Genomic DNA, 57,671 nt, shown 5'->3' on the forward strand with positions numbered 1-57,671 from the left:
CGTATTAATGTCGGCTTTGATAACTTCCGTGCAGGCTACGAGGCGACACAAGCCTTGATCGAAGCGGGTCGAAAGCATATCGCTTACTTCGGTTCGATGTCTGATTTACGCGATCAACAACGCTACCAAGGCTACTGCGATGCGCTCAGTGCCGCTGGCTTAGCGACAACCCACATTAGTCCCCAAAAAGTGTCGTCCATCGAAACCGGAGCGACAATGATGCAGGAAGCATTAGATAACGTGCCGAATCTTGACGCCATTTTTTGCACCAATGATGATTTGGCGATCGGCGTGTTACGGGCTTGCCAAGCCGCTAATATTGATATTCCACAGCGTATCGCGATAGTGGGATTCCATGGCTTGGAGATAGGGCAAATCACGACGCCCCGCCTCACCAGTATCAAAACCCCTCGCTATGAGGTCGGTAAACAGGCCACTGAGCTATTGTTGCAACGCGTTCAGGGGCATGAGACCGTCAGTCAGGTCATCCATGAGACGCATTTTCTTATTGGCGATACTTTCCCACTTTCCTGATGACTTGGGAAAACACCCGCCGGATCACGTTATCCGTAACATCATTGGTTAACACGATTCATCGTGATACAACTCGCAAAAACATTTGTAAAAACATTGTTTCATAGTCGTCACAAAATAACCGTCCTTTTACCGAAGATAATGACTATGCTTATAAACTGAGAAAGTAAAAGATGACGATAATGGAATATTTTTCATGGAAGATAAGCGAAGATTTATTTCAGGAAACTGTTTTCTGAAGGGAGGAGTACTATGAGTCATAATGTTCCACGGACCCGCTGGTATCGAATAATTGTCCCCATACTGATTGCTTGTATTATCTCATTTATGGATCGGGTAAACATCAGCTTTGCCTTACCGGGGGGGATGGATCAAGAGTTAGGGATCACCAGCCAAATGGCTGGAGTGGTGAGTGGGATCTTCTTTATTGGCTATCTCTTCTTACAAATACCTGGTGGGCGCATCGCCGTCCACGGTAGCGGTAAGAAATTTATTGCCGCCTCGCTAACGGCTTGGGCGGTTATCTCTGTCGCCACGGGCTTTGTCACTCACGAGTATCAACTGCTAATTTTACGTTTCTTGCTCGGTATCGCCGAGGGGGGAATGCTGCCTGTGGTGTTAACCATGGTCAGCAACTGGTTTCCTGAAAAAGAATTAGGCCGTGCAAACGCCATTGTCATGATGTTTGCCCCACTGGGCGGTATTTTCACCGCGCCAGTCTCTGGCGCCATCATCTCTGCGCTGGATTGGCGCTGGCTGTTCTTTATTGAAGGGATCCTCTCCGCCATCGTGATGATGTTATGGTGGGCGCTTATCAGCGACCGCCCAGAAGAAGCGCGTTGGTTGCCTGAAAAAGAACGTGAATACTTACTAACACAACTTAAAGCGGAACGTGAAGCCCGTGAAGAAAAAGTTAAAGTGAGTAATGCACCGTTACGCGATGTCTTCAAAAACCGTGGGCTAGTGACGCTTATTTTCCTCAACTTCTTTTACCAAACTGGCGATTATGGTTACACCCTATGGCTACCTGCCATTCTGAAAAATTTGACGGGTGGCAATATGGCCGATGTCGGCGGACTGGCGATTCTTCCCTTTGTCGCCATGGCAGCGGGTATCTATGTTATCTCGCTCTTCAGCGATCGATCAGGTAAGCGTCGCTTATGGGTTTGCGTGTCACTGCTTTGCTTTGCCGCCTCGTTGGTTGCCTCGGTGGTTCTGCGCCACCACGTGGTTGCGGCCTATATCGCCTTAGTGGTCTGTGGATTCTTCTTGAAAGCTGCCACCAGCCCATTCTGGAGTATTCCAGGACGCATCGCGTCGGCAGAGGCCGCAGGGGCCGCACGAGGAGTAATTAACGGATTAGGTAATTTGGGTGGGTTCTGTGGACCCTACTTAGTCGGCGTGATGATTAACTTCTACGGCCATAACGTTGCCATCTATGCGCTGTCTGTCTCACTCCTGATTGCAGCGGTCTTATCGGTCACGCTACCTAAACAGTGTGATATCCAGCCTGATGATGAGGCGGTCAACCACCCGGGAAAGGGGGTCGCCGCGTCTAATCGTTAAGAGTTTTGCGGTAGGGAAGACTTACCGCACTTCAACCGATAGCGACTCCCTGCTATCGGTTCTTTTTAACGAATTATGTGTGATAAGCGGCCAATCTGACTGATTTCGACAGCGACATCATCGCCAGGGAACATAAACAGTTGAGGTGTTCGGGATTTACCGACACCGCCTGGCGATCCGGTAATAATGACATCACCCGGTGACAGAGGCGTGAAGTGCGTAACATAGGCGATGATCGCCGCAACGCTGTGGACCATATTTTGGGTGGAGTCTTTTTGAACCTGTACGCCGTTTAAGAACGTTTTTAATTCAAGTTGTTGCGGATCAGGGATTTCATCGTGAGTCGTCATCCAAGGTCCAAATCCCCCGGTGGCTGGCCAGTTCTTGCCCGCGGTAAACCACGTAAACTGCATGTCACGCACCGTGGCGTCCATAAAGCAGCTGTATCCCGCAACGTAATCTAAGGCTTCATCTTCAGTTACTTGGTGAGCCGGTTTACCGATCACTACGGCCAGCTCGCCTTCATAGTCAAATTGCTCACTACTCACCGGTTTTTGGATCGGCTGGAGATGCGCGGTAAGGCTATCTGCAAAGCGGATAAATAGGGTCGGTGCTGGATTGGTTTCACCAAATTCGATGCGTTTTTCTGAGTAATTCATCCCCACACACAAAATTTTATTAGGGGTCTTAATCACTGGCAGAAAACTAATCTCATGAAACGCGTAGTCTGCAGAGCGCGCAGCGAGAGGCTGTAATGCGGCAAGGCCATCATCTTCCAGTAGGTGTTTCAAATCGCGATAGTCGAGCAGTTTTCCTGCATCAATTACACCTTGTTCACAGACCAGACCAAAGGATTCATGGCCACTACTATTAATAATAAAGCTACATACCTGCATAAAATTCGGCTTTCGTTGATGTCTATGAGAAAATCGTCATCTCCCTGCATGCGAATTCTTGATGTCAATGAGCATTGCGGTGGTGACGCCGTGAGCGGCTGATTCTAACAGCCCGATGATCCGGCAGCTAATCTTTTCACCACCCTTTTACTAAAAATACCCTCTTTATTGACGCGACTTAGCGAATTTCAAGCGGTTCGGCTGACTCAGGGGCAGGATAATAGCGCGTGAGTTGCGCGCAATCTTGCTCGCTGATCTCAAGTTGTAGGGCACGTGCGTTGTCTTCAACATGCTGAACACAGCCGGATTCAGGTATCGCCAAAATCTTGTTCTGCCGGATCACCCAAGCGAGTAATAAGGCTGCAGGCGTCACCTGATAGTGAGCAGCAAGCGTTTTGACTTCCTCCAGTTCGAGCAAGTGTGATCCCGCGCCACCGAGCGGACAGTACGCCATCGTGGTAATGTCATGCTCTGCGCACCACGGAGCCAGATCGTATTCAATACCTCGACCCGCAAGGTTGTAGAAGACTTGGTTAACCGCACAATGCTTCCCACCGTCGACCTGTAATAGGGATTGCATCGCGGGTAAGTCGAAGTTAGAAACGCCCCAAGCGTTAATCTTTCCTTTCTGCTTCATCGCTTCCATAAGAGTCACCACCTCTTGTAGATCATTACCGGACTGCCAGTGTAAGAGGTAGAGATCGAGGTTATCTGTGCGTAGCCGACGAAGGGAGGCATCGAGACTGGCTTCAAGCTGGCCCCCCGTGGCGTTCCAAGGGTAGACTTTTGAAACCAGATAGGTCTGGTCGCGACGGTCCTCGATCGCTTTACCGATCAACGTCTCAGATTTCCCGTCACCGTACATTTCAGCGGTATCAATAACCCGTAACCCAAGGTCTAACCCGCGGTGTAGGGCGAAGATTTCTTGCTGTTCACTGTAACGGCCTTGCCCTAACCGCCAACTCCCCATACCTAATGAAGGAAGTGTATGGCCTGCTATCTGTAGCGTTGCATGATGCGTCATCGATCGCTCCTAAATATGGACGGCAAATAGTAAGCGTAGTTCATCATTGCGCCTGACGCAGAGGTCTCCTAAGGGAATAGAGGAACTTAGCTAGGTCATTCAGTGCTGATATCGCAGTGAGCGTCTGGTATTTACGGGAGGGAATAAGCTGATGGCTGATTGCCATCGGCAAGATATGAAGCGCCCCACGACTGGGGCGCTTCTCGTACAAAGAACGCTTTTAGTTTAATGCATAGGCAATAACGTAATCACCCCGGTCTGGTGATTGACGCGCGCCACCCGCTGAAATCAAGATGTACTGCTTACCTGTTTTCGGGGAGACATAACTGATTGGGCCACCTTGACTACCGACCGGTAGTCGAGCTTTCCAAACTTCCTTGCCGGTTGAGCTGTCAAAAGCTCGCAAGTAGTAGTCTTGAGTCCCTGCAATAAAGACCAAACCACCCTGTGTGGCGAGGCTACCACCGAGTGAAGGCATACCGATTGGCATTTTCATGCCCATCTTAATCCCCATCGGTCCAGTATCCTGAACGGTACCCAGTGGAACCTGCCACAGAATTTTTTGTGTGGTCATGTCGATAGCAGAAAGCGTGCCGAAGGGCGGCGCTTGGCAAGGGATACCCAGTGGCGACATAAAGCGATTTTTATTCACCGAATACGGTGCGCCTTTCATTGGTACGGCACCCATCCCGGTATTCACCGCCTCTCCGCCTGTATTCGCGGCTGTCGACGCATTAGGATCAGCCTTAATCAGCTGCTGCCATAAGCCTAAGCGCATATCGTTGACGAAAATCAGATGGTTATTCGGATCGGTTGAGAGGCTTCCCCAGTTCATCCCACCCAGAGAGCCTGGGAAACTTAACGACTTATCGGTCCCCGGCGCGGTGTAAAGGCCCTCGTAACGCATCGATTTGAAGTTAACACGGCAGATCAGCTGATCGAACGGCGTGGCTCCCCACATATCCGACTCTTTTAACGTCTGAGCGCCAATCTGTGGCATACCCACTGAACGCGGCTGGGTATCACTGTATTGCTCGCCCGGAATATTACCGCGCTTCACTTTTACATTGTCGACTTTGGTTAACGGTTGTCCCGTCAAACGGTCTAAAACGTAAATCTGCCCCGCTTTCGTGCCGACGACTACCGCAGGACGGTTTTCACCCGTGGGTGTTTTGAAATCGATAAGGCTCGGTTGCATAGGAATATCAAAGTCCCAGAGATCATTATGGACCGTTTGATATACCCACTTCTCTTTACCGGTATTCGCATCGACCGCCAGTATTGAAGCACCGTATTTATGGTCTAACGGCGTGCGGTTCGCACCCCAGATATCGACAGAAGAACTCCCCATCGGCATAAAGACGGTATTGGATTGCGGATCGTAAGACATTGGCGCCCACGAGTTCGGGGTGCTGCGAACATAGTGCTGTCCCGGTTGCAGCGTTGCATTCGGGTTTGGGTTACCAGGATCGAACGCCCAGCGTAATGCGCCGGTCAGTACATCAAAGCCCCGCAGCACGCCACCAGGCATATCAGTACTGACATTATCCGAGATACGCCCGCCAACGACCACAGTGGTGCCCGCAAGGGTCGGCGCGGAGGTCAATACATACTGTGGATCGGGAGCATTGCCCATTCCGGTTAATAAATTCACCGTTCCATGATTGCCAAATCCTTCACAGAACTGACCATTATCGGCATTTAACGCAATCAGACGTCCATCAATGGTATTCATCAGAATACGACGTGGACAATTCGCAATGTCGGCATTGTTGACGGCGAGAGGCTGACTGCTGCCTGGTAGCTCAGGATGTGGCAGAGACTGCGTTGCATCAAAATAGGCTAGCCCACGGCAGCGCATCCAGACCGATGACTTCGCATTGATTTCGGCTTTCCACAGCGCCTTACCACTGTCAGCATCCACAGCGATAACATTGTTATGCGGCGTACAGAGGAAGATTTTGTCACCAACCTGCAGCGGAGTCTGTTGATCTTCGGCGCCATTACCGTCTGGACTCAGCGGGATATCGCCCGTATGGAAGGTCCATACCGGTTTTAAGTGTTGGACATTATCACGAGTAATCTGGTCTGCCGCGACGAATCGGCTTCCCCCCGGGGTGTTACCATAATTGTCCCAGTTGGTGAGTGGCGCTTGCTTTGAGACTGGCACTAATGGCTTAGGCTCGCCTTGGAACGCAACGGGATCATGAGGTTGAAACATGCCTGCAAACGCCGCGATGAACCCTACGGTCGTTACTAAGGCAAGAAGATAGCTGGCGATACTTATTCGCCGCGTTGCCTGGGGTTGGCGCAGTGAAGGTAATAGCAGGAACGCAACAATTGCTAAACCTGCAGGGAACATAAGACGTGAAATCAGCGGCCAGAAAACGAGGCCAACTTCCATCACCGCCCACACCAGTGTTCCCAGTGCGAACAGAAGGTAGAGCACCGCACCTGACGCTTTTAAACGAAAGAGTTGAAGACTACTCACTAACAGGACGATGCCTGAAATGAAGAAGTACCCGCTGCCGCCTAAACTCAATAATTTCCCGCCCTCAATAATAAAGAAGAGTGCGGTTAACAACAGTATTAGGCCAAATAAGCGGGTAGCAATCTTTAGCCACAATGGCTTTAGACGTGTATTTCCCATGGAATTTTCCTGCCAAATATCTACAAAGAGCCGTTATAATACTGTTGCAATCGATAACTTCAACGTTTCATTACAATAACTTCTCTTCAGGCTCTTTATTAATTGGTTTACTTTCTCGTAAGCAGGGTGCGAAAAATAGCTTGCCACTCCATGCTCCCCGAGTCGTTTTCATCATCACCAGTGCCCATATTCCACTTAAAAAAACAAGTAGCGCTATCGCAAGGATCGAGAAAAAAGGGAATGCGGTCAGCTGAGCGAGCTTAAACGTTGCTAAAGTGAATACCCCCAATGGAAAGGTGTAGCCCCACCAGCCCAAATTAAAAGGGATTCCCTGTTTTACGTAATGGCCAGTGATACCCAGCGCGAGCAGTAACCACCATGCACCAAATCCCCATAATAGTATCCCCATTATCCAGCCAAACCCTGAAATAACCTGACTAAAAGGCTCGAAGATTGGATTACTGGCGAGCAGCGTGCTCTGTTGGCTCAGTAAAAACATCCCCAATGATCCGGTTCCTATAGGCCCCAATGCCAGCCAAGTGGTGGCAGATAAGGCGACGGGGGGAAGCTTATGTAGCGCCATACGTAAGAGTAAAATAGCGAGCAAAGATAAGGCGACTGGCACAGAGAATGCCCACAACACCATACTAAAAATAACCATCGTCTGTTGTTGCGCTGGGTCGGACAAATGTGGTGCAACAATCCAGCCACTTGCCGCGGCAACTTCTGCGGCAACGATCGGTAATAACCACAAACCTGTCATCGACGAAAGTTGATGAGATTGTCGCGTAAACATAAACAGCGGTAATCCAATGCCGCAGGCTATGGCGAGAAACGCATCGATGCGCCATAACTGATGAGCAATATCGACCGCGAGACTTCCGAAGAGAGGGGGACCGAAGCTGATAAAGCCGTTAATAATCGTCGCTAGCCCCATAGGAATAGTACCGAGAAACATCGACATTTGAGGGTGTTCGAAAATTTTATACGCCTCTTGCGGGTAGAGGAGCCAGCGCCCAAGATACAGCAGCGTAAACACGCTAAAGAGAGCAATATTGATCGCCCAAAGTAGCCGAGCGAGTGTCATTACGAAGCTATCGGGTGTGGCAACTTGTGCGAGGACTAAGGCAAGGACGCCAGTCCCCATCGTCACCGCAAACCAATTTGGCGTAAAAAATCGCACGACCTCGTGGAATGAGGCCAAATGGGTTAAAGGCTTGTTGAAATTTTTTATTGTTAGCGACATAAGCTCCTCCTATAGAGAAGTACTATAAACCTCCCCCACCAATATCAAAAACGGGTAAATATTGTTATACCTACCCAATAAAGTGGTAAGAGGAGTGAGCGCCAACATTATTCGAGGGGTTGAAGAAAGCTTACTCCTTGAGCGGGGCCAAGGTTTTTGCCAGTTCCAACCAAGCCATCGCCGCGGGAGGGAGTTGCGTTCCCGTACGCCAAGCTAGGGCTATACGCCAGTCAGTATACGGTTCATTGAGGGGTACTAATGAGATACCGGGATGACGGTGCTTAGTAGCCAGCATCCTCGGTAAAAATGCAACCCCCAATCCCGCTGTCACCAGATCGACGATAAAATCGATTTGCCCACTTCGAGCCGTTATCCGAGGACTCACCTTTCGCCGTTCACAAGCGGCCAATATTAATTGGTTCAGAGTGAAACCTTCTTCAAACAGAATAAAGGGCTCAGCATGTAAATCCTTAAAATTGAGTTGACGATAGCCTGCTAAGGGGTGATCTGCCTGTAAGACCACAACGAGTGGCTCATTCCGCACATCTTGATAGGCAATGGCATCGTCTTTCGATACCAGCAATGCGGCGATATCTATCGCTCCGGCCTCTAAAAACTCACGTAATCTATTACCGCCATGTTCAATTAATTCAATATCCACTTGCGGGTAACGACGTCGATACTCTGTAAACATCTTAGCAAATAACACCCCACAGCCCACCGGCGGCAAGCCTATGCGAAGCGTGCCCCCCTTAAGTTCCTGTAACGCATCGATCTCTGCGAGGAGGTGATTTTTCTCGGTAAGGAGGACGAGCGCGCGTCGATAAACGATTTCTCCTGCAGCCGTTAATTCCGTTTTATGGCCAATACGGTTCAGCAAAGGAACACCCAGTTCAACTTCTAGCGCTTTCACCGCTTTGCTGACCGACGATTGGGTCAACGACACGACATCTGCGGCTTGGGTAAAGCCTCCTTGACGGACAACTTCGACAAAAACGCGTAACGTTCTAAGGTTCATAACTATTCTTTTTTTGACTTATTTTCAGTTGAAAAAGTTGTTTTTATCATAATTAAAAATACCTTATTTTAGCTTCTATTCAAGCCGCCCTTTTAGGGGCGAATAGAGCCAATACAGGAACGATGACTATGATTATCTCATCCGCATCAGATTACCGAGAAGCCGCGCGACGCAAGTTACCCAGATTCTTATTTGATTACATCGATGGCGGCGCCTATACCGAGCATACTTTACGAGCTAATAGTGCCGATTTAGCGACGATTAGTTTACGCCAACGTATTTTACGAAATGTTGAAAATCTTAGCCTTAAAACAACACTCTTCGGCCAGCAGCACGACCTTCCCGTCATTCTTAGCCCTGTCGGATTAACGGGAATGTATGCGCGACGAGGTGAGGTACAAGCAGCAAACGCCGCGGCAGCCAAAGGGATCCCTTTCTGTTTATCAACCGTCTCAGTGTGTTCAATTGAAGAGGTCGCCGCCCAAAGTGCACAACCGCTCTGGTTTCAACTCTACGTACTCAAAGATCGTGGATTTATGCGTAACGCGCTAGAGCGAGCACAGGCTGCGGGGATTACCACACTTGTTTTCACCGTGGATATGCCAACACCAGGCGCTCGCTATCGAGATGCACATTCCGGTATGTCGGGCCCCTTTGCAGCCTCTCGTCGGATCTTACAAGCCTGTACGCGGCCGGAGTGGGCATTGAACGTGGGTCTGCGGGGCCGCCCTCACGATTTGGGCAATATCTCAAAATACTTAGGTAAAGCCACGACGTTGGAAGATTACGTTGGCTGGCTAGGGAATAATTTCGATCCCTCAATCAGTTGGAAAGATCTCGAATGGATTCGGGAGTTTTGGAAAGGGCCGATGATTATAAAAGGCATACTGGACCCGCAAGATGCTCAAGATGCCGTTAACTTTGGGGCGGATGGCATCGTGGTATCGAACCATGGTGGTCGGCAACTTGATGGCGTTTTATCGACGGCAAAAGCATTACCGACCATTGCCGATAAAATCGGTGATGACCTCACTGTGTTAGTCGATTCAGGCATTCGTTCCGGACTGGATGTTGTGCGTATGCTGGCATTAGGGGCCAAGGCCTGCCTAATAGGACGCCCAATGGCCTATGCCCTCGCGGCAGATGGCCAACGCGGTGTTGAAAATTTATTGGAGATATTCTCTCAGGAGATGCGCGTTGCGATGACCCTTACGGGTGTGACGTCGGTCAATCAGATTGATCGCAGCGCCTTAGTGCTACCGGAGTAAGTGATGCCTATCATGGTACAGTGAAAATAATGCATTGCGACCCCGCGGCTGCGGCCTGATTATCGTCTGTACCATGACAACTTCGGTTTCTGGGTCAGGGGAATAGACAGCTCCACGTAAGCGTTGGACTGCTGTTATCGACCTGAATTATTTGCTAACGCCTGCGCGCAAGCCCAAGCTGAACTCCACGCCCATTGGAAGTTATACCCGCCCAGCCAGCCCGTGACGTCTACCACTTCACCAATAAAGTAAAGGCCGGGCACGTCGCGCGCCTCGAAAGTTTGCGAGGATAAATGCTGGGTGTCGACGCCGCCTAAAGTCACCTCGGCGGTACGGTAGCCTTCGGTACCATTCGGATAAACCGCCCACGCCGTGAGTTGTTCGACGAGTTGCTGTTGTTGACGGGAATTCAGCTGTTTGAGCGTGACTTCAGGTAACAGAGAAAGCTCGACTAAACTGTCCACTAATCGCTTTGGTAACAAACGGGCTAAACTGTTCTTCAGGGAAAGGTTAGGATGTTCTCTGCGCTGAGCCTCAATAAAATGATTCACATCAGTATCAGGAACAAGGTTGATCGTCACCGCTTGCCCCGGACGCCAGTAACTGGAAATTTGCAGCACTGCCGGCCCCGATAGCCCACGATGGGTAAAGAGCATCGACTCTTTAAAACGGGTGCCATCTGTCGCATCGATGGTAATGGGTACCGCGACGCCCGAAATCTGTTGCAGGGTATCCAGTATTGGCTTGTGCAAGGTAAAAGGCACTAATGCAGCACTGACGGGACGAACCGATAAGCCAAACTGCTCCGCGACTTTGTAGCCAAAGGGCGTTGCCCCTAAGCCCGGCATCGACAGTCCGCCTGAAGCGACGACAAGTTTGCGAGTACTTACATTAGTTCCATTCAGCTTTAATAGGTACTCACCTGAATCATCTCTCTGCAGGTCAAGGATTTCGCTGCGTAGACGTATCGTAACCTTGCCTAACTCGCATTCCGCCAGCAATAACTCAACAATCTGCTGAGCTGAGTCATCGCAAAATAATTGGCCTAAGGTTTTTTCATGCCAATTAATATTGTATTTCCCAACCAAGTCAATGAAATCCCACTGTGTATAGCGAGCAAGTGCTGACTTACAAAAATGAGGGTTAGCAGAGAGATAGGCTGAGGGCTCAATGTATAAGTTAGTAAAGTTGCAGCGCCCACCACCAGACATCAATATCTTGCGGCCGACTTTTTTACCGTTATCCACCACCAGGACATTCAGTCCTTGCTGGCCCGCTTGCCCGGCACAGAATAACCCGGCAGCCCCTGCACCAATCACTACTACATCAAATTTTTCCACGCTACCCCCCTCTAAAAGGCCAGATTGTAGTGACCTGATAGGCTGGTGGCTAGTCAGAAAAAAAAAACTTAAACAATTATTAAATAACCTACTCTTTTTTATAAGAAAATTGATTAACCGTTACGTAAAAATGGCAGGTTAAGGTAAAAAAGTGTGATATTTTGCTTTCCTGCGAGGACCTAACTCGCCGATAATGCCTCGGGTATGTCCCTTAAAATGGCGTAACATTATGTTCCATCTGTTTACCGGTCTTGATTTAAGTACCAGTCTATTCTTAGTTCTGGCACTTCTGTTTGTTCTGTTTTACGAAGCAATCAATGGCTTCCATGACACGGCGAATGCGGTTGCTACCGTTATCTATACCCGTGCCATGCGTGCGCAACTAGCTGTAATGATGGCTGGTTTATTCAATTTCCTCGGCGTCTTACTCGGCGGGCTAAGTGTTGCCTATGCAATAGTGCACATACTGCCTACTGATCTGCTGCTGAATGTTGGCTCCTCCCATGGGCTGGCAATGATATTCTCGATATTGCTTGCAGCAATTATTTGGAATTTAGGGACTTGGTATTTTGGTTTGCCTGCATCAAGCTCGCATACGTTAATCGGTGCCATTATTGGTATTGCGGTAACGAACGCCTTGGTGACGGGTGGCTCGCTAGTCGAAGCGCTTAACCTACCGAAAGTAATCAATATTTTTCTCTCATTGATTCTATCGCCTATTGTCGGGATGGTAATTGCCGGTTTTCTTATCTTCCTACTCCGTAAGTATTGGAGTGGTACCAAGAAACGCCGCCGTAATCATATGACGCCAGCTGAGCGCGAGAAAAAAGATGGTAAGAAGAAGCCACCTTTTTGGACGCGTATTGCCTTAATCGTTTCAGCGATTGGCGTGAGCTATTCCCATGGTGCGAACGATGGCCAAAAAGGCATCGGGCTAGTGATGTTAGTACTGATTGGTGTTGCACCGGCCGGATTTGTGGTGAATATGAATGCCTCAGGGTATGACATCACCCGAACCCGTGATGCGGTCAATCACCTTGAGCAATACTATCAACAACATAACCCACAAGTTTCAACGCTGATTGCCCCTCCTGGCATTAAGAGCACGGCGATTGACCCTAATGAGCCTTTCCACTGTAGCAGTGAGAATGGCTTGGTGACGGTTCACCATGCGCAAGATTTGCTGAATAACCTGTCAAGCTACGATCAGTTGAGCGTCGAAAACCGCTCTCAAGTCCGTCGCTTGTTATTATGCATGTCGGATACCGCCGATAAGATTGCTAAGCTACCTGAAACCTCATCTGACGATAAACGTTTCTTAGGGAACCTGAAAAGCGACCTTAACGATACAATCGAGTATGCACCGATTTGGATTATTTTAGCGGTAGCACTGGCTCTGTCTCTCGGGACCATGGTTGGTTGGCGTCGTGTTGCGACCACTATCGGCGAAAAAATCGGTAAGAATGGCATGACTTACGCACAAGGTATGTCTGCCCAAATTACTGCCGCCGTGTCGATTGGCTTAGCGAGTTATACGGGAATGCCCGTGTCGACCACGCATATCCTCTCGTCTTCCGTTGCCGGTACCATGATTGTTGATGGCGGTGGTGTACAGTCGAAAACGATTCGTAGTATCGCGTTAGCTTGGGTATTGACCCTTCCGGTCTCCATCCTGCTGTCGGGTGCGCTGTACTGGATAGCGCTACAACTGCTTTAAGCCTATTAAGACACAGGTCATTGATCTGTGTCTTACTTTTCCCTCTGATTCACTGCTCTCCTTGCCAAGTCAGGCTATACTTCTCCTAAGTGTATTCAATCGTTTCATCATGACAGCCCCTGCGCTTAACGCTATGATTGGGGCTTCACAGAAACATCAATAAGAGCGAACCGCCGTGTCGTGACTATTGCGCCAATAAGGAGTTTATCATGTCATATCATCATGTTTTGGTGGCCGTCGATCTCTCACCAGAAAGCGAAGAATTAGTCCAGAAAGCGGTTTCTTTAGCGAAACCTTACAATGCCAAAGTCTCGATTATTCATGTGGATGTTAACTATTCCGATCTCTACACCGGTCTGATCGATGTGAACTTAGGCGATATGCAAAAACGTATCTCCCAAGAGACCTCGCAAGCCTTGACGACGTTAGCGAACCAAGCGGGCTATCCTTTCAGCGAAATTTTGAGCGGAACAGGCGAGTTAGCGCAAGTGTTAGTCGACGCGATTAATAAGTACGAGATCGATTTAGTGATTTGCGGCCATCATCAAGACTTCTGGAGCAAATTGATGTCCTCAGCGCGACAACTGATCAATAACGTTCATGTCGATATGTTGATTGTGCCATTTCGTGACGAAGAGTAGTCAGTGAAGGTCTCCCGGTCGTTGTGATCGGGAGCGTTCCTTAAGGCGTTTCAGGATTAAGCGAAGGGTAAATATCGAAGCGATGGCTTTTCGTGACCACTGCGGAACTGGTCTCTACACCATTTAACGGCGGCGCATAATCTGGACGCTTCACCACAATTCGGCGTTTCGCTAAGGCCCTAGCGGGATCCAATAGCCTGTCAGCATCGTTATCCGCACCGACCAAGGATTGAAATATCCTCATCTCTTTTTTGACCAATGCGCTTTTCTGCCGATGCGGATACATTGGATCGAGATAGACGACATCGGGACGCGGGCTTAATGTACTGAGTTGTTGTGCGCTCGGACCATAGATCAGGGTCAGTCGCTGCTGTAGCCACTCACCGATCTCGGGGTCGCGATATCCGCGTTGCAGCCCATTTTCAAGCAGTGCCGCCACCACAGGGTGTCTTTCAATCATACGAACTCGGCAACCGAGCGATGCCAATACGAAGGCATCTCGGCCTAAGCCTGCTGTCGCGTCGACAACATCGGGCAGATAGGTGCCTTTAATTCCAACGGCTTTCGCTACCGCTTCGCCGCGTCCGCCGCCAAATTTACGGCGGTGCGCCATGGCACCCGAGACAAAGTCGACAAAAACGCCACCGAGTTTAGGCTCATCACGTTTACGCAGTTCTAATTGCTCGTCGGTTAACACTAAAGCCAATGGCGCATTCTCATCGTGCGCTAAGCCCCAACGGTCGGCAATCTCAGTTAAGGCACCCGATTGGGTGCCTGTTTCATCAAGTAAGTAAATATTCACTTACTAGCCTTCGATACCGTATTGCTTAAGCATGGCATCGATTTGCGGCTCACGTCCGCGGAAACGCTTAAACAGCGCCATTGGCGCTTCAGAACCGCCACGGCTTAAGACGTTATCAAGGAATGATTGTCCGGTTTCACGGTTAAAGATCCCCTCTTCCTCAAAACGCGACCAAGCGTCTGCCGCCAATACGTCAGCCCAGAGGTAGCTGTAGTAGCCCGCTGCATAGCCGCCAGCAAAGATGTGGCTGAAAGCATGTGGGAAACGTCCCCACGCTGGAGAAGGCATCACGGCAACTTTTTTCTTCACATCTTGCAGGATATCGAGGACTCGTGCCCCTTTTTCCGGTTGATATTCGGCATGCAGACGGAAGTCGAAGAGTCCGAACTCAAGCTGACGGAGAATAAACATGGCGGCATTGTAATTTTTCGCTGCCAACATTTTTTCCAGTAAGGCCTGAGGTAGTGGCTCGCCGGTCTCGTAGTGACCGGAGATAAAGGCAAGCGCCTCTGGCTCCCAGCACCAGTTTTCCATAAATTGGCTAGGAAGCTCGACAGCATCCCATGGTACGCCATTGATACCGGAAACACCTGCCGTATCGATTTGCGTCAACATATGGTGCAGGCCGTGACCGAACTCATGGAACAGCGTTACCACTTCATCGTGGGTAAAGAGTGCTGGCTTATCGCCGACAGGACGGTTGAAGTTACAGGTGAGGTAAGCCACCGGTTTTTGTAATGAGCCATCGGCTTTTTTCATCCGCCCGACACAGTCGTCCATCCAAGCCCCACCACGCTTATGTTCGCGCGCATAGAGGTCGAGATAGAAGCTCCCCACCAGCTGATCATCACCATCAAACAGGTCAAAGAAGCGTACTTCTGGATGCCATACATCGACATCGTGACGTTCTGCTGCACGCAGTCCATAGACTCGACGAATCACCTCGAACAGGCCGCTTAATGCGCGTTGCTCAGGGAAGTAAGGACGTAATTGCTCGTCGCTGATGGTATAGAGATGCTGTTTCTGCTTTTCGGCATACCATGTGATATCCCAAGGCTGTAAATCACTCACCCCATAGTGCTGCTGAGCAAACTCGCGCAGCTGGGCAAGTTCACGCTGGCCTTGCGGTTGAGCGCGATCGGCAAGGTCGTTAAGGAAGCCGATAACTTGATCCGATGATTCTGCCATTTTGGTGGCTAACGACTTTTCTGCGAAAGAACCGAAACCGAGTAACTGCGCAATTTCATGACGTAATGCCAGTTCTTCTTCAATCAGCGGGCCATTATCCCATTTTCCAGCATTCGGCCCCTGGTCTGAGGCGCGAGTGCTGTAAGCACGATACATTTCTTCGCGTAGTGCTTGGTTGTCACAGTAGGTCATGACCGGCAGGTAGCTGGGAATATCGAGGGTTAATAACCATCCTTGCTGCTGCTTCGCTTCGGCTTGTGCCTGCGCGGCAGCAAGAGCGCTTTCTGGCATACCCGCCAGTTCGCTTTCGTCTGTGATCAGCTTGCTCCAGCCCATGGTCGCGTCTAATACGTTATTGCTGTAAGCCGCGCCAATCTCTGACAGGCGCGCAGAGATTTCACCGTAGCGTTTTTGTTTATCACTCGGTAAGCCAATTCCTGAGAGTTCAAAGTCACGTAATGCGTTATCCACCGCTTTCTGCTCTGCTAAGGATAATGCGGCAAACTCAGGACTCTCCTTTAAGCTGCGGTAGGCTTGGTAAAGCCCAGCATGTTGTCCGACCCATGTTCCATACTCTGACAAGAGGGGTAATACCCCTTCATAGGCTTCACGTAGCTCGGGGCTGTTTTTGACCGAATTAAGGTGACTGACGGGTGAAAAAATACGTCCCAAATGGTCATCCGCTTCTGCCAAAGGCTGGCAAAGATTCTGCCACGTGAAGGGGCCTGGCTGGGCGACCACGCGTTCAACCGTTGCACGGCACTCGTCTAGCGCCGCCGTGACCGCTGGCACAACATGCTCGGGCTTTATTGCTGAGAAAGGTGGCAAGCTGAAAGGCGTGAGTAGTGGATTTGTCATAGCACCATCCTATAAAATTTGAATTGAACGCTGATCGTATTAATACGATATGGGGACGATTAGAAAAATATCAATCATCCCCCCCACTGATCTTGCGTAATGCTACTGCCGTAGAGCGCAATTTGTTATACTTATCCCTCATAGACAGCTGTGCCTGTCTCGTTTTTGTCGTGTTCTGTTATAAAGGAAATCACATGCTGAGCTATCGCCACAGCTTCCACGCGGGTAACCATGCCGACGTTTTAAAGCACACCGTGCAAAGCCTTATTATTTCGGCATTAAAAGAGAAGGATAAACCTTTTCTCTATTTGGATACTCATGCAGGGGCTGGCCGTTATCTTCTTAACAGCGAACAAGCTGAGCGGACTGGCGAATATATGGAAGGTATCGCACGTATCTGGCAGCAAAATGGCACGCCAGCTGAACTCGCGCCCTATCTTCAAGCAGTACGCGATTTAAACCCTTCAGGACAACTCAAATACTACCCTGGCTCACCATTGATCGCTCGCCACTTACTGCGCGAGCAAGATCAGTTACAACTGACAGAGTTACATCCTAGTGACTATCCGTTGCTACGCGGGGAGTTCCAAAAAGATCTGCGTGCAGTTGTCGCTCGGGGAGATGGATATCAGCAACTGAAAGCCAAGCTGCCGCCACCTTCTCGTCGTGGTCTGATCCTTATCGATCCCCCTTACGAGATCAAAACGGACTATCAAGCGGTAGTACAAGGGATCGCTGAAGGCTATAAACGCTTTTCCACTGGCGTCTATGCCTTATGGTATCCCGTCGTATTACGCCAACAGATCAAACGGATGATTGCCGATCTGAAAGATACCGGTATTCGTCGGATCCTACAGATCGAGCTTGCCGTTAAGCCAGATAGCGACCAACGGGGCATGACCGCGTCCGGTATGATTGTGATTAATCCACCATGGAAGTTGGAACAACAGATGCGTTCAGTACTGCCATGGTTGCATGAGCAGTTAGTCCCACAAGGTATCGGGCATACGTTAGTGGAGTGGATTGTTCCAGAATAATGACTCGCGAGCGCTATCTTGTGTAGCGCTCTGAGAATGGTTAGGCACAAGCCTTCCACCGATTAAAGATTCACCACCATAAAGTCGTAAGCTAAATCGGTATTCGCAAATTCTGCTCGGCATTCTGCCAGCAGTCGCGGCATATCTTGTTGACGGTAACGTGAACTAAAATGTGTCGCGATCAATTTACCCACCTCTGCCTGCTGCGCAATCGAAGCCGCTTGCGCTGTCGTCGAGTGCCCCCTGCCATTCGCTTTCTCTGCCATCGCCGCTTCGAGGGTGGCCTCGTGCACTAAAATATCTGCCTGTTTTGCCAAAACGACCGCGTTATCACAAGGGGCGGTATCGCCGAGTATAGTGATAACCTTTCCTTTTTTGCTCGGTCCAAGATAACGTTCTGCGATGATTTCACGCCCATCGGGTAAGCAAACATTTTTTCCTTTTTTAAGCTGCTGTAGCCAAGCCCCCGCAGGAATATCATCGTCCTTTAATCGCTGTGGGTCCAATCTTCCGGGACGATCTCGCTGCTCGATGCGGTAGCCAAAACACGGGATAACGTGGTTCAACGGCTGGGCGATAACCCGATACTCGTCGTTCTCTACAACAATACCCTGCTCGACTTCAACAATCTCAAGCGGAAAATCTACCCATGATCCACTCACCGTCAGCGCCGTATCGATAAAGGTTTTCAAGCCTTTCGGGCCATAAATAGTCAGAGGTGTTGCGATGCTGCTCATCGAGCGACTGGTCAAGATGCCGGGAAGACCAAAAATATGATCCCCATGAAGGTGAGTGATAAAAATTTTTTCTAAACGCCCCGGCTTCAAGTCCGTTCGCATAAACTGGTGCTGTGTCGCTTCACCGCAATCAAATAACCATGTCTCGCCCTTAGGAGAGAAGCTGAGTGCTATACTGGTGACATTACGTTGTATACTGGGTGCGCCCGCACAGGTACCAAGAAAAGTTAAATACATCGCTGCATCCCATTAGGTTTTATTTCATGATCTAAGCCTATCACAGCTATAGAAGCAAACTTTGCATAGTTTTTCTGCCGCAGGTTACACTGTACTGAGAAATTTATTCATTTATCGACCTCAACTAAGATGGAAGGAACGATGACGAAACATTATGACTATCTCGCTATTGGTGGCGGGAGTGGCGGTATCGCCTCGATCAATCGCGCAGCCATGCACGGTAAAAAATGTGCCTTAGTCGAAGCTAAAGCGCTAGGCGGCACCTGTGTTAACGTAGGCTGTGTCCCCAAAAAAGTCATGTGGCACGCCGCGCAAATCGCAGAAGCGATTCATATGTATGGCCCAGATTATGGCTTCGATACCACAGTGAATAAGTTTGATTGGAAAACGCTGATCAAAAATCGCTCTGCGTACATCGACCGTATTCATCACTCCTACGATAACGTGTTGGGAAAAAATAATGTCGACGTCATCCGCGGTTTTGCGACCTTTGTCGACGCCCATACTGTCGAAGTGAATGGTGAAACCTATACAGCCGACCATATTTTGATTGCCACAGGCGGTCATCCTGTCCTGCCTAGCATCCCAGGGGCAGAATACGGGATTGATTCCGATGGTTTCTTCGAATTGGATGAACTTCCTGCACGCGTTGCGGTGATTGGTGCGGGCTATATTGCCGTGGAAGTGGCGGGCGTATTAAATTCGTTGGGCGCAGAAACCGACCTTTTCCTACGTAAAGATAAGCCGTTACGGGGCTTTGACCCACTGCTTTCCGACACCCTTGTTGAGGTGATGGAAAAAGAGGGGCCTCACCTGCATAAAGAGTGTGAAGCAGAACGTATTGAGAAGAACAGCGATGGCAGCTTAACCATTCATTTCACCAACGGTAAAGAACATAATACCGATTGCCTGATCTGGGCAATTGGCCGTGCGCCATCAACCGATAGCATCAATCTTTCGGTCACGGGTGTTGAACTGAACGATAAAGGCTACATTACTGTCGATAAGTTCCAAAACACCTCTGTCTCAGGGATTTATGCGGTAGGCGATAATACTGGTGCGGTGGAATTGACCCCTGTCGCGGTCGCTGCGGGACGTCGTCTGTCTGAGCGTTTATTCAATAATAAACCCGACGAGCATTTAGACTACTCTAATATCGCCACCGTCGTGTTTAGCCATCCACCGATTGGTACTGTTGGTCTTAGCGAGCCTGATGCGCGTAAACAATTCGGCGATGAGCAAGTGAAGGTTTATACCTCTTCATTTACCGCGATGTATACGGCCGTCACGCAATACCGCCAACCTTGCCGGATGAAGTTAGTCTGTGTCGGTAAAGAAGAAAAAATCGTCGGTATCCATGGGATTGGCTACGGCATGGATGAGATGCTACAGGGCTTCGCCGTGGCATTAAAGATGGGCGCAACCAAGCGTGACTTCGATAATACGGTAGCGATTCACCCGACTTCTGCGGAAGAATTTGTGACCATGCGTTAAGTCACTTAAACGAAAAAAACCACCTTCGGGTGGTTTTTTTATGCGGGTTACGCCGAGCATCCTTGCTCAGCGTCTACGTCTACTATTGGCCTTGGGGATCACTTTCACCGAGGAAGAAATACCAGAGCGGGATCGACATTAGACCGGTGAAGACGCTGGTATAAATGATGATCATCATCCCTTGCATGGCATACATACCACCAGACCATTCGGCAAAGGGAAGGTGGTACTCATCGATCACACCGCCGATAATAGCCCGACTCATCACTGTACAGGTGATTAACCAAATAACGACAACGCCACGGATAAAGTTACGCTTCTTCTTCCGCTGTTGATGCTGTGCTGCTGTTGTCTGGGATGACTCGCTTATCGATGTATGTTGCATGGTTAACGCCCTCTTCCAGCGATAGATATCAATTAAAATAAAGAGTACAAGACTCACTCCAAGCACAGGTAAGGCATAACTTATCAGCGCAGCAAAGACGAGCACTAGACTGCGCGTGACAATCGGACAATTTCGCCACGCCTCACTTAAGGTCTGTGCGGGTGAGTGATTGGCCGGTTGAGGCCGACGTCGCCACCACTGACGATACCCCATGATAATTAGCGCGCAGAGCCCCAGTGCGAACAGGGCAAGTATTAACTGATTTACCCAGCCAAAAAGGAGTCCCATATGTGCATCAACTCCCCAGCGGGTTAATTTTGCCAGAAGGGGATAGTCACGAAACTCGACGTGATCAATAACAGCGAGAGTTTTAGGGTCCAAGGCGACAGCATCGACCTGCACCGGCCAACGATGGTCAATTTCAGTGACGGTCCAAGTATGGTGGCTATCCTTAGGGGGACGGATTTCAATTTTCGCGGCATGTATTCCATTTTGTCGTGCCTCGGACAGTGCGCGATCCCAGTCGTTATCCGCCACATTATAAGTCGGTGTAGGGGTTGGCGAGGGTTGGCTCATATCCATACCGGGCATACTGCCCATGTCCATGGCCTGATGCTCTGCATGCGCATTTTTCGGGGCGGGCTCGGTGACGCCCCCGATAACTGCGGTCACTTGCGGGGTCAACCATCCAAAGGCATGTCGCAGTTGATTAACGTTGTCGCCCGCCCACTGTGACCAGGTAATTCCCGTCGCGGACAGAAACACCATCCCTAACAGTAATACACTACCCAACCGACGGTGCCAACGCTTACTAAAACTCGTCTTACGGGGACGTTGTGTAGCAGCTCGAGCAGCACCTATCCAAAGAATGATTCCGCCCAGTGCAGCGATCCACATCCACGACGCGGCAAGTTCACTGTAAGCGCGTCCCACATTCCCTAATAGCAGGCTTTGATGGAGATGATCCAGTGTGGTTCTAAACGGCAATATTCCTGATGTGCCATAGACGGTGTAATCACCTGTTACCGTAAGACGATAAGGATCAATAAAGAGTGCCCGCGTCTCCGAAGGGCCGAGTCCCGCCTGGGAGAATTGAACACGAGTGGTATCCGTCGCGCTCGGCGCAGGACGCACCGCGGCAAGCGTGGCAGGTTGATGAATCGCACGCTTCGCGGCGGCGACTTGCGCGGCAAGGGGCTGAGCCGTGCCATGCGGAACCACCTTAAGCGTCGAGGCATATAGCCCACTCTCCACACTAGGAGTGATGGCATAGAGCATTCCTGTTAGGGATGCGGTGAAAATAAACGGCCCGATAAATAGGCCAATATAGAAATGTAAACGACGTAGCAATAGCATAAAAGCATGGTTGCTGTTCGACGTCGCTTTTACAGACTGAGTCATAGCGATCTCGCGGGTCAAAAAGAAAGTCAACGCACTGTATTCAGTGCACTATTGATTCACTTCAGGCCCGCGGAGGTCCCCTCGAAAGTTGAGGCGGATAGCAAGGGGTTAAGATAATGGTGCGATAAGGTATCGATGGAGGCGTTAACGATAAAGCGCTCAGAAGCCAAAGGATCGCCGCAGCAATCCACGCGAAAAAGGGGAAGTGAACCAGTAACTCACAGTAGCCACAGACCATCCCCGATGCGGGAAGTGCGGCATGGTCACTTTTTTCAGCCGACATACTGTGTGACATCATCGCGTCAGACATCTCCCCACTGCCCATCGTCTCGTCATTACAACGTTGTTCAGTCTGGGAGGAGCGCGAAGCGTGGGCGAGATACAGTGACTGCGAGATTAACGGCGCAATAAACAGCAGTAAAATCGACAGTACGGCAAGTACTGCTGCAAGTCGATATTTTACGGGTGTCAGGAACATGAGCGCTGTCTATTTTATCAAGCCTTGGGACGAGAGTATAAACTGCCCCAAGGCCTAGGCGTTAATGATTAGTGTGCTGATTTGTCATGACGGGAAAGTTTATCCAAATAGCCCATCACAAATGCAGAGAAAACAAAGGTAACGTGTAGCACGACATACCAAAGGATTTTGGTGTTATCGATGGTGCGCACTTCCATAAATACACGCAGGAGATGAATTGACGAGATGGCAACAATTGACGCTGCGACCTTATTTTTCAGCGACCCGGCATCCATTTTGCCTAACCAACTCAACTTTTCTTTGCTTTCATCGATATCAAGACGGGAGATAAAGTTCTCATACCCAGACAGCATCACCATAATCAGTAGTCCGCCCACCAGCGACATATCAATCAGCGATAGCAGTAATAGGATGAGGTCATTTTCACTTACCGTAAATAGCTCAGGAAGAACGTGAATGACTTCTTGGAAAAATTTCACCGTTAACGCCAGTAGCCCAATTGATAGGCCGAAATAGACAGGCGCTAAAATCCAGCGGGTGGCATACATTAAATTTTCTACAAAACGTTCCATAATAATCCGAGCAAGAAAAAGACGTGTGGGCCAGTATAGCAAACCGTGCAGGCAAACTGACCCACAAATCTTCACCAATCACTCATCGACGCCGACAAATCCGCCGGTCTGACGCTGCCACAACCGGGCATAAATACCTTGGTGTGCCAATAATTGTTGATGAGTCCCCTGTTCCGCGATTCGTCCTTGATGTAACACAATAAGGCGATCCATACGTGCGATAGTCGAGAGACGATGTGCAATAGCGATAACGGTTTTCCCGCTCATTAACGACTCTAGGCTCTCTTGTATCGCCGCTTCAACCTCGGAATCCAAGGCTGATGTCGCCTCATCCATAATCAAGATGGGTGCATTTTTTAATAGCACACGGGCAATTGCAATCCGTTGGCGCTGACCACCGGATAATTTAACCCCGCGCTCCCCGACTTGAGCATCAAGCCCGACGCGCCCTTCATTATCGGAGAGTTGAGGAATAAACTCGTCGGCCCGTGCACCAACAATTGCCGTAGCAAGCTCTTCCTCTGTCGCATCGGGACGGCCATATAACAGGTTATCCTTGATAGAGCGATGCAGGAGTGAGGTATCTTGGGTAATCATCCCGATTTGACTGCGTAAGCTATCTTGAGTGACCTGTGCAATATCCTGATGATCGATACTGATTTTGCCTTGCTCGACATCGTACATCCGCAATAATAGGCTCACTAAGGTCGACTTACCCGCCCCGGAGGAGCCGATTAAGCCAATTTTTTCACCGGGTTGGATAGTTAATGTGAGGTCATCAATAATGGTCCGTTCTCTCGAATAGCCAAAACGCACATGGTCGAACACGATCTCACCTTGTGTCACGGTCAGCTGTTTGGCCTGTGGCGCGTCTTGCACACTGAGGGGTTGAGAGACGGTTTTCATCCCATCTTGGACGGTACCAATATTATCGAAAATACCGTTAACGACCCACATAATCCATCCAGACATATTAACCAGACGAATAACCAGCCCAGTCGCGAGCGCGATGGCCCCGACGGAGATCAGCGATTGGCTCCACAGCCATAATGCTAATCCAGTAGTGGTGACGATTAATGCGCCATTCATGGTTGAAAGCGTCACGTCCATTGCCGTAATCATTCTACCGGCTAACTGCGTTTTTTCTGTCTGGTCTTGCAGGGTCTCGCGGGCGTTTTGCTCTTCGAGCGCACTGTGCGCAAACAGCTTTAAGGTAGCAATATTGGTGTAACCATCAACAATAAATCCCATTAATTTAGAGCGGGCTTCCGAAGAGACCACTGAGCGTTGCTTGACGCGTGGGACGAAGTAGCGCAATGCCGCAATGTAGATCACCATCCACACAATTAACGGGATCATCAATTTCCAATCGGTTTCGGCAAAAAGTACTAGGGAGGTCACGGCATAGATCACAACGTGCCAGATCGCATCGACAAGCTGTACCGCAGAGTCTCGTACCGAGTTACCGGTTTGCATAATACGTTGTGCAATGCGCCCAGCAAAATCGCCTTGGAAGAAGGATAGGCTTTGGCGTAAAACATACCGATGGTTTTGCCAGCGGATCATGCTGGTCATTCGCGGGTTAATCGTTTGGTGAATGAGTAAATCGTGCAACCAAATCATTACCGGGCGGATCACCAATGCGACTGCCCCCATCCACAAGAGAATCGGCCAATGCTCATGGAATATTGTTGCTGGCCGACTGTGGTTTACGAGGTCAATGATGGTACTTAAATAGCTGAAAAGCGCGACTTCAATGAGCGCACCAAGAAATCCCACCACCAGCAAGCCCGCAAAGCAAGGCCACACTTGCCGTAAATAAAAAAGATAGAAAGCGCCAATCGCTTTCGGTGGCTCGGCGCTCGGCGCCTCGCGAAAAATATCAATCAATCGTTCAAAACGCTCAGAAATCATAACTATACCGACTCTATGCAGTGCATGAACCCATAAGTTTACTGTAAAAACGATGGAACTGCCGCCTTCAGTAACGATTATTCGGGCCGTAGTCTGTACGAGGGAGGAATCCGTGGCAGGAAGAAAAGAGAAGATAGACTTATAATTTTATTCACGATCAGGCTGTCCCAGTAAGGGAAGCAGCCTCATGCAGAGTGACTTACTTGATCACCACAGGTACCGTTTTTTCTTGCCACGATGTTTTATCGAAAGCGCGACCGTAGATCAGCTGTAAGTGAACCGTCCCTGCTTGCTGAGCAAGGAAAGTGAAGGTTTGTTTACCTGAGCAGCCTACCGCACCTTTAGGGCAATCTTTATTTTGTTGATAATCACTTGAGACAAAAATTAAGGCTTGGGGCAATTTACTAATCATCCACTGATAACCGGTGGTGGGGTTACTCTCGACGGCTAACCGAACGATTTTCCCCTGCACAGCTTCAATTTTCGGCAGGGTATCTGCGGCGAATGCGGGTAACGACGAAAGCATCATCGCGCCCGTAAGCAGTGGAGTGATCATTTTCATACCGTTTTCCTCAAGTGTCAGCCGTAATAAGCGTTAGTTTAGTAAGCCGAGGTGTTCAATCAGAATCGATGTACCAATACCTATCAGCACGATACCCCCTAAAATTTCCGCCCATTTTCCTAAAACTGGACCGATAAATCGTCCGATGAGCATACCGGTGGTCGCCATAATGGTGGTGCTAATGCCAATGGTCAGTGCGGTCAGTACAATATTGACCTGCAGAAACGCTAGCCCAACACCGACAGCGAGTGCATCTAAGCTTGTCGCCACCGCCGTTAAGGCCAATACCATAAATCCATGGCGCTCAGGGGGAGTGACCTCCTCATCATTACGATGTCGTAATCCACCAATAACCATACGACCGCCGAGAACCGTAAGTAATACAAAGGCGATCCAGTGGTCCCAAGCCATCACATATTTACTGGCTGCTATACCGAGGGCCCACCCCAACAAGGGAGTCAATGTTTCAATCACCCCGAAAATCAGTCCTGTGCGTAAGGCTTCTTTAAGGGTGACCTGTTTGAGTACAGCGCCCTTACCTAAGGCTGCGGCAAAAGCATCCATCGACATGCCTAAAGCAAGAATAAGTGTAGTCAGTATGTTCATAATAATCTGAGTAGCTATACAAAGTAACAGTGATATTCCCTGTTCGGGAAGTCGTCATGCAGAGGAGTCTATCACGCAAAGCATAAAATAAAAAATCAATAAAATCATGCAGTTAAGTATAGCAAAGGCTATAACTTTTACCCTACTACATAAACGGGGCGCAAGCCGAGGATATTCTTGGTAAAATTAGTTTTTGTTTAAGAGTCAGTTGACATCACGCTCAACCTGAAGAAAAAACGAGTGCCCTATGAAAAATCCGCTTGAAACGCTCTTTATCCCCGCTGGAATCTTATTGCTGGGCTTTCTTTCGGCACTGTTGCTGCCTGCCCCGACGTTCGGTATTAGCGTGGCCAAATCCATCATGCAATGGTTCCATCTTATGGACCTTAATCAGCTCTATACCATTGTTTTTGCCTTGTGGTTTCTCTTTCTCGGGACGCTCGAGTACTTACTGATACGGTTTATTTGGCGGCGTTTTATCTCCAACGCATCGTGATCAATACGTGTTAAATTTAACAGTTAATTAACCGATATGTGACATAAATCACATTCACGATAAGACGATAATTATAATGATAATTATCATTAGCTTATGGAATAAAAGAGTAATTATTAGCAACACATATAATAATAATGCCGAGCGTGCCAATAATAAGAGAATAAATGAATAATTTATTGATTTATCGTTTAAAAATTTACAGAGAATTCTAGTTTTTTAGCGAAAATGACTGCGGCCGTTTTTCGAAAAATACTTCAAATCCGATGTTTAAATTAGACAGGGAAATGTTATATTTATCGGTATCTTACCGAGAGCTTCATTTACTGTCACCACGCTGTAAGCGGATCGGCGTCTTACAGAAGAGGATATTGCCTCATGTCGAAATCACCATTACACCTCTCCCTCTCAATGAGTGCGAGCCACGCTATGACTGCTAATGTACCCGACTCAGCTCCCCTCGATATGTTATTGATTGGCGCGGGGATCATGAGCGCCACACTGGGTACTTTTCTGCAAGAAGTTGAACCGACTTGGCGTCTTGAGATAGTAGAACGCCTGCCTGGCGTTGCCGAAGAGTCCTCAAATGGTTGGAATAATGCTGGGACTGGCCACTCGGCGTTGGCTGAGTTGAACTATACGCCGCAACGCGCAGATGGCTCGATTGATATCACTAAAGCGATTTCAATTAACGAAGCGTTTATGGTTTCTCGTCAATTCTGGGCGTCGTTAGTCGAACAAGGGCGCTTAGGCCAACCGAGCAGTTTTATTAACACCACGCCACATATGAGCTTTGTGTGGGGAGACGACAATGTCAATTTCCTCAGAAAGCGCGCAGAGAGTTTACGTAACAGTTGCTTATTCCGTGGCATGGCCTTTTCTGATGAAGCCGAAACGATCCAACAGTGGGCACCATTGATTATGAAAGGGCGTCGACCGGGAGAGAAAGTGGCGGCGACCCACTCGCCTTTCGGTACGGATGTTAATTTCGGTGAGTTAACCAAACAACTTATTGATAGCTTAGGTCAACGCGATAATTTCACCTTATCCCTACGCCAAGAAGTCCGCACTATTACGCGCTTAGAGAATGGCTTGTGGCAAGTCACGCTGCAAAACCTGATGAATAACACCTCGCGTACGGTGACCGCGAAACACATCTTTATTGGCGCGGGCGGGGGTGCGCTCCCTCTTTTGCAAAAAACTGGAATTGAGGAAGCGAAAAAGTTCGCCGGTTTCCCAGTCGGTGGCTCCTTCTTAGTGACCGAAAATCAAGCGTTAGTCCAGCAGCACTTAGCTAAGGTTTACGGTAAAGCCAGTGTCGGAGCACCGCCTATGTCGGTTCCCCATGTCGACACTCGCGTCCTTGACGGTAAACAGGTACTGCTGTTTGGGCCTTTCGCCACGTTCTCTACCAAGTTCCTAAAACAAGGCTCTTTACTCGATATGTTTGGCTCGATGACGCCAAATAATATTGTCCCGATGATGCAAGTCGGGGCGCGTAATTTCAGCCTAGTGAAGTATCTTATCGGGCAAGTGCTGCTTACCGATAAAGATCGCCTTGATGCGCTACGTGAATATGTTCCTCACGCGAAGGCGGAAGATTGGCGTTTAGTCGTTGCCGGTCAACGTGTTCAAGTGATTGAAAACGATGGAAGTAAAGGAGGTACCTTAAAACTGGGGACCGAAATTATTACCTCGCAAGATGGAACAATTTCAGCACTACTCGGAGCGTCGCCGGGTGCGTCAACCGCCGCGCAAGCGATGCTTGAGGTGATGGGGAGAATCTTTAAGGATGAGATCGCGTCAGAAAGCTGGCAACAGAAGATCAAGCAATTGATCCCATACTGGAAAACTGCGCTTAACGATGATGAAAAGGCTACTGAGCAGGTCTTGAAGCATACAAGCGAAGTGTTAGCACTTGATTATCCGACTCCGGAGAGTGTGCAAGCGACTGTTACGCTTAGCCCTTTACCTATCACCGAAGGTGAACCTCTTTCAGTGTGATAGAAAACGGCCTGCTTAGGCAGGCCGTCTATATTATGCCATGATCACTTCTACCAGCATCCAACTTGCTGTCATGACCAGCGTCAACGCCATCACGCTATTAAAGACCCAGCGTTTACTGGCATCTTGCAGTAAGCCACTCATCTTATCGCCCAGCATCGCCCAGATAATCACGCAAGGCAGCGTCATCAAGCCGTAGCTAAGTAACATCCAACTCAACGGAATGTCGGCCGCGTAGACCAGGGCAACGTTCAAACACATTAGCCATGCTTTAGGGTTTACTGCCTGAAACAAGACGGCCCCAAAAAAACTCATCGGTGTCGAAGCTTGGGTCAGTTCGGGCGCAGCAGAACGGAAAATTTTCCATGCGAGCCAGAATAAATATCCACTGCCTGCTAGCGTCAGCGGTATACGGATCATCGCCATCCAATGGAGGAGTTGCTCAAAGGCTAAAATGGAAAAGAGCAGTTGCACCAGACACCCAGCAATAATCCCTAGTACCATGGGTAAGGTCTTCTTCAAACCATAATTAACCCCAGAGGTCGCCAACATCACATTATTCGGGCCAGGTGTGACCGACATAACGACAACATAACTAATGTAAGAGGGATCAAGCATGATGAGTGTCCTGCAAATAAAGAGTGGGGCTATGCTACCTCAGCGATAAAAAGGGTAACAGAGACAAAAAAGACTTATTGTAATGAGTACAATTTCAGTTAAAGTGAATTGTACCCATTAAACTGACGACAAGGTGTATCCATGACAGAGGTCACGACTCGCTATCAGCAGCTTGCCGACGAATTCGCCACCTTAATTCACCAAGGAAAGATCAAGGCAGGACAGAGGCTACCCGCCATTAGACGTGTTGCTGAAACCCATCAAGTGAGTGTCAATACTGTGCTTGCGGCATGGCAGCGCCTAGAGAATCGAGGGTTGGTTGAAGCTAGGCCTCAGTCAGGATTTTACGTACGCAGTGTACTCGCAGAGGTTGCTACTTCCGCACCCAGGCAGCTAAAGCCTCGCGAACTCGGACGGGAAAAGATGGCGTTAATCGAGGCGGCATTCGCCGCTCAGCGTAATCCGGCTTACACCAATATTTCCCTCGCCTGCCCTCAGCATGAAGACTTTTTCCCCACCGCTAAGCTGACAAAAATTGCCGCCTCGCTATTACGCAGACGGCCTGACATCATTTCTAAATATGCACTGCCTAATAATGGTGAACCGCTACGCGAACAAATCGCCAAGCGCGCCCTCTATTCGGGCTTATCGCTGTCCGCCGAGGAGATCATTATTACTCACGGCTGTTCAGAAGCGATTCAATTAGCCTTGCGGGTCGTCACCTCTCCCGGTGACTGTATTGGCGTTGAAAGCCCGACCTACTTCTTCCTTTTTCCTTTACTGGCAGAACTGGGATTGAAAGCCGTCGAGATCCCAACGGATCCTCGAAAAGGGATCAAAATGGATGTGCTCGAATTGATGTTGAAAGAGAAACGGATCTCCGCGCTAATCACCATCCCGACGGTCCACAACCCATTAGGCTTTACCTCCTCTGTCGCAGATAAAAAAAGGTTGGCGCAGTTAGCACAACATTATCAATTACCGATAATCGAAGACGGTATTTATAGCGAGTTACAATTTCACACTCCGGAATCACCGGCGGTGAAAAGCTTTGATAAAGAAGGTTGGGTCATTTACTGCACCAGCTTTACCAAAACCCTCGCGCCGGATTTTCGTATTGGCTGGATGATGGCGGGCCGTTTTCACGATGCAATCTCTCGCCTAAAAGGCTTGAGCACATTAGGCGAGTCGGCTCTCTTAACCTCTACCTTAGCCGAATTTATCGCTAATGGCGGCTATGACCACCACTTACGCTCACTGCGCAGGCGCTATGCCAGCAATATGGATAAGGTCAGAGATATGATTTCGCGCTATTTCCCGGAAGGGACGCAGGCGACTCGACCAACAGGTGGATTCGTTTTCTGGGCAGAGCTGCCCGGAAAAATTAATACCGTTGATTTGTTCGAACAGTTATTGAATGAACGTATCTGTGTTACCCCTGGCTCGCTCTATTCCCTCAGCGACCACTATCACCATGCGCTACGCTTATCCTGCTGCTATCCTTTTGATGAGCGCTACCGTTATGCATTGCGCCGTACTGGTGAACTGGCCTGCGAAATGACGGGGATCCCCCCGCAAGATTTTCAGATGACGGCAGCATTACCTCTCGGCGAAGGCAACAGCGAAGCATAAGCTATACTGTAATAAAAAGACCTTTAACGCCCAAACCACAATGATGGAATTTTTATGGTTGAGACAAAAAATAATTCAAAGCAGGATAACGAAGACCACGAAGCATCGGTGATCCCAATTAAAACGGGGAATACCTCGGTGGATCACTCCATTAAGCAGGCTTCACGCTTCTATATTTGGTTTACTTCCCTTAAACCCGTGGACCACTTTTTACGGGCGATTGAGCGCTTTAATGATCGCTTAGGAAGCCAATTCGGTGCCGCAATCACCTACTTTTCCTTTCTATCATTAATTCCTATCTTAATGGTTTCCTTTGCGGCGCTCGGCTTTGTGTTGGCTTCAAACCAAGCGTTGCTTTCAGAGTTAATTGATAAAATCGTCAATAGTATTAGTGATCCAACCCTGACCTCAACATTAAAAAATACTGTTAATACGGCTATTCAACAGCGTACCACTGTGGGGATAACCGGATTATTGCTGGCCCTCTATTCAGGGATCAGCTGGGTAGGAAATCTTCGCGAAGCCATTCGTGCCCAGTCCCGCGACGTGTGGGAACGCGCGCCGAAGGATCAGGAGAAAATGTGGCATAAGTATTTACGCGATTTCATCTCGCTAACTGGCTTAGTGATAGCGTTGGTGATTTCCGTTTCACTCAACTCCATTGCCGGTTCTGCACAATCAACAATCATCAGTGCATTAGGATTAGATCATATCAGCTGGTTACGCCCTCTGATCACGGTGAGCGCGTTGTGTATATCAATAGGATGTAACTACTTAATATTTCTCTGGATTTTCTGGATACTCCCTCGCCATAAGCCCCATAAAAAAGCCCTTTTCCGTGGCACTTTATTAGCGGCAATAGGTTTCGAGCTGATTAAGTTTATTATGACCTTTACCTTACCTAAATTAGCCTCCTCACCGTCGGGCGCGGCATTCGGTTCAGTATTAGGGTTAATGGCTTTCTTTTATTTCTTTGCCCGCTTAACGCTATTCTGCGCGGCATGGATAGCGACAGCCAATCCTCCTGCTGCTGAAACAAAAGAAGATAACGCGCCAACAACGCATTAATCTGACGATAGGCTAAATTAAATAAACTATTTTTTTTAGCCTATTTTTAGCGTATCCCACCAGCTTATTCTCTATTCCCAGATAACTTCGTTTGTCTAATGCCCTGTCACTACGATTATTCGCTATAGAGCCTGTGCGGCGGCGTGTCAGTTAATTGAACCATGCGGCATGCCTGCGTAATATGATTTTCCGATGTAACAAAAATAAGAAAATGGAATTATGCAAACTTCAGAAACTCTGGCAGAAGCTGCTCAGCAGGCTCCCCCCATCAATTCACGCAATAAAGTGATCATCGCGTCTTTAGTCGGTACGGCAATTGAATTCTTCGATTTTTATATTTATGCCACGGCAGCGGTTATCGTTTTTCCGCATATCTTTTTTCCGCAGGGTGATCCGACCGTTGCAACGTTACAGTCGTTAGCGACTTTCGCTATTGCCTTCATTGCCCGCCCGATTGGCTCAGCACTCTTTGGCCATTTCGGCGATAAAGTCGGCCGTAAGGCAACCTTGGTCGCATCATTAGTCACCATGGGTGTCTCTACGGTGGTTATCGGCTTACTCCCTAGCTATCAAACCATTGGTGTGGTTGCACCACTGCTTTTGGCATTGGCTCGATTTGGCCAAGGACTAGGGCTTGGTGGCGAATGGGGGGGAGCGGCATTACTCGCAACAGAGAACGCGCCAGCAAAAAAAAGAGCATTGTATGGCTCTTTCCCACAACTGGGCGCACCGATCGGCTTTTTCTTTGCTAATGGCACCTTTTTATTGCTCTCTTGGTTGCTGACCGACCAACAGTTTATGCAGTGGGGATGGCGCGTACCCTTTATCCTGTCAGCAGTCCTCGTCATTGTTGGGCTTTATGTGCGGGTATCGTTACACGAAAGCCCGGTGTTTACTCAAGCTAAACAGTCACAGCAGCACGTTAGCCTGCCTATCGGTACATTGTTTAGTAAACACTTTAGGGCAATGGTATTAGGCACATTTATCATGTTGGCGACCTATACCCTATTTTATATCATGACGGTTTATTCCATGAGCTATGGCACGGCCCCTGCACCGCAAGGACTGGGCTTTTCCCGGAATAGTTTTTTATGGATGTTAATGGTGGCGGTGATCGGATTTGGTGTCGCGATCCCTATTGCCGGGATCTTGGCGGATCGCTTCGGTCGTCGCTCTACGATGATCGCGATTACCCTATTGATCATTGTTTTCGCTTTACTGTTTCCCTCTATTTTGGCCAGCGGGTCACAGTGGTTGGTAATGCTATTCCTGACGCTTGGGTTAACAATTATGGGCTTAACTTTCGGTCCAATGGGGGCTTTGTTACCCGAACTTTTTCCCACCGAGGTTCGCTACACTGGAGCATCCTTCTCCTATAACTTGGCATCAATACTGGGTGCTTCTGTGGCGCCTTATATTGCGACGTGGCTAAATGCCAAATGGGGACTGTTCGCGGTCGGCCTTTACCTTGCATCAATGGCTGTGCTGACATTGATCGCGCTAATGATGAGCAAAGAGACGCGACACACGACACTTTACCGGCAGCGTTCTTAACTCCCTCCCTGCTGTTCAGGAGAAGTATTTCTGATATTTCGATAATAAAGGGTCACCCTCACAGAGGGTGCTTATGAGAGTGGATCCTTTTAAGGAGAGTGAACAATACCTGTATCAACTTTCGCTTTCCTATCTCTGTAACGTTATACGCATGGTGGTTCGACGAAGAGGGTGAGGATATTATGGTTCGAGTTGACGGTCATTTTTCATGTGCTTGATGCTACCATTTCGGGGTATGGACTGGCTTATGTTCCTGAAGAAATCGCACTACCCTACATAGAAAATGGAGGGATCTGGTACGCGTACTTTGAAAATAGTCGCCACTTTGGAAATGGTTTTTATCGTTATTCCCCCAGCCGACATCACGACTCGCCCCTTCACAGCACCTATTGAATATTTTGGTTGATAAAAGGCCTGTGGTATTAAGTTGCTAACCTTGTGGCGTTTCGACCGGCTGGTAGGAATGTGTTACCTCTGTCCAGAAGTATTTCCCGACAATCAGTATTGTCACACAGTAGCTTTATTGTAGACGCTCAGCATTCCAATAACCGCTTCTCGTGGAGTGGACTGATAAAGAATGGTTTACCGTAGTATGTAAGACAATAGCCGATTATGCTTCAACTATCGCTATCTTGATGGTGAAAAGGCAATGGGTGCATCACTGTTCAGGGCAACGTACAAAATCTTAGTGCAAAGCATTTCCATCGAGTAATGACTCTATCAAACCTGACGACAATGAATTCATATTTCCAAGTGAGTATTGCCGGTTTTTATCTTTTGGCCGCACACGCGCATTGACCCAATTTCTCTCACCACAACTGCCCGTAATTACAAATTTTAACAGTACACCATTATTTCTATTGAAATTAATAATTTTAACTTAGCTATTTGATTCAAATAAAATATCCGAGTTAATGTGATAGGCTCCTCGTTTTTTGATAGCGCTGCGCTAGACACAAGGTGCTTGCCAACAATATCATAAATACACATAATCGTAACATATTGTTATCAAGACAGTTAATCTGAGGATAAAATATTTATCAACATCCTCTGATTTGGAGATATGAAGAGGCTGATTTAAGCTATGGGATTAATACTTTATGAACCAGTGTGATTAACCTTGAGCAAAAAAAACAACAAAGTAAAGTGAAAAAATCAACCGTAGACAACCCAGTAGCGCTGGCTGGAGTATCCTCGGTAATGTAGGCGATTCGACAAATGCGGCACTGATAGTACAACGGTATGATTGAGATTAAGCATACAATGTCGTGGTTACCTACCTGCGTGATACGCCGTCTAGATAGCGAATGGATGTGCTGGTTTGCAAGAATGATGCACTGGCTTTTGATGCCATGCAGGCAATACGTGATAATAATGAGTAATTACAGTTCGGCTTGGTGGTATTAATGATATTGATGAAGCACAGACTTCGACTTGGAAGCTTATTGGCTGGAATCAGCTTACTGAAGCGATTAATTGGTTATTCGATAGTGTTGCCAATAAAAGGGGAGACTGACGTAACGATGAATTTTGGATCAAACGGTCTCACCTAAAGGTTAGCTAATGTATTACGCTGTCATTGACTACTATGACGGTATTTTATTGAAGAGAAATGTCAGTCACTTTGTCTCTTCACGCTTCTACTCAGAATCTAAAACAACACTGTCTATTAGATAAACTCGTATAATTCATTTTAAGTGAGCGTGTTTTCATGTAGTCGGTGACTCTACTCCTATGGAGCATCGTATGGAACGTCGATATTTTATTAAAACCGGGATGGTTCTTGCCATGACAGGGACCGCTGCATCTATATTTAAACCCGCAGGGGCCGCAGACAATGTATTGTCGGGAGGTAAACTCTGGCGTGCTAAGCAAACCCCCCCTCCAACTCCCGCCGATCCTACTCGAAGACTATTTTTCACCGAGCGTGAATCTCAGTTAGTAACATCGATTTTCGATCGCCTGATCCCTGCAGATGAACTCAGTATTAGTGCCTCTCAAGCAGGCTGTGTGGTATTTATCGATAACCAACTCGCAGGCGCCTACGGCCGAGCTAACTGGCGATACAATGTGGGTCCTTTTGAAAATGGCACTGCTTCTCAGGGGAATCAATCACCTTTGACCCCTGCAGAGATATATCGCAAGGGGTTGGCTGAATTAGATGTCCATTGTCAGAAGCTGTTAGGGAAATCATTTACTGAATTAGATGACGAGGCTAAAGACAGCTATCTGGAAAAAATGGAAGCTGGCCAGTTCACTTATGCAACGCTTTCTGCCAAAGGCTTTTTTAGTCAATTACTCAGCAATGTTCAGGAGGGCTTTCTCGCTGATCCAATTTATGGTGGTAACCGTAACATGGTGGGTTGGAAAATGATTGGTTTCCCTGGTGCACGCTACGATTATCGCGACTATGTACGATTGAAAGGACAGAAACTCAATATTGAACCTATCAGTATTATCGACCTCCTGAAAGCTTAATTAAAAAAGGTTAAATATGAATTACACCAGACCTAAAGCTGATGCTGTTATTGTCGGCCTTGGTTGGGCCGGTTCTCTTATGGCAGAAGAACTGACTCGTGCCGGATTAAATGTTGTCGCGATTGAACGTGGTCCTTGGGAACAAACTCAGACTAATTTCTCCCCAGCGATTGCCGCTGACGAACTCCGTTATGGGGTCCGTCGTGAGATTTTAAAACCCCCGAGCGTCGAGACCCTGACGTTTCGTAATGATAGCAGTCAGAAAGCGCTACCCGCACGCGACTGGAATGCCTTTCAGATGGGCTTCAGCGTGGGGGGTGCCGGTAAGCACTGGGCAGCGAATGCCTGGCGTTTTAATCCATCTGATTTTGAAATGGCCACGCGCCTACGTGATCGTTACAATAACATGCCACTGGCCGATGGCCTGATTGTTCAGGATTGGGGGGTTAGCTATACGGAACTAGAACCGTTCTACGATCGCATCGAGAAAATTGCCGGTATTTCCGGGAAGGCCGGCGTACTGAACGGAGAGAAACAGGCGGGTGGTAATCCGTTTGAAGGCAGTCGCAGTAGCGAATATCCAACTCCACCGCTGGTACGTTCCCATTGGAACGATAAGTTTCATCAGATCACAGAAAAAATGGGTTACCATCCTTTCCCAATACCGGCTGGTACGATCGGGGCTGCCTATACTAATCCGCTTGGTATTAACCTTGCGCCCTGTACCTACTGTGGCTATTGCGGCTTCTATGGTTGTGGTAACTGGTCGAAATCATCCCCCAACATTTGTGTTATACCCGCGCTGATGGATCGCACCAATTTCACCTTGCTGACGGAATGTACTGCCTTACATATTGATAAAGCGGAAGATGGAAAAACGGTGACTGGTGTGACCTTCCTTGATTCTGATGGCAATACTGGTTTTCAGCCAGCGGATATCGTCTGTCTTTCGGCATACCAGTTAGATAATGTGCGTTTGCTGTTGCTGTCTAAAATTGGTCAAGCCTACGATCACGCTACCGGAGAAGGGACATTGGGTCGTGCCTACAACTATCAGACCATGTCGATGGGCTATCTCTACTATGAAAATGAGCAGATGAATCCGTTTATCTCGACCGGTGCGCTTTCTACCCAAATTGACGATTTTAACGGCGATAATTTTGACCATTCTGGCTTAGGTTTCCTCGGCGGTGCCGGGATTCAGGCGCTCTCTGACCAAGGCACACCACTGAGTATGACTGACCGTTTGCCACCTAATAGCAAAATGTGGGGCTCAGAATGGAAAAAGGCTTTTCAAAAAAGCTACCAAAACTACGCCAAGATCCAAGGGCAGGGCACATCCTATTCCCATCGTGACTCTTACCTCTCTCTAGATCCAAATTATAATGATGCCAATGGTCAGCCGCTACTACGGCTTACATTCGACTATAACCAGAATGACCGTTTAATGGCGCGCTATATCCGCGATCGTATTGAAGATATTTGTAAAGTCTCTGGTGCCAGTAGTTGGGAAACGGAAGCCTTCCCGGATAAGCACAATTCTCCGTTCCGAGCCTACGATAGCTCGCATACTATCGGTGGTGCGGTCATGGGTAAAGATCCTGCTACATCGGTACTGAATCGTTATCAGCAGCATTGGGACGCGCACAACTTGTTCGTGCTGGGCGCCTCATCATTCCCGAACAACGGTGGCTATAATCCGACTATTACACTCAGTGCGCTAACGTTATGGACGGCACATGCCATCGTTAACGATTACATAAAAAACCCAGGCCCACTGGTCAGTTAAGGAGAACGTGATGGCGAATAAATTACGACGTATTGCACTCGCGGTTGGCGCAGTAGTCTTGGTAGGAGGAATAGGTTATACCGGACTGGTTCAATACGGATTACACAAACGCTACCCTCAAACCGTAAGGATCGAAGAGGGTGCTGGCCTTAAGGACCAGATAGCACGGGGAGAGTATATCGCGCGCTTATCTGACTGTACCGCCTGTCACACCAAAGATGGTGGGCAACCTTTTGCGGGGGGCTATAAATTGGAGACACCCTTTGGTGCCATCCTGTCCTCGAATATTACCTCAGATAAAGAAACCGGCATTGGTGGCTGGACTCAAGAGCAATTTGATCGTGCAGTGCGTCATGGTGTTGGTTCATACGGTAACCTATATGCGGCGATGCCTTACAATGCTTACGCCAAATTGACTGATCAGGACCTAACAGACCTGTGGGCCTATATTCGGACTATACCTGCAGTAAGTAATAAGGTGGTGGAAAACCAACTCCCTTTCCCATTTAATCAACGCTGGATACTCGCGGGCTGGAACCTACTATTTTTCAAGGATCAGGTATTCCAGGAAAACACGCAAGTGAGCCCAGAGGTCAATCGTGGCGCATATCTGGTTGAGGGTGCAGGTCACTGTGCGTCTTGCCATACGGCAAAAAACCTCCTAGGGGGTGATTCTTCCGCTTATTTGCAGGGAGGGACTTTACAGGGCTGGTTTGCACCGGATCTTACCCCAAATCCCCATACAGGTCTGGGTCACTGGAGTCGCGAAGATATCGTCAACTATTTGCGCGCTGGGACTAATAGCAAAACTGCCTCATCAGGCCCGATGACTGAAGCGATTGAAAATTCAACTCAATATATGAGTGAGAGCGATCTGCACGCTATCGCGCAATATCTGCACTCACTGCCCGCATCGCAGAGCACCATCCCTGCCGCGATTGATAGCCAACAGAACGCGATGTTGGTGGGTAAAAAAATATATGAATCACAGTGTAATGCCTGCCATCTCTCGGATGGGTCAGGGGTTAGAAACATGATTCCATCGCTCGCCGGTAATGCGCAGGTGAACTCAGCTGATGCATCCAGCCTGCTTAACGTTGTGCTAAATGGCAGTCAAGGACCATTCACCCATGCTAATCCGACGGCTGCAGGTATGCCGGCGTTTGCCTGGAAACTTTCTGATAGCAATATTGCAGATGTGATGACCTATATACGCAATAGATGGGGGAACGCTGCTCAACACGTATCCAGTGAACAGGTTGAGAAAGCCCGCCAATCTACTCATGCTTCAGAATGGCTGGGTGCGGATAAAAATTAAGCTGTAGATTCGCTACGTAAGGATATTATGCGCAATACTAACCTGTAAATCTCAGCATCATAGCGGCAGGTTCTCACGAATTTTGGTGCGACGTATGAGTGAAATAGTAAGCTAATGCGAATCTAAAACTTGAATGATTAAGAGGCCAATAGAGACATTTTTCTATTAGGCCTCTTAATTTTTACCGCATGCGAATTACTCTAGATTGAAAAGCAAGCGTAACGATAACCTATCCTAATAACCTCATTATGACGAGGAGTAGAGCGATTGTTGGCCAGAGCCACGGTACAAAGGCCTCGATGCCGATCGTTAGCTAGCAATGACCTTCTGCATAAATAGTGTCAGTATCACAATACGTTCGCCTACATTTTCAAGGATAAATCACCCGAATAGTGCTGAGCGAGTTAAATTGTTGCAACAAGGAAATGAAGTACTCTTTATTGTAATAACACCCTTGCCAGTGCTGTTAGATTCATTAGTTCTGTTAGCTCTGCTTGCACTGGTTCGAGTACTTAGAAAACGCTAAAGCATTTCCTCCCCTTCTGATTGCTTAGGGGAAGTATTTATAACTCTCTCAAAATACCCTATCCATTTAACCTTAACGTTTAAGCCAGCTTACACAGTTTCGTGCTTATATTACGCTAAAGATATGACCCTCCTCTCAAGATTAAATAAATTTTTTGTTTTTTTTAGAAATGAAACTTATTTTCTATAAAAGGCAAAAATTATAGGACGAGATATGAAAACGCTTCGCTTAACGATGGCCCAAGCTTTAGTTCGATTTTTAAATAATCAATACATTGATATTGATGGCCGCTGTGAACGCTTTGTTGAAGGGGTCTTCACTATTTTTGGGCACGGCAATGTTTTAGGCTTAGGGCAGGCATTAGAGGAAGACCCAGGTCACCTTAAAGTTTGGCAGGGCCGTAATGAACAAGGGATGGCACATGCCGCCATAGGTTTTGCACGTCAGCATTTACGGCAAAAAATTATTGCCTGTAGCGCCTCTGTCGGCCCTGGTTCAGCAAACATGTTGACTGCAGCTGGGACGGCTACAGCTAATCGTATCCCTCTTTTGCTTTTACCAGGAGATGTGTTTGCCAGCCGCCAACCGGACCCCGTTCTTCAGCAAATAGAACAACCTCATGACCTTTCCCTTTCAACAAATGATGCATTTAAGCCATTGAGTAAATATTGGGATCGTATTGTGCGCCCAGAACAGTTGATGTCAGCCTGTATCAATGCCATGCGTGTCTTGACGGACCCTGCTGAAACGGGAACTGTTACACTATGCCTGCCACAAGATGTACAAGGCGAAGCCTACGAGTATCCTGAAAGTTTCTTCACGAAACGCGTACATACTCCTGGCCGTCGACTACCGAGCGAACAAGAACTTGAACAAGCCATAAGCCTCCTTACTGCTAGCCGCACCCCCTTAATTGTCTGCGGCGGAGGGGTAAAGTATGGGCAAGCTAATAAGGCTTTACTTAAATTTGCGGAGCAGTTTTCAATTCCCTTTGTGGAAACGCAAGCAGGAAAAGGCGCTATCCCATCGGCACATCCGCTAAATATGGGGGGAGTAGGTGAAACAGGCTCCTTAGCAGGAAACCTATTAGCGCAAGAGGCTGACCTAGTGATTGGGATGGGTACCCGTTATACGGACTTCACCACCTCATCAAAATGGATATTTCAACACCCGGAAGTTAAATTCTTAAACATTAACGTTTCTCGATTTGATAGCTACAAACTGGATGGTATCCAAGTGGTAGCGGATGCAAAGGTCGTATTAGAAAGATTATCAGAAAAAATCACAACCTTTACGCACTCTTGGCAGACTACTCCTGTAGAGGCAAAAAAACGTTTCACTGATGAACTCCAACGACTCTATCATCCTCATACTGACAAAGACATACCGCAACCAGAAGTCAAAGACAGTATGGATACTGATACACTCTTCAAGGAGGTTCAGAAGATTCATGGTACAACGCTATTGCAGACCCATGCACTAGGTATCATTAATCAGTGTATTCCGCAAAAAAACGTCGTAGTGGCTGCCGCGGGAAGCCTACCCGGTGACTTACAACGACTTTGGCAAAGCCCAGGGAATAATAGTTACCATGTTGAATACGGCTATTCATGCATGGGATATGAGGTCAATGCGGCACTTGGCGTTAAACTGGCAGAGCCCGACCATGAGGTATACGCCTTACTCGGCGATGGCTCCTTTATGATGCTACATTCTGAGCTAGTCACTTCGCTACAAATGGGCAAAAAAATCAATGTGCTCTTGTTTGATAATATGGCCAATGGTTGTATCAACAACTTACAGATGGGCCAAGGCATGGGAAGCTTCTGTACAGAATTTCGCTATCATCATGAACCCTCGGTCTTCCCGCAAGGCGAATTGATCCCCATAAATTATGCAAAAATAGCCGAGGGCTACGGCTGTAAAGTTTACGAAGTAAAAAATGAACAGGAGTTGATTGAGGCATTAAAAGATGCGGAAAACCAAACGCGTTCAACCTTGATTGACATCAAAGTCCTACCGAAAACAATGGCCCATGGTTATATGAGTTGGTGGCATGTTGGTACAGCACGTGTCTCGTCCAACCCCGCTATTCAAGAAGCAGCCGTAAAGCTTGAACAGCAGTTAACACGCGCTAGACCCTACTAAATCGCCATAGTGACAGTTTGAGCCTAACGAGTTAGTCCGTTACACTACCGATATAAAATAGAACAATAATTTCATTTTATGTCGGTTATTCTCTCATTTTGAAATCAGGGGAAGCATTGTGTCGGTTCAGAAAACCCAATTATCAATTTTACAGGATGATATACGCAGTCGGTACGACTCGCTAAGTAAGCGGCTCAAGCAAGTCGCTCGGTATTTACTCGATAACAGTAATAATGTCGCTTTCGATACGGTAGCTTCTATTGCCCAGAATGCCGAGGTTCCCCCCTCAACGCTTATCCGTTTCGCCAACGCTTTTGGTTTCAAAGGTTTCAATGATATGAAACAAGTCTTCCGTCAACATTTGATGGAAGAAACGGCTAGCTATACAGAAAGAGCAAGAATATCCCGTAATAGAATTAATATCGGTAATGAAAGTCCTCCCGAAAAACCGAAAGAAATTTTAGATATGTTTGCGCTTGTTAATAGTCAGGCCTTACAGCAGTTATCAACACATATCGATGAACAGCAACTGTGCCAGGCTATTTCCATACTTGACCAAGCAGAAAATATTTATGTCATTGGTCTTAGACGGTCGTTTAGTGTCGCGAGCTATTTAATTTATGCTTTACGCCACCTTGAACGTCGAGCTTTCCTGATCGATGGATTGGGAGGCATGTTCACTGAACAACTCAGCATGGTCAGCCCTAAAGACGTCGTTGTCGCGATTAGCTATTCACCATATTCTAATGAGGTCCTCGAACTGGTTGAACTAGGGGCCAAGCGAGGCGCACGCCAAATTGCTATTACCGACAGTATGGTCAGCCCCTTAGCGGCGTTCAGTGACGTGTGTTTTGCCGTAAGAGAGGCTCAACTTGATGGCTTTCGCTCTCAAGTCGCTTCGATGAGCCTTGCGCAAACTCTTGCTGTGTCCTTAGCTTTGCGCAGTGCAGATACTTAATTCTCTTAATACATAGTATAAAAACAGCCCCAACCATGGGGCCTAGGTCGTTAGCTAAGCGTAAAGGCATCTCGAAAGCGGTTCAATGCAATGGCCGTTGTCTGTGAGGGGAAAGCTTCCAATCCAATGACTCCATCATACCCTAATGTCCCGAGTACTTTGGCAATGGCGGGGTAGTTAATTTCACCGGTACCGGGTTCTTGGCGACCAGGTACATCCGCAACTTGGATCTCGCCAAGATAAGGTAATGATTTTCGACACAATTCAATCAGTTGACCTTCACCAATTTGCGCATGATATAAGTCAAGATTCATTTTCAACCAAGGGCTATCGACTGCAGAGACTAATGTGAAGGTATCAATAGCTCGGGCAAAAGGCGTCCCCTTATGGTCCACTGCTGTATTAAGATTTTCTAAGATAAATAATTGCTGATAACGCTCGCCCAGCGCGGCTAGTTGGCATAACGTTTTGTACGCACGTATCCACATTTCACCGCAAACCGTTTCTAAGGGTACAACCGGTATTCCCCCCTCACCGAGCCCCGTTCCATGGAGGTTTAATGCGCGACAATTGATCTTTTTAGCCGCATGGATAGAAAGCTCGGCCGTATCAAGCAGCGTTTTAATTCCTTGAGGCTCGAGGAGATTACCCTCGATATAGCCTGTCATCGATGTGAAGGTTGCCCCACTCTCTGCTAATGAGGAGAGATCTTTTTGCGTCCAATCCCACAGTTCGACACAAAAACCTTCTTGCGTTAACTGGTTAACACGCTGTTCAAAAGGTAACTCGGTGTACAACATCTCTGCACACGCTGCCAGTTTGAAGGGGCTATTGTTTAGAGTATTGGTATAATTGTCTTGCATAATCTCTTTCCTTGCCTAAATCCCTGCATGTTGACGAAGGTAATCACGAGCTTTTATTGCATACTCCAATGGATTGGCCAGCGCAGGATCTTGCTCTGCTTCGACCACCATCCAACCTCGATAACTACTGTGATCAATCGCAGTGAATAAAGGCCTAAAATCAATAATGCCATCGCCGGGCACGGTAAATATGCCCGCTTTGACGGCCGCCAGAAATGAGCGATTGTCGGCTTTAACTTGAGCAATGATTTGAGGACGACAATCTTTAAGATGAATATGTGCCACGCGAGGTAATGTTTTCCTTAACACGTCTTCTACTGCTTGCTGACTGCCTTCTGAGGCAAAAATGTGCCCGGAGTCAAAGAGCAATGAGACACTATCCGGTGTTGCATCGAGAAAACGATCGATTTCCGCAGGTGTTTGTACTCCAGTGCCCATATGATGATGTAAACAAACTCTCATTCCATGGTCTTCCGCAATCAGTGCCAACTGACGATAACCCTCGGTAATTTTTCTCCATTGCTGGCTATTCCACTGCGGTCGCTGTCCATACATCGGCGTTGTACATCCTTGAGTACTGCCACTCTGTTCAGAACAGCCAATCACTTTTGCACCAAGACACTGTAAGAAACGCAGATAAGGGAGGTAAGTATCAACCGTTGTTTTGAGCGGAGCATCTGCGAACCACGTACTAAACCATGAATTACAAATTTGTAAGTTCCGCAGATCGAGCGCTTTGCGCAGAACCTCTACATCCTTTGGATATTGTCCGCCTATTTCACAGCCCTGATACCCCGCTAAAGCCATTTCGCTCAAGCATTGTTGCCACGTATTCTCGCTCCCTAGATCTGGCAGGTCATCGTTGGTCCAGCCAATAGGGGCTATACCCAGCTGAATATGGTCTTTTTTCATAATATCGCATCTCGGGCGTCTAACAGATGTTGAAGGCCACTGATAGCTAAAATATGGTCCTGCTCTGAAGGTAAACCACTGAGTGTGACCGCCCCTAACACTGCGCCAGATTCATGAAGGATGGGGAAACTCCCGCCGTGGTCGCAATATTCGGCTTGATCGATATAAGATTTGTTCTCCATCGGCTGACCAGCCTGTGCATAAGTTAACCCCATAAATAAGGATGAGTGTCCAGTACGTAAGACAGTATTACGCTTTCTCTTCATCCACTCGATATTATCAATCACTGAGCCTGACAGCGCGCTGAAAAAGAGAGGCTGTCCAAATGCCCACACTTCAATCGCTACAGGCAAATGTTCCACCTGCGCTTTATTACGTATGAATACGCCAATTTGCCAAGCATCTTCAAAGGTCAGATGCTTTAATCGATACTTTTGCTCTTGCTGTGAGACAGCCTCTATTGTTAATGACGCCATAAATCCCCCGAAGAAAAAGAAAGTCACTAGCAAGACCAGTGACTTTTAGCGTAGCCCGACAATAACGCTAGCGATTATGAATAGTGTTCAGTGTTTATCCATGCGTGGTCTTTTTCCCAAGTAAATAACCACTTACGAACAGGTCCAGCCATTACATTAAGGTAATAACTGTTATATCCCGCTAGAGTTGCGACAGGGTGATAGCCACGAGGTACTTTCACCACGTCGCGGTCGTAAACCGCCATGCACTCATCTAACTCGCGGTCATCGGTATAAACCCGTTGTAAGCAAAACCCTTGCGGGGGATCTATCCGGTGATAATAAGTCTCTTCCAAATAGGTCTCTTGTCCATCAATAGGCGTGTCGTGTTTATGGCTGGGGTATGAGCTGGTATCCCCTTCTTGCGTATAAACTTCAACCACCAACAAACTATCAGCTGGCCGATTTTCCGGAAGAATATTGTGAACTAATCGCTGATTACGCCCCTTTCCTCGATGCTCCACTTGCACATCAGTCTCTGCAATCACTCTAGCGGGGAGATCGCCAAATCCCGGTGCTTGACACACTGCAATTTCTAATTCACTCAGCGCAACAATCTGCGTTTCTGTATGATGAGGGAGATACACTGACCACGGTGGGATACGTTCAAATGGAGTCATCCGCTTTCCAATACGAGGGAAAAACTCATTTGGCGTCTTAACACTTGCCAACCCTGCTACCAATACAACACAGCGTTCTTGATCATCTGCGGGAAGAGTAATCATCTCACCTTCAGAAAGATGCCAGACATCAAACCCTACATACTCCCACCCTGCATTTTCCGGAGTGATATGATGAAGATGTTTGGATTCTTTTGAATTCGCTTTACTCAAGAGCTTTGCCATAAATACCTCGACAGTAAATTAGCCTAGCGTCGGCATACTGAATTCTGCAGCCCCTTGCTGCCCTTCTGGCCAACGCGTGGTAACAGTCTTCATTCTGGTATAGAACCGCACGCCATCAGGACCATGTACATTCAATGCGCCGAACACTGACCGCTTCCATCCACCAAATGAATGGAAGGCTACCGGAACAGGAACAGGAATATTTACTCCCACCATACCTGCTTCAACACGTTGACTAAATTCTCGGGCGTAATAACCACTACGGGTGAAAATGGCGCTGCCATTACCGAACTCATGTTCATTAATTAGTCTTAATGCTGTCTCAAAATCAGGCGCTCTCACGATGCCTAATACCGGACCAAATATTTCTTCTTTGTAGATCGTCATCTCTGCGGATACGTGGTCGAAAAGTGTCCCGCCGACGTAAAAACCATCACTATGCCCCGCTACAGAATAATCCCTTCCATCCACTACCAACTGAGCACCTTCAGCAACCCCTGTATCAATATATCCTAAGACTTTCTGTTGATGCTGTTTGCTGATTACAGGCCCCATATCGTTTTCTTTTCCCGTCGAACACACCCCGGGACCAATACGTAGAGCTTGAATTTGTGGAACTAATGCTTCCACTAAGGCATCAGCAACCTGATCGCCAACAGCCACTACGATAGGTAGTGCCATGCAACGTTCTCCTGCGGAGCCAAATGCTCCTCCCATAATGGCACTGACGGCGGTCTTAAGATCCGCATCAGGCATCACAATAGCGTGATTTTTGGCTGCACCAAATGCTTGAACCCGTTTGCCGTGGGCGCTCGCCGTTGAATAAACGTGTTGTGCCACCGCAGAAGATCCTACGAAACTCACCGCTTTGATTCTTGGATCTGTCGTCAATAACTGTGTGACATCATTACCGCAATGGATCACATTAAACACACCATCGGGAAGGCCTGCTTGCGTTAGAAGCTCGGCTAGACGTATGGCTACAGAAGGAGCCGGAGCAGGTGGTTTCAAAATAAAAGTGTTGCCACACGCTAGCGCAACAGGAAACATCCACATCGGAACCATTGCTGGAAAGTTAAAGGGTGTAATACCAGCAACGACGCCTAGGGGCTGCATTAAGGAATAGCTATCAACACCACTGCCAACCGTCGCCGAATGTTCGCCTTTAAGTAAATGCGGAATACCACACGCAAACTCAACGACTTCGAGGCCGCGTGTAATTTCACCTTGAGCGTCTGAGAGTACTTTCCCATGTTCTTCACTGATTAACGCCGCTATCGCGTCCCGATTCTCTTCTAAGAGATGCTTAAAATTAAAGAGTATCCGTGCACGCCGAAGGGGAGAGGTAGTAGACCAACTAGGGAAAGCACGGTGGGCGCTCTCTATCGTGGCCAGCATTTCATCTTGAGAGCTTTGTACCACCTTACGGACCACACTTCCCGTAGCAGGATTAAATATTGGCAGGCTTTCTTGGCTCTGGCTTTGATGACACTGTCCTTGAATATAGTTTTGAACAATCTCCATCTTTTTTTCCTTCGAGTAAGTCATAGAAAAACGCCATTAGCGAAGATAGGCGTCGATGATCATGAGTATGGCTGGGAATAAAATTAACCGTACAGTTAAGGTTTAAAGATTTCAATTGATAATATTTGAAATTTTTATTTCTGTGATCGATGACATTTTTCTAATCCAACACACAGGAAAACACGACCCTGCCGGTATATATTGAATCGTAAATTATCCAGTCTGCGTCACAGTTATGTCGGTTTGATGAAACGAAACGATAATTTTCTTTCATCAAGTCGCCTAAAAGAGAGTTTCCTCTTACATATACTTTGGCGTTATCTACCTATTGAATTGGCGAGTGAGAGAAATATCATGCAAGAAACATCCATTGCTGTTGGGATCATTGGGTTTGGCTTTTCAGGAAAACATATCCATCGCCCATTAATCGACGCAGAACCCCATCTACGACTACAAGCCGTTTGCCAAAGATCCCTTCAAGAGAATGCACAAAATTCATACCGTGTAGAGACCGAGTCTCAAGCAATCATCGAAGCGGAAGATATCGATCTCATCGTGATAGCGACTCCTAATGAGAGCCATTTTTCGTTAGCAAAGGCCGCACTTCTAGCAGGTAAGCATGTCGTGATTGATAAGCCTTTTACGGTAACGCTTGAAGAAGCCCAGCAATTGGTCACATTATCCCAACAGCAAAATCGACTACTCTGTGCCTTTCAGAATCGTCGTTGGGATGCCGATTTCCTCACCGTTCAACAGCTGATTCGCGAAAAACGTCTGGGAGAATTACGCTATTTCGAATCTAACTACACATTCAATCGTCCGACCATCGAGGCGGGATGGCGTGAAAAGGCAGTATCAGGGGGCGGGGCATGGTACGATTTGGGCGCTCATCTCGTCGATCAGATGGTTATGTTATTCGGTCAGCCTGAATATGGTGCAGTGAATCTCGGGTTTCAACGTGACCATGCAAAGAATGTCGATTTTTTTCAGGCAACTTATCAATACCCTCACCTGCAAGTCAGCTTACAAGGCAGCCTGTTAGCAACCTCTTCCCCGCCCAGATTTCGCCTACAAGGGACACAAGGCAGTTATGTAAAATTCGGCCAAGACAAGCAAGAAGAACAGCTAGTGAAGGGTATGCAGCCCGGCCACGACGATTGGGGACTAGACCCTGAATTGGGAGTGTGGTTCACCGGTGGGGAAAATCAAGTTGATAAGAGACCGCTGCCGAACTTACGAGGTGGTTACGACGCATACTACCGCAGTATCTCTAGCGCAATACGTCTCCAGACGCCTTCTCCGATTCCACTCACTCAAAGTCTTATGACGATGCAATTAATCGAACAAACGCCACATCTTCCTAAGTTATTAGCAGCAACTTTGTGACAGATTAGCATCGAGGGAGTCAATCCCTCACCTATTTTACTCGTTCCATATTTAGAATAAATATTTACATAGCTCACAATTGGAAAAGAAAAAAGACCTATCTTCATTAAAAACAGGATTTTAATCATGATGTTGCATAGGTTTCACTTTACACCAAAGAGACAATTATTCGGGAAGTGTAGGTAAAATCACATAAATGAAAATAATAATTCATTATTTTCATTACCGAATCTTAATTTCAATTGATGGCATTTTTGGAATACCGGTTCATCTTTTCAACAAGGTTTCTAGGAATGTACGAACGTAATAGATGAGGTAAGAGAATGGATAAGCCTAAAAGGCACTACAATTTAGTCTATTTAATGCTCTGTTGTACCGTAGCCGCATTTGGCGGCTTACTCATGGGCTACGATAGTTCAATCATTTCCGGTGCGATTGAACCTCTAAGCGAATATTTTCAATTAACACCCGCGGAAACGGGATGGGCTGTATCCAATATTCAAATTGCCAGTCTGGTGGGCTGTTTTGTTGCACCTAAAGCTAGCGATAAGCTAGGACGTAAGAAATCTCTAATGATTACCGCCATATTATTTGCGGCATCGGTAGTTGGGACATCACTCGCTCCAAATTTTTTCTTTTTTATTTTATTTAGAATGGTCGCAGGGCTGGCAATTGGACTAGCATCGGTTATCTCGCCCATTTATTTAGCTGAGTTAGCCCCTTCCAAGTACAGGGGAAGAACCACGGCCCTATATTCTATTTGTTGTGTCGGCGGACAAAGTGTAGTGCTCCTCACTAACTATTTTATTACCAATGCTATAGACCACCCACAAATGGTCGAGAGCGGATGGCGCCTTATCCTCTCTTCAGCTATAGTTCCTTGCGTATTGTTCTTGATTTTCGTCGCTTTTATCCCCGAGTCACCACGTTGGAGCGTCTTCCGTGGTGCAGATAGTGAGGCACTTAAAACACTAACGCGAATTTCTAACGCGGATCATGCACGCTCTGTATATAATGAAATCAAGGAATCCTTAAATTCCACTGATTCCTGTAAAAAAATTAGTTTTACATTAAATAGACGGACTGTCCCTCTTTTAATTATTGGTATCGGATTAGCGGTAGGGAATCAATTAAGTGGAATAAATGTGATTCAGTATTTTGGCCCAACATTATTAAAAAGCGTTACTGGCTCGAACAGTAATGCCCTGTTTATTACCTTCTTACTCTCCATATCTCAGTTTGTCGGCGTCGTCATCGGTATGATGTTACTAGACCGTATTGGTCGCCGTAAATTATTACTCTTAGGTGCATTAGCCTCAACTCTTTTTTTAGCCTATTCCTTCTTTGCCTTTTATTTGCAATTTACTGGACCTGCGGCAGTGATCGGCTTATTTGGGTTTATGCTATTTTTTGGAATTACTTGGGGGCAAATAGTGTGGACCGTACTAGGGGAAATATTTCCTACCGATATTCGCGCCATTTGCGTCGGTATTTCAATATGTATGATGTCATTCTCTAACTTTGCTATCAGTAGTGTATTCCCAGTCCTTAATAGTAACACCTACTTGTTAGACATTTTCCATGGCGGCTTCCCGCTACTCCTTTTCTCTATTTCATCATTAGGTATGTTTTTCTTCACATGGCGTTATGTGCCAGAGACAGCAGGTGTATCGTTAGAGAAAATCGAAGATATCGTTATGCAGCGTTTTTATGGTGATAAGAATATTCACTCACAGACTTCAGCACGACCCCCTAAAGACAACATTAACTCGCTCTGATTACGGAATGAAATATTAGGCCTAGTCACTAGGCCTTTTTTTTAGTGTAAAGAGAATTATGTGATCGCTATCCTATACCTAATGAAATATTTATTCCATAGTTATGGATATTGAAATAAAAACTTTTAAATAACGACCAGTGAGGAATGGAGAATGAATCATCGATCTAAAGCTGCTTTAGATGTTATCTGTCTTGGGCGTATTGGCGTCGATCTATATGGCCAACAAATCGGCGCTAGACTGGAAGACGTCAGTTCATTCGCGAAATATCTTGGTGGCTCATCTGGAAATGTTGCTTATGGCACAGCAATTCAAGGTTTACGCTCAGGTATGCTTGCACGCGTTGGCGATGAACATATGGGCCGTTTTTTACGTGAAGAGCTTGAAAGAGTCGGTGTTGACACTCAATACCTTATTACTGACTCGCAAAGACTTACCGCACTGGTACTGCTAGGTATCAAAGATCAGGACACTTTCCCACTAATATTTTACCGTGATAATTGCGCCGATATGGCACTCACTCCCGAAGATATTCATGAAGATTATATCGCATCTGCTCGGGCGCTAGCCATAACAGGGACTCATCTTTCACACCCTAATACGCGTGCAGCAGTACTTACTGCTTTAAACTATGCAAAAAAAAATCAATTACGCCGAGTTCTTGATATAGATTACCGCCCAGTATTATGGGGATTGACCTCTTTGGGAGACGGTGAGACACGGTTTATTTCTAATAATGTGGTTACTGCTCAGTTACAAGAAGTACTACACCACTTCGACCTAATTGTCGGGACAGAAGAAGAGTTTCATATCGCCGGTGGTAGCACTGATACACTTGAAGCCCTTAAACGTGTTCGCCAATTAACTCAAGCAACTTTAGTCTGTAAACGTGGCCCCCTCGGATGTTCTGTCTTTGAAGATATAGTGCCGAATAGTTGGGAAGATATCCCTCTACACACTGGTTTTAAAGTAGAGGTACTAAACGTACTGGGGGCAGGAGACGCATTCATGTCGGGCCTACTTCGTGGCTATTTAAATAATGAAAGCTGGGAGCAGTCTTGTCGTTATGCTAATGCCTGTGGCGCACTGGTCGTATCTCGCCATGGCTGCGCCCCGGCAATGCCAACTGCTCGTGAGCTAGATAATTACCTCGAGAGAGCTGAGTCGGTCCATCGTCCAGACAATGACTCCGGATTAAATCATCTCCATAGAGTTACGACCCGCAAACAACAGTGGCCGGACCTTTGTGTCTTTGCTTTTGACCATCGTAAGCAGTTGGAAGATATGGCACAGGAATCGGGAACTGATTTATCGAGAATTCCTCAACTTAAAGCGTTACTCCTCAAGGCGGCACAAAAAGCGGCTAAAGAGACGGGTTTACAAGGAAATAGTGGTATTTTGGCGGATACAACATATGGCCAAGCTGCACTCAATACAATAACAGGTCAAGGTTGGTGGATAGGTAGACCTATTGAGCAACCGTCATCCTACCCATTACGTCTTGAACACGGCAATATTGGTAGCCAATTAATCAGTTGGCCAAAAGATCATGTTGTGAAATGCTTAGTTTTTTGCCATCCCGATGATCCTACCGATATTGCAACACATCAATACGAACTCGTTGATCAGGTATGGCAGGCATGCTGCCTTTCCGGCCATGAATTGCTCCTCGAAGTGATCTTACCCAATCATGCTGACCAAGATGAAAACCATTACGCTACTCTTCTGACCTCTTTCTATCAACGCGGTATTAAGCCGGATTGGTGGAAGTTACCGGCTCAATCTACTGAAAGCTGGGAGCGCCTAAGTCTCATCATCGATGAGAACGATCCGGATTGCCGTGGAATCGTCATTCTTGGATTAGATGCTCCTGAAGAGCAGATTAAAGCAAGTTTTACTACAGCAGCTCCTCACAAGAAAATCAAAGGTTTTGCAGTGGGAAGAACCATTTTCGGAGAGCCATCGAGGTTGTGGCTTGAAAATCGTTACACTGATGATGAATTAATTGAGGACGTCACTCAACGGTTTAAAAATTTGATTTATTGTTGGCGTCAAGTTAGACCGATGAATCAATTAGAATATTAAATTATTTAGCGACTCTCTATCAATTACTCATAGTGATACGAGGGTCGCATCAAAATTTAGTATTCGTAGTCGTTCTTCCTCTACTGAGCCAGCTTGAAAAATATTAATTATGTTCACGATATTTCAAATTAAATAATTGTTCCCTTTCTAACAATCTTTCGCTCCCATAAATATTCAAAAACAGGTAATACTCTTAATTTTTTTGTATTGAAGCATAATCAGGCTTTTGAAGTTGTCTCATAGCGAGCTTTACTGTTCATTGCCCCCACTGTCAAGCTAGTCAAGTTTACCGGCTGGGTCAAAACCATAATGGGCATGACCGTTCACGCTGCCGTGATTGCCATCGCGCGTTTCGACTCCACTTGTAAAGCTCGTAAAGACCACATTACCGAGATGATTTTTAATGGCTGACGAAATTTTAATTCCTACTACCCCTTATGTTTTTATTCTTTATCCATAGGGTATCGCCGATAAATAGGAAGTTTGAGAAGCGCGGCAGACTTCTTTACAGTGCAATCGGCTTCAACAGACTTCAGAACGTCGATTAACTGGTATTAGGCGAATCGTGCTTTACGCATAGCGATATCCTCATCGTGATAGTTTTAGTATGCAGGAAGTTCTCTAAAAGTGAATGGTTCGTTTCGCAGGGATACTTACACGCCCCTAATACTTTAGGAACGATTCAAGGTGTTAGTGCAACAGATAGGTCATAAGTTATATATTGTAGAAATTAAAAAGCCCCTATAGTGTTAAACAATATAGGGGCTTGGAAGAGATATCCGGTGCTACTGGCGATTAACCTGCTACGACAATGCTCTTCATATCGGTCATGTAACCGCGTAGTTTACGGCCCACTTCTTCAATTGGGTGATGACGAACGGCTTCGTTCACTTCACGTAATTGTGCATTATCGACGTTATTATCTGTTGTCGCAGGTTTACCTAAGTCACCAGGCTTCAAGTTAGCCATAAAGTCTTTTAATAATGGTACGGCTGCAAAGCTAAATAGGTAGTTACCGTATTCTGCGGTATCTGAGATTACAACGTTCATTTCATACAGACGCTTACGTGCAATGGTGTTGGCAATCAGTGGTAATTCGTGAAGAGATTCGTAATATGCTGACTCTTCAATGATGCCCGCATCAACCATAGTTTCGAAGGCTAATTCAACGCCTGCTTTAACCATTGCGACCATCACCACACCTTGATCGTAGTATTCTTGCTCGGCAATTTTACCTTCGAACTGTGCCGCATTTTCGAAAGCGGTTTTGCCCGTCTCTTCACGCCAAGTCAGAAGATCTTTATCATCGTTGGCCCAATCGGCCATCATACCGGATGAGAATTCACCAGAGATGATATCGTCCATATGTTTTTGGAATAATGGTGCCATCAGCGTCTTCAGTTGCTCTGAAAGCGCATAAGCTCGTAATTTGGCTGGGTTTGATAAACGATCCATCATCAGAGTGATACCACCAAACTTCAGTGATTCGGTGATGGTTTCCCAACCAAACTGAATTAATTTTTCAGCGTAAGCCGCATCAGTGCCTTCAGCCACTAATTTATCGAAGCATAGAATTGAACCTGCTTGCAGCATACCGCAAAGGATAGTTTGCTCGCCCATCAAGTCAGATTTTACTTCTGCAACGAAAGAAGATTCTAATACACCCGCACGGTGGCCGCCTGTGGCTGCTGCCCAGGCTTTAGCAATCGCTAATCCCTCTTTTTGCGGATCATTTTCTGGGTGCACCGCTAATAAAGTTGGTACACCGAAACCGCGTTTGTATTCTTCACGCACTTCGGTACCTGGGCACTTCGGTGCAACCATGACGACGGTGATATCTTTGCGGATGGTTTCGCCGACTTCTACGATGTTGAAACCGTGAGAATAGCCTAATGCTGCACCTTCTTTCATCAGAGGTTGAACCGCTTGCACCACTGCTGAGTGTTGTTTGTCTGGAGTCAGGTTAATGACTAAGTCAGCTTCAGGGACTAACTCTTCATACGTGCCAACGGTAAATCCATTATCTGAAGCTTTACGCCATGATGCGCGTTTCTCATCGATAGCTTCTTGACGCAGTGCATACGCAACATTCAGGCCAGAGTCACGCATATTCAACCCTTGGTTTAAGCCTTGTGCACCACAGCCTACGATAACTACTTTCTTGCCTTTCAGATAGTTAGCTTCATCAGCAAACTCTTCACGAGACATAAAACGACATTTACCTAATTGCGCCAGCTGATTACGTAAGTTCAGCGTATTAAAATAGTTAGCCATGAATACTCCAGATAATGTTGTGCATATTTTGTGTAATTATTGAAACGTCTTTCGTTTCATTATGACCCCATCATATGACAGGAAATGCATTGCTTAAATTGATATATTAACAATATTACATTGCAGTTAACGCAACATTAAAAGGCATGATGATGATGGATTTACGCGATTTAAAATTGTTTCTCCATTTGGCTGAGTCTTGCCATTTCGGGCAGACATCCCGGGCAATGCATGTCAGCCCCTCTACGCTCTCTCGACAGATTCAACGCTTAGAAGATGAGCTAGGTTATCCCTTATTTCTGCGGGATAATCGCTCAGTCTCCCTCACTGAGGCGGGTGAGCAGTTAAAAGTTTTTGCCCAGCAAACGTTATTACAATATCAACAGTTAAAGCATGCGATGGCGGTAGACAGCCCCTCTTTGAGTGGGGAATTGAAAATTTTCTGTTCGGTCACTGCGGCTTATAGCCATTTACCGCCAATACTTGATCGATTTAGGGTCGTCCATCCGCAAGTGGAAATTAAATTATTCACGGGTGACCCTGCTGATGCGGTCGAGATTGTTAGCTCCGGTCATGCCGATGTGTCGATTGCAGGCAAGCCTCTTTCTCTGCCTGCCGGAATTGATTTTACGCCTCTCGCAACATTACCACTGGTGATGATCGCCCCCGCTCTACCTTGCCCTGTACGACAGTTAGCGATGAATCACGAAGCACGTAACTGGCAGGAGATCCCTTTTATTATCCCTGAGCAGGGACCGGTGAGACGCAGTATCGATCTGTGGTTCCGCCGACAACGTATGCCTAATCCGATCATCTACGCTACCGTTGCAGGGCATGAGGCGATTGTTTCGATGGTGGCATTAGGCTGTGGCGTAGCGCTACTTCCAGCGGTAGTGATTGAAAATAGTCCCGAGATGGTCCGTAACCGGATTATGATGTTAGAGGGTGAAGATTTAGGTGCGCCGTTAGAATTAGGGATTTGTGTACAAAAACAGCGGCTACGAGAGCCGCTGATTGATGCTTTTTGGAATCTTCTCTAGCTATTTCCCTGCCAAGAAAAATTTAAATGCAGGATTTTCAGTTTCATCATGATACGCATACCCTAAGGCATCGAGGTGGGGTTCGAAATCCGTTTCTCGCGGATTTTGTTCGAACCCAGCTAAGACTCGCCCATAATCGGTGCCATGGCTGCGATAGTGAAACAATGAGATATTCCAATGAGTGCCAAGAGTCTGCAAAAACTTGAGTAATGCACCGGGTGACTCAGGGAATTCAAAACTAAAGAGACGTTCCTCTAAAGCTTTACTTGGACGCCCACCTACCATGTAGCGTAAATGCAACTTGGCCATTTCATCATCCGAAAGATCAACGACTTGATAGCCATGATTCTGCAGCTGAGTAACGATCTCTTTACGCTCTTCATCGCCTCGCGTCAGTCTGACACCTACGAAAATACAGGCTTTCCCTTCATCGGCATAACGGTAGTTGAATTCAGTGATTGAGCGGCCACCCAATGTTTGGCAAAAGGTCAGGAAACTCCCTTGCTGCTCTGGAATCGTCACCGCTAAGAGGGCTTCACGTTGTTCGCCTAATTCACAGCGTTCAGAAACATAGCGTAGGCCATGGAAATTAACATTCGCCCCAGAGAGGACATGGGCTAAGCGCTCCCCCTCAATTCCATGCTGTTGAATGTACTTTTTCATTCCTGCTAACGCTAAGGCGCCAGAAGGCTCTGCCACCGCTCGCACATCTTCAAACAGATCTTTCATTGCAGCACAGATGCCGTCACTGTCGACCGTGACAATGTCGTCGATATATTGCTGACATAAACGGAAGGTTTCGCTACCAATACGTTTGACTGCCACCCCTTCAGCAAACAGGCCTACACGTGGTAGTTCGATAGGCTGTCCGGCTTCCAGTGCAGCGGCTAAACAAGCGGAATCACTGGCTTCAACGGCAATTACTTTTATTTCAGGCATTAGCTGTTTGATTAAGACAGCGACCCCTGCAGCCAAGCCTCCTCCGCCCACCGGCACGAAAATACGGTCTAAATGTGCATCCTGCTGAAGAAGTTCCATCCCTAAAGTGCCCTGTCCAGCGATGACTGAAGGGTGGTCGAAGGGAGGAATAAAGGTCAGGCCGTGATCTGCTGCAAGCTCGATCGCTTTGGCTTTCGCCTCATCGAAGTTAGCGCCATGTAAAAGCGCTTCTCCGCCAAAAGCACGAACCGCATCCACTTTGATATCCGCTGTTGCCAGCGGCATCACTATCTTCGCCTTAATCCCTAGTTTCGCGGCAGAAAGTGCCACACCTTGCGCATGGTTTCCTGCGGAGGCGGTTACCACACCACGAGATTTCTGCTCTTCGCTGAGTCCCGCGATCATGGCATAAGCACCGCGCAGTTTGAAACTATGCACGGCCTGCCGGTCTTCACGCTTGACCAAGATGGTGTTACCTAAGCGTTCTGAAAGCTTATTCATCACTTGGAGCGGAGTGACCTGTGCAACATCGTACACAGGAGACCGCAGGATGGCGTGAAGATATTCGCCTGCTGACGGCTCAGCAGGCAAGGGTTTAACTGTCGCCATCGACTTATCCCCCAAGTTTACTCTTATCACGCACCGCACCTTGGTCAGCACTGGTGGCTAAAGATGCGTAGGCTCGTAATGCAAACGAGACTTCACGCTCACGATTATTTGGCGTGTAAGCTTGCTCACCACGCTGAACTT

46 protein-coding genes (2 of these 46 cut by a window edge) are annotated in these 57,671 nt (G+C 47.4%); 22 read left to right on the forward strand and 24 right to left on the reverse strand.

Annotation, left to right across the window (positions count from 1 at the left end; genetic code table 11):
* Both HGT71_RS11815 and HGT71_RS11820 read left to right on the forward strand, forming a co-directional pair.
* Positions 1–534, forward strand: the 3' portion of a protein-coding gene (locus tag HGT71_RS11815; protein WP_214217988.1) for a LacI family DNA-binding transcriptional regulator. Its footprint begins 468 nt before the window's first position; only the last 534 of its 1,002 coding nucleotides appear in the window; its start codon lies off the left edge, out of view; its stop codon occupies positions 532–534.
* A gap of 252 nt (positions 535–786) precedes the next feature.
* Positions 787–2,100, forward strand: coding sequence for an MFS transporter (locus HGT71_RS11820; protein ID WP_099823024.1), 1,314 nt, complete (start codon positions 787–789; stop codon positions 2,098–2,100).
* Between the two features lie 65 nt (positions 2,101–2,165).
* Here HGT71_RS11820 and HGT71_RS11825 read toward each other — a convergent pair whose 3' ends face one another.
* The 5 genes from HGT71_RS11825 to HGT71_RS11845 all read right to left on the reverse strand — a co-directional run bounded on the left by HGT71_RS11825 (position 2,166) and on the right by HGT71_RS11845 (position 8,934).
* Positions 2,166–2,996, reverse strand: coding sequence for a fumarylacetoacetate hydrolase family protein (locus HGT71_RS11825; RefSeq protein ID WP_214217989.1), 831 nt, complete (start codon positions 2,994–2,996; stop codon positions 2,166–2,168).
* Positions 2,997–3,174: 178 nt separating this feature from the next.
* Positions 3,175–4,020 (reverse strand): aldo/keto reductase, encoded by an 846-nt coding sequence (locus tag HGT71_RS11830; RefSeq protein ID WP_214217990.1) that lies wholly within the window; start codon positions 4,018–4,020, stop codon positions 3,175–3,177.
* Between the two features lie 220 nt (positions 4,021–4,240).
* Positions 4,241–6,670 carry a glucose/quinate/shikimate family membrane-bound PQQ-dependent dehydrogenase gene (locus HGT71_RS11835; protein ID WP_214217991.1) on the reverse strand — a complete coding sequence of 810 codons (2,430 nt, stop codon included), beginning with the start codon at positions 6,668–6,670 and terminating at the stop codon, positions 4,241–4,243.
* Between the two features lie 70 nt (positions 6,671–6,740).
* Positions 6,741–7,916 (reverse strand): TDT family transporter, encoded by a 1,176-nt coding sequence (locus tag HGT71_RS11840; protein ID WP_214217992.1) that lies wholly within the window; start codon positions 7,914–7,916, stop codon positions 6,741–6,743.
* Positions 7,917–8,046: 130 nt separating this feature from the next.
* Complete coding sequence (locus tag HGT71_RS11845) at positions 8,047–8,934, reverse strand: LysR family transcriptional regulator (protein WP_214217993.1); 888 nt, start codon at positions 8,932–8,934, stop codon at positions 8,047–8,049.
* A gap of 128 nt (positions 8,935–9,062) precedes the next feature.
* Here HGT71_RS11845 and lldD point away from each other — a divergent pair, with 128 nt between their 5' ends.
* Positions 9,063–10,202, forward strand: coding sequence for an FMN-dependent L-lactate dehydrogenase LldD (gene lldD / locus HGT71_RS11850; protein WP_214217994.1), 1,140 nt, complete (start codon positions 9,063–9,065; stop codon positions 10,200–10,202).
* A 134-nt stretch (positions 10,203–10,336) separates the two neighbouring features.
* On the opposite strand, the gene HGT71_RS11855 is transcribed toward lldD, so the two are convergent.
* Positions 10,337–11,542: a BaiN/RdsA family NAD(P)/FAD-dependent oxidoreductase gene (locus HGT71_RS11855; RefSeq protein ID WP_214217995.1), complete on the reverse strand. Its 1,206-nt coding sequence runs from the start codon at positions 11,540–11,542 to the stop codon at positions 10,337–10,339.
* A gap of 229 nt (positions 11,543–11,771) precedes the next feature.
* Here HGT71_RS11855 and pitA point away from each other — a divergent pair, with 229 nt between their 5' ends.
* Positions 11,772–13,259: an inorganic phosphate transporter PitA gene (gene pitA, locus HGT71_RS11860; protein WP_214217996.1), complete on the forward strand. Its 1,488-nt coding sequence runs from the start codon at positions 11,772–11,774 to the stop codon at positions 13,257–13,259.
* A gap of 209 nt (positions 13,260–13,468) precedes the next feature.
* Positions 13,469–13,900 carry a universal stress protein UspA gene (gene uspA, locus HGT71_RS11865; RefSeq protein ID WP_099823016.1) on the forward strand — a complete coding sequence of 144 codons (432 nt, stop codon included), beginning with the start codon at positions 13,469–13,471 and terminating at the stop codon, positions 13,898–13,900.
* 40 nt (positions 13,901–13,940) lie between these two features.
* Here uspA and rsmJ read toward each other — a convergent pair whose 3' ends face one another.
* Together rsmJ and prlC are read right to left on the reverse strand one after the other, a co-directional pair.
* Complete coding sequence (gene rsmJ, locus HGT71_RS11870; RefSeq protein WP_214217997.1) at positions 13,941–14,702, reverse strand: 16S rRNA (guanine(1516)-N(2))-methyltransferase RsmJ; 762 nt, start codon at positions 14,700–14,702, stop codon at positions 13,941–13,943.
* A gap of 3 nt (positions 14,703–14,705) precedes the next feature.
* Entirely contained in the window at positions 14,706–16,748 is a 2,043-nt protein-coding gene (gene prlC / locus HGT71_RS11875) for an oligopeptidase A (protein WP_214217998.1), read from the reverse strand.
* 194 nt (positions 16,749–16,942) lie between these two features.
* On the opposite strand from prlC, the gene HGT71_RS11880 reads away from it, so the two are divergent.
* Positions 16,943–17,785: a 23S rRNA (adenine(2030)-N(6))-methyltransferase RlmJ gene (locus HGT71_RS11880; protein ID WP_214217999.1), complete on the forward strand. Its 843-nt coding sequence runs from the start codon at positions 16,943–16,945 to the stop codon at positions 17,783–17,785.
* 62 nt (positions 17,786–17,847) lie between these two features.
* Here HGT71_RS11880 and rnz read toward each other — a convergent pair whose 3' ends face one another.
* The gene (gene rnz, locus HGT71_RS11885; RefSeq protein ID WP_214218000.1) at positions 17,848–18,759 is read right to left on the reverse strand and encodes a ribonuclease Z; all 912 of its coding nucleotides are present in this window, start codon (positions 18,757–18,759) and stop codon (positions 17,848–17,850) included.
* Between the two features lie 141 nt (positions 18,760–18,900).
* Here rnz and gorA point away from each other — a divergent pair, with 141 nt between their 5' ends.
* Positions 18,901–20,253: a glutathione-disulfide reductase gene (gorA, locus tag HGT71_RS11890; RefSeq protein WP_214218001.1), complete on the forward strand. Its 1,353-nt coding sequence runs from the start codon at positions 18,901–18,903 to the stop codon at positions 20,251–20,253.
* Positions 20,254–20,335: 82 nt separating this feature from the next.
* On the opposite strand, the gene HGT71_RS11895 is transcribed toward gorA, so the two are convergent.
* From HGT71_RS11895 to mntP, 6 genes are all read right to left on the reverse strand, one after another.
* Positions 20,336–22,039: a DUF2534 family protein gene (locus HGT71_RS11895; protein WP_214218002.1), complete on the reverse strand. Its 1,704-nt coding sequence runs from the start codon at positions 22,037–22,039 to the stop codon at positions 20,336–20,338.
* 61 nt (positions 22,040–22,100) lie between these two features.
* Positions 22,101–22,517, reverse strand: coding sequence for a DUF2946 domain-containing protein (locus tag HGT71_RS11900; RefSeq protein WP_214218003.1), 417 nt, complete (start codon positions 22,515–22,517; stop codon positions 22,101–22,103).
* A 68-nt stretch (positions 22,518–22,585) separates the two neighbouring features.
* Positions 22,586–23,089 (reverse strand): TIGR00645 family protein, encoded by a 504-nt coding sequence (locus HGT71_RS11905; protein ID WP_048912933.1) that lies wholly within the window; start codon positions 23,087–23,089, stop codon positions 22,586–22,588.
* Between the two features lie 78 nt (positions 23,090–23,167).
* Positions 23,168–25,003: an ABC transporter ATP-binding protein gene (locus tag HGT71_RS11910; RefSeq protein WP_214218004.1), complete on the reverse strand. Its 1,836-nt coding sequence runs from the start codon at positions 25,001–25,003 to the stop codon at positions 23,168–23,170.
* Between the two features lie 199 nt (positions 25,004–25,202).
* A complete protein-coding gene (locus HGT71_RS11915) occupies positions 25,203–25,565 on the reverse strand; it encodes a protease inhibitor I42 family protein (protein WP_048912935.1) in 363 nt (120 codons plus the stop codon).
* Positions 25,566–25,598: 33 nt separating this feature from the next.
* A complete protein-coding gene (gene mntP, locus HGT71_RS11920) occupies positions 25,599–26,171 on the reverse strand; it encodes a manganese efflux pump MntP (protein ID WP_048912936.1) in 573 nt (190 codons plus the stop codon).
* 247 nt (positions 26,172–26,418) lie between these two features.
* On the opposite strand from mntP, the gene HGT71_RS11925 reads away from it, so the two are divergent.
* Positions 26,419–26,667 carry a DUF1158 family protein gene (locus HGT71_RS11925; protein ID WP_214218005.1) on the forward strand — a complete coding sequence of 83 codons (249 nt, stop codon included), beginning with the start codon at positions 26,419–26,421 and terminating at the stop codon, positions 26,665–26,667.
* 378 nt (positions 26,668–27,045) lie between these two features.
* The gene (mqo, locus tag HGT71_RS11930) at positions 27,046–28,671 is read left to right on the forward strand and encodes a malate dehydrogenase (quinone) (RefSeq protein ID WP_214218006.1); all 1,626 of its coding nucleotides are present in this window, start codon (positions 27,046–27,048) and stop codon (positions 28,669–28,671) included.
* A gap of 33 nt (positions 28,672–28,704) precedes the next feature.
* On the opposite strand, the gene HGT71_RS11935 is transcribed toward mqo, so the two are convergent.
* Entirely contained in the window at positions 28,705–29,289 is a 585-nt protein-coding gene (locus HGT71_RS11935) for a LysE family translocator (protein ID WP_048912946.1), read from the reverse strand.
* A gap of 141 nt (positions 29,290–29,430) precedes the next feature.
* Between HGT71_RS11935 and HGT71_RS11940 the strand changes: the two genes are divergently transcribed.
* The 8 genes from HGT71_RS11940 to HGT71_RS11975 all read left to right on the forward strand — a co-directional run bounded on the left by HGT71_RS11940 (position 29,431) and on the right by HGT71_RS11975 (position 42,760).
* The gene (locus tag HGT71_RS11940) at positions 29,431–30,921 is read left to right on the forward strand and encodes an aminotransferase-like domain-containing protein (RefSeq protein WP_214218007.1); all 1,491 of its coding nucleotides are present in this window, start codon (positions 29,431–29,433) and stop codon (positions 30,919–30,921) included.
* A gap of 54 nt (positions 30,922–30,975) precedes the next feature.
* The gene (yhjD, locus tag HGT71_RS11945) at positions 30,976–31,989 is read left to right on the forward strand and encodes an inner membrane protein YhjD (protein ID WP_214218008.1); all 1,014 of its coding nucleotides are present in this window, start codon (positions 30,976–30,978) and stop codon (positions 31,987–31,989) included.
* A gap of 219 nt (positions 31,990–32,208) precedes the next feature.
* On the forward strand, positions 32,209–33,543 hold the full coding sequence (locus HGT71_RS11950) for an MFS transporter (RefSeq protein ID WP_214218009.1): 1,335 nt from the start codon (positions 32,209–32,211) through the stop codon (positions 33,541–33,543).
* A 1,746-nt stretch (positions 33,544–35,289) separates the two neighbouring features.
* Positions 35,290–36,021: a gluconate 2-dehydrogenase subunit 3 family protein gene (locus tag HGT71_RS11955; RefSeq protein ID WP_214218010.1), complete on the forward strand. Its 732-nt coding sequence runs from the start codon at positions 35,290–35,292 to the stop codon at positions 36,019–36,021.
* Positions 36,022–36,037: 16 nt separating this feature from the next.
* The gene (locus HGT71_RS11960) at positions 36,038–37,810 is read left to right on the forward strand and encodes a GMC family oxidoreductase (RefSeq protein ID WP_214218011.1); all 1,773 of its coding nucleotides are present in this window, start codon (positions 36,038–36,040) and stop codon (positions 37,808–37,810) included.
* A 10-nt stretch (positions 37,811–37,820) separates the two neighbouring features.
* The gene (locus tag HGT71_RS11965; protein WP_214218012.1) at positions 37,821–39,128 is read left to right on the forward strand and encodes a c-type cytochrome; all 1,308 of its coding nucleotides are present in this window, start codon (positions 37,821–37,823) and stop codon (positions 39,126–39,128) included.
* A gap of 739 nt (positions 39,129–39,867) precedes the next feature.
* Positions 39,868–41,802: a 3D-(3,5/4)-trihydroxycyclohexane-1,2-dione acylhydrolase (decyclizing) gene (iolD, locus tag HGT71_RS11970; RefSeq protein WP_214218013.1), complete on the forward strand. Its 1,935-nt coding sequence runs from the start codon at positions 39,868–39,870 to the stop codon at positions 41,800–41,802.
* A 118-nt stretch (positions 41,803–41,920) separates the two neighbouring features.
* On the forward strand, positions 41,921–42,760 hold the full coding sequence (locus tag HGT71_RS11975) for a MurR/RpiR family transcriptional regulator (protein ID WP_214218014.1): 840 nt from the start codon (positions 41,921–41,923) through the stop codon (positions 42,758–42,760).
* Positions 42,761–42,810: 50 nt separating this feature from the next.
* Here the strand turns inward: HGT71_RS11975 and HGT71_RS11980 are convergent, their stop codons facing one another.
* The 5 genes from HGT71_RS11980 to HGT71_RS12000 all read right to left on the reverse strand — a co-directional run bounded on the left by HGT71_RS11980 (position 42,811) and on the right by HGT71_RS12000 (position 47,419).
* Positions 42,811–43,623, reverse strand: coding sequence for a TIM barrel protein (locus HGT71_RS11980; RefSeq protein WP_244986507.1), 813 nt, complete (start codon positions 43,621–43,623; stop codon positions 42,811–42,813).
* Positions 43,624–43,638: 15 nt separating this feature from the next.
* Positions 43,639–44,535: a myo-inosose-2 dehydratase gene (gene iolE, locus HGT71_RS11985; protein WP_214218015.1), complete on the reverse strand. Its 897-nt coding sequence runs from the start codon at positions 44,533–44,535 to the stop codon at positions 43,639–43,641.
* Positions 44,532–45,011, reverse strand: a complete 480-nt coding sequence (locus HGT71_RS11990) for a heme-degrading domain-containing protein (RefSeq protein ID WP_214218016.1) — start codon at positions 45,009–45,011, stop codon at positions 44,532–44,534. The genes iolE and HGT71_RS11990 overlap by 4 nt, the downstream gene beginning before the upstream one ends.
* 74 nt (positions 45,012–45,085) lie before the next feature.
* Positions 45,086–45,895, reverse strand: coding sequence for a 5-deoxy-glucuronate isomerase (gene iolB, locus HGT71_RS11995; RefSeq protein WP_214218017.1), 810 nt, complete (start codon positions 45,893–45,895; stop codon positions 45,086–45,088).
* Positions 45,896–45,913: 18 nt separating this feature from the next.
* The gene (locus tag HGT71_RS12000; RefSeq protein WP_214218018.1) at positions 45,914–47,419 is read right to left on the reverse strand and encodes a CoA-acylating methylmalonate-semialdehyde dehydrogenase; all 1,506 of its coding nucleotides are present in this window, start codon (positions 47,417–47,419) and stop codon (positions 45,914–45,916) included.
* 354 nt (positions 47,420–47,773) lie between these two features.
* Here HGT71_RS12000 and HGT71_RS12005 point away from each other — a divergent pair, with 354 nt between their 5' ends.
* The 4 genes from HGT71_RS12005 (at position 47,774) to HGT71_RS12020 (ending at position 53,036) form a co-directional block, all read left to right on the forward strand.
* A complete protein-coding gene (locus tag HGT71_RS12005) occupies positions 47,774–48,805 on the forward strand; it encodes an oxidoreductase (protein WP_214218019.1) in 1,032 nt (343 codons plus the stop codon).
* Positions 48,806–49,128: 323 nt separating this feature from the next.
* Positions 49,129–50,583 (forward strand): sugar porter family MFS transporter, encoded by a 1,455-nt coding sequence (locus HGT71_RS12010; RefSeq protein ID WP_214218020.1) that lies wholly within the window; start codon positions 49,129–49,131, stop codon positions 50,581–50,583.
* Between the two features lie 153 nt (positions 50,584–50,736).
* Entirely contained in the window at positions 50,737–52,668 is a 1,932-nt protein-coding gene (locus HGT71_RS12015; RefSeq protein ID WP_214218021.1) for a bifunctional 5-dehydro-2-deoxygluconokinase/5-dehydro-2-deoxyphosphogluconate aldolase, read from the forward strand.
* A 239-nt stretch (positions 52,669–52,907) separates the two neighbouring features.
* Positions 52,908–53,036, forward strand: coding sequence for an IS1 family transposase (locus tag HGT71_RS12020; RefSeq protein ID WP_214218034.1), 129 nt, complete (start codon positions 52,908–52,910; stop codon positions 53,034–53,036).
* A gap of 427 nt (positions 53,037–53,463) precedes the next feature.
* Here HGT71_RS12020 and ilvC read toward each other — a convergent pair whose 3' ends face one another.
* The gene (gene ilvC, locus HGT71_RS12025; RefSeq protein WP_214218022.1) at positions 53,464–54,942 is read right to left on the reverse strand and encodes a ketol-acid reductoisomerase; all 1,479 of its coding nucleotides are present in this window, start codon (positions 54,940–54,942) and stop codon (positions 53,464–53,466) included.
* A gap of 155 nt (positions 54,943–55,097) precedes the next feature.
* On the opposite strand from ilvC, the gene ilvY reads away from it, so the two are divergent.
* A complete protein-coding gene (ilvY, locus tag HGT71_RS12030) occupies positions 55,098–55,982 on the forward strand; it encodes an HTH-type transcriptional activator IlvY (protein WP_214218035.1) in 885 nt (294 codons plus the stop codon).
* On the opposite strand, the gene ilvA is transcribed toward ilvY, so the two are convergent.
* Positions 55,983–57,530 carry a threonine ammonia-lyase, biosynthetic gene (gene ilvA / locus HGT71_RS12035; RefSeq protein ID WP_214218023.1) on the reverse strand — a complete coding sequence of 516 codons (1,548 nt, stop codon included), beginning with the start codon at positions 57,528–57,530 and terminating at the stop codon, positions 55,983–55,985. It abuts the gene before it with no gap.
* 4 nt (positions 57,531–57,534) lie between these two features.
* Positions 57,535–57,671: the 3' end of a dihydroxy-acid dehydratase gene (gene ilvD, locus HGT71_RS12040; protein ID WP_214218024.1), read on the reverse strand. Its footprint extends 1,714 nt past the window's final position; only the last 137 of its 1,851 coding nucleotides appear in the window; its start codon lies off the right edge, out of view — the gene reads right to left on this strand; its stop codon occupies positions 57,535–57,537.

The sequence above is a fragment of the Rosenbergiella epipactidis genome (assembly GCF_018494055.1).
Classification (GTDB): domain Bacteria; phylum Pseudomonadota; class Gammaproteobacteria; order Enterobacterales; family Enterobacteriaceae; genus Rosenbergiella; species Rosenbergiella epipactidis.

Bases quoted from the DNA above. Each gene is read 5' to 3' on its own strand.
- gorA (WP_214218001.1), top strand. From the start codon at position 18,901: ATGACGAAACATTATGACTATCTCGCTATTGGTGGCGGGAGTGGCGGT.
- HGT71_RS11820 (WP_099823024.1), top strand. From the start codon at position 787: ATGAGTCATAATGTTCCACGGACCCGCTGGTATCGAATAATTGTCCCC.
- prlC (WP_214217998.1), bottom strand. From the start codon at position 16,748: ATGACAAATCCACTACTCACGCCTTTCAGCTTGCCACCTTTCTCAGCA.
- HGT71_RS11935 (WP_048912946.1), bottom strand. From the start codon at position 29,289: ATGCTTGATCCCTCTTACATTAGTTATGTTGTCGTTATGTCGGTCACA.
- HGT71_RS11940 (WP_214218007.1), top strand. From the start codon at position 29,431: ATGACAGAGGTCACGACTCGCTATCAGCAGCTTGCCGACGAATTCGCC.
- mntP (WP_048912936.1), bottom strand. From the start codon at position 26,171: ATGAACATACTGACTACACTTATTCTTGCTTTAGGCATGTCGATGGAT.
- iolE (WP_214218015.1), bottom strand. From the start codon at position 44,535: ATGAAAAAAGACCATATTCAGCTGGGTATAGCCCCTATTGGCTGGACC.
- HGT71_RS11905 (WP_048912933.1), bottom strand. From the start codon at position 23,089: ATGGAACGTTTTGTAGAAAATTTAATGTATGCCACCCGCTGGATTTTA.
- HGT71_RS11895 (WP_214218002.1), bottom strand. From the start codon at position 22,039: ATGACTCAGTCTGTAAAAGCGACGTCGAACAGCAACCATGCTTTTATG.
- HGT71_RS11845 (WP_214217993.1), bottom strand. From the start codon at position 8,934: ATGAACCTTAGAACGTTACGCGTTTTTGTCGAAGTTGTCCGTCAAGGA.
- HGT71_RS11915 (WP_048912935.1), bottom strand. From the start codon at position 25,565: ATGAAAATGATCACTCCACTGCTTACGGGCGCGATGATGCTTTCGTCG.
- HGT71_RS11880 (WP_214217999.1), top strand. From the start codon at position 16,943: ATGCTGAGCTATCGCCACAGCTTCCACGCGGGTAACCATGCCGACGTT.
- HGT71_RS11960 (WP_214218011.1), top strand. From the start codon at position 36,038: ATGAATTACACCAGACCTAAAGCTGATGCTGTTATTGTCGGCCTTGGT.
- HGT71_RS12010 (WP_214218020.1), top strand. From the start codon at position 49,129: ATGGATAAGCCTAAAAGGCACTACAATTTAGTCTATTTAATGCTCTGT.
- iolD (WP_214218013.1), top strand. From the start codon at position 39,868: ATGAAAACGCTTCGCTTAACGATGGCCCAAGCTTTAGTTCGATTTTTA.
- pitA (WP_214217996.1), top strand. From the start codon at position 11,772: ATGTTCCATCTGTTTACCGGTCTTGATTTAAGTACCAGTCTATTCTTA.
- HGT71_RS11965 (WP_214218012.1), top strand. From the start codon at position 37,821: ATGGCGAATAAATTACGACGTATTGCACTCGCGGTTGGCGCAGTAGTC.
- HGT71_RS11950 (WP_214218009.1), top strand. From the start codon at position 32,209: ATGCAAACTTCAGAAACTCTGGCAGAAGCTGCTCAGCAGGCTCCCCCC.
- yhjD (WP_214218008.1), top strand. From the start codon at position 30,976: ATGGTTGAGACAAAAAATAATTCAAAGCAGGATAACGAAGACCACGAA.
- HGT71_RS12015 (WP_214218021.1), top strand. From the start codon at position 50,737: ATGAATCATCGATCTAAAGCTGCTTTAGATGTTATCTGTCTTGGGCGT.
- HGT71_RS11825 (WP_214217989.1), bottom strand. From the start codon at position 2,996: ATGCAGGTATGTAGCTTTATTATTAATAGTAGTGGCCATGAATCCTTT.
- HGT71_RS11900 (WP_214218003.1), bottom strand. From the start codon at position 22,517: ATGTTCCTGACACCCGTAAAATATCGACTTGCAGCAGTACTTGCCGTA.
- uspA (WP_099823016.1), top strand. From the start codon at position 13,469: ATGTCATATCATCATGTTTTGGTGGCCGTCGATCTCTCACCAGAAAGC.
- ilvA (WP_214218023.1), bottom strand. From the start codon at position 57,530: ATGGCGACAGTTAAACCCTTGCCTGCTGAGCCGTCAGCAGGCGAATAT.
- HGT71_RS11990 (WP_214218016.1), bottom strand. From the start codon at position 45,011: ATGGCGTCATTAACAATAGAGGCTGTCTCACAGCAAGAGCAAAAGTAT.
- HGT71_RS12000 (WP_214218018.1), bottom strand. From the start codon at position 47,419: ATGGAGATTGTTCAAAACTATATTCAAGGACAGTGTCATCAAAGCCAG.
- lldD (WP_214217994.1), top strand. From the start codon at position 9,063: ATGATTATCTCATCCGCATCAGATTACCGAGAAGCCGCGCGACGCAAG.
- rnz (WP_214218000.1), bottom strand. From the start codon at position 18,759: ATGTATTTAACTTTTCTTGGTACCTGTGCGGGCGCACCCAGTATACAA.
- HGT71_RS11835 (WP_214217991.1), bottom strand. From the start codon at position 6,670: ATGGGAAATACACGTCTAAAGCCATTGTGGCTAAAGATTGCTACCCGC.
- HGT71_RS11830 (WP_214217990.1), bottom strand. From the start codon at position 4,020: ATGACGCATCATGCAACGCTACAGATAGCAGGCCATACACTTCCTTCA.
- HGT71_RS11980 (WP_244986507.1), bottom strand. From the start codon at position 43,623: ATGCAAGACAATTATACCAATACTCTAAACAATAGCCCCTTCAAACTG.
- iolB (WP_214218017.1), bottom strand. From the start codon at position 45,895: ATGGCAAAGCTCTTGAGTAAAGCGAATTCAAAAGAATCCAAACATCTT.
- HGT71_RS11955 (WP_214218010.1), top strand. From the start codon at position 35,290: ATGGAACGTCGATATTTTATTAAAACCGGGATGGTTCTTGCCATGACA.
- HGT71_RS11840 (WP_214217992.1), bottom strand. From the start codon at position 7,916: ATGTCGCTAACAATAAAAAATTTCAACAAGCCTTTAACCCATTTGGCC.
- ilvC (WP_214218022.1), bottom strand. From the start codon at position 54,942: ATGGCTAACTATTTTAATACGCTGAACTTACGTAATCAGCTGGCGCAA.
- HGT71_RS11910 (WP_214218004.1), bottom strand. From the start codon at position 25,003: ATGATTTCTGAGCGTTTTGAACGATTGATTGATATTTTTCGCGAGGCG.
- HGT71_RS12005 (WP_214218019.1), top strand. From the start codon at position 47,774: ATGCAAGAAACATCCATTGCTGTTGGGATCATTGGGTTTGGCTTTTCA.
- mqo (WP_214218006.1), top strand. From the start codon at position 27,046: ATGTCGAAATCACCATTACACCTCTCCCTCTCAATGAGTGCGAGCCAC.
- HGT71_RS11925 (WP_214218005.1), top strand. From the start codon at position 26,419: ATGAAAAATCCGCTTGAAACGCTCTTTATCCCCGCTGGAATCTTATTG.
- ilvY (WP_214218035.1), top strand. From the start codon at position 55,098: ATGGATTTACGCGATTTAAAATTGTTTCTCCATTTGGCTGAGTCTTGC.